Annotated in this window: 55 protein-coding genes (1 of these 55 running past the window's edge); 22 read left to right on the forward strand and 33 right to left on the reverse strand. The window is 45.3% G+C overall.

Annotated elements, in window-relative coordinates:
• Nucleotides 1-151 (forward strand): transketolase-like TK C-terminal-containing protein (locus VCHENC03_RS28215; RefSeq protein ID WP_009706146.1); only part of this gene is annotated, 151 nt, incomplete at its 5' end.
• Between the two features lie 139 nt (nt 152-290).
• Here VCHENC03_RS28215 and VCHENC03_RS12355 read toward each other — a convergent pair.
• The 3 genes from VCHENC03_RS12355 to aroG form a co-directional block, all read right to left on the reverse strand.
• Nucleotides 291-1,853: a methyl-accepting chemotaxis protein gene (locus VCHENC03_RS12355; protein ID WP_009706147.1), complete on the reverse strand. Its 1,563-nt coding sequence runs from the start codon at nt 1,851-1,853 to the stop codon at nt 291-293.
• Nucleotides 1,854-2,074: 221 nt separating this feature from the next.
• Nucleotides 2,075-3,247: an MFS transporter gene (locus VCHENC03_RS12350; protein WP_032802764.1), complete on the reverse strand. Its 1,173-nt coding sequence runs from the start codon at nt 3,245-3,247 to the stop codon at nt 2,075-2,077.
• A gap of 188 nt (nt 3,248-3,435) precedes the next feature.
• Entirely contained in the window at nt 3,436-4,488 is a 1,053-nt protein-coding gene (gene aroG / locus VCHENC03_RS12345) for a 3-deoxy-7-phosphoheptulonate synthase AroG (protein ID WP_009706150.1), read from the reverse strand.
• Between the two features lie 460 nt (nt 4,489-4,948).
• On the opposite strand from aroG, the gene VCHENC03_RS12340 reads away from it, so the two are divergent.
• Nucleotides 4,949-5,929, forward strand: a complete 981-nt coding sequence (locus VCHENC03_RS12340) for an OmpA family protein (RefSeq protein WP_009706151.1) — start codon at nt 4,949-4,951, stop codon at nt 5,927-5,929.
• 458 nt (nt 5,930-6,387) lie between these two features.
• Here the strand turns inward: VCHENC03_RS12340 and cyoE are convergent, their stop codons facing one another.
• From cyoE to VCHENC03_RS12325, 4 genes are read right to left on the reverse strand one after another with little or no spacing between them, the layout of a single operon-like run.
• Entirely contained in the window at nt 6,388-7,302 is a 915-nt protein-coding gene (gene cyoE, locus VCHENC03_RS12335; RefSeq protein WP_009706152.1) for a heme o synthase, read from the reverse strand.
• A complete protein-coding gene (locus tag VCHENC03_RS12330) occupies nt 7,295-8,314 on the reverse strand; it encodes a COX15/CtaA family protein (RefSeq protein WP_009706153.1) in 1,020 nt (339 codons plus the stop codon). Before VCHENC03_RS12330 ends, cyoE begins: the two co-directional genes overlap by 8 nt.
• A 12-nt stretch (nt 8,315-8,326) precedes the next feature.
• Complete coding sequence (locus VCHENC03_RS0125920; protein ID WP_032802765.1) at nt 8,327-8,863, reverse strand: hypothetical protein; 537 nt, start codon at nt 8,861-8,863, stop codon at nt 8,327-8,329.
• The gene (locus tag VCHENC03_RS12325; RefSeq protein WP_009706155.1) at nt 8,860-9,627 is read right to left on the reverse strand and encodes an SURF1 family protein; all 768 of its coding nucleotides are present in this window, start codon (nt 9,625-9,627) and stop codon (nt 8,860-8,862) included. Before VCHENC03_RS12325 ends, VCHENC03_RS0125920 begins: the two co-directional genes overlap by 4 nt.
• Here VCHENC03_RS12325 and VCHENC03_RS12320 point away from each other — a divergent pair.
• Entirely contained in the window at nt 9,626-9,862 is a 237-nt protein-coding gene (locus VCHENC03_RS12320; RefSeq protein WP_005425979.1) for a DUF2909 family protein, read from the forward strand. The two genes, VCHENC03_RS12325 and VCHENC03_RS12320, sit on opposite strands and share 2 nt — an antisense overlap.
• A 2-nt stretch (nt 9,863-9,864) precedes the next feature.
• Here the strand turns inward: VCHENC03_RS12320 and VCHENC03_RS12315 are convergent, their stop codons facing one another.
• The 4 genes from VCHENC03_RS12315 to coxB are packed head-to-tail and all read right to left on the reverse strand — an operon-like array spanning nt 9,865 to nt 14,188.
• A complete protein-coding gene (locus VCHENC03_RS12315) occupies nt 9,865-10,749 on the reverse strand; it encodes a cytochrome c oxidase subunit 3 (protein ID WP_009706156.1) in 885 nt (294 codons plus the stop codon).
• Nucleotides 10,750-10,760: 11 nt separating this feature from the next.
• Nucleotides 10,761-11,366, reverse strand: coding sequence for a cytochrome c oxidase assembly protein (locus VCHENC03_RS12310; protein WP_009706157.1), 606 nt, complete (start codon nt 11,364-11,366; stop codon nt 10,761-10,763).
• A 21-nt stretch (nt 11,367-11,387) separates the two neighbouring features.
• The gene (gene ctaD / locus VCHENC03_RS12305; RefSeq protein WP_009706158.1) at nt 11,388-13,028 is read right to left on the reverse strand and encodes a cytochrome c oxidase subunit I; all 1,641 of its coding nucleotides are present in this window, start codon (nt 13,026-13,028) and stop codon (nt 11,388-11,390) included.
• Nucleotides 13,025-14,188: a cytochrome c oxidase subunit II gene (gene coxB / locus VCHENC03_RS12300; RefSeq protein WP_009706159.1), complete on the reverse strand. Its 1,164-nt coding sequence runs from the start codon at nt 14,186-14,188 to the stop codon at nt 13,025-13,027. Before coxB ends, ctaD begins: the two co-directional genes overlap by 4 nt.
• 329 nt (nt 14,189-14,517) lie before the next feature.
• Here coxB and VCHENC03_RS12295 point away from each other — a divergent pair, with 329 nt between their 5' ends.
• Nucleotides 14,518-16,212: a phospho-sugar mutase gene (locus VCHENC03_RS12295; protein WP_009706160.1), complete on the forward strand. Its 1,695-nt coding sequence runs from the start codon at nt 14,518-14,520 to the stop codon at nt 16,210-16,212.
• Nucleotides 16,213-16,320: 108 nt separating this feature from the next.
• On the opposite strand, the gene VCHENC03_RS12290 is transcribed toward VCHENC03_RS12295, so the two are convergent.
• Together VCHENC03_RS12290 and VCHENC03_RS12285 are read right to left on the reverse strand one after the other, a co-directional pair.
• Nucleotides 16,321-16,740 carry a GNAT family N-acetyltransferase gene (locus VCHENC03_RS12290; RefSeq protein WP_009706161.1) on the reverse strand — a complete coding sequence of 140 codons (420 nt, stop codon included), beginning with the start codon at nt 16,738-16,740 and terminating at the stop codon, nt 16,321-16,323.
• Between the two features lie 88 nt (nt 16,741-16,828).
• On the reverse strand, nt 16,829-17,461 hold the full coding sequence (locus VCHENC03_RS12285; RefSeq protein ID WP_009706162.1) for a LysE family translocator: 633 nt from the start codon (nt 17,459-17,461) through the stop codon (nt 16,829-16,831).
• Nucleotides 17,462-17,711: 250 nt separating this feature from the next.
• Between VCHENC03_RS12285 and VCHENC03_RS12280 the strand changes: the two genes are divergently transcribed.
• The 3 genes from VCHENC03_RS12280 (at nt 17,712) to VCHENC03_RS12270 (ending at nt 19,662) form a co-directional block, all read left to right on the forward strand.
• The gene (locus tag VCHENC03_RS12280) at nt 17,712-18,539 is read left to right on the forward strand and encodes an AraC family transcriptional regulator (protein WP_009706163.1); all 828 of its coding nucleotides are present in this window, start codon (nt 17,712-17,714) and stop codon (nt 18,537-18,539) included.
• Between the two features lie 71 nt (nt 18,540-18,610).
• Nucleotides 18,611-19,354, forward strand: coding sequence for an AzlC family ABC transporter permease (locus tag VCHENC03_RS12275; RefSeq protein WP_009706164.1), 744 nt, complete (start codon nt 18,611-18,613; stop codon nt 19,352-19,354).
• Nucleotides 19,351-19,662, forward strand: coding sequence for an AzlD domain-containing protein (locus tag VCHENC03_RS12270; protein ID WP_009706165.1), 312 nt, complete (start codon nt 19,351-19,353; stop codon nt 19,660-19,662). Before VCHENC03_RS12275 ends, VCHENC03_RS12270 begins: the two co-directional genes overlap by 4 nt.
• Nucleotides 19,663-19,670: 8 nt before the next feature.
• Here the strand turns inward: VCHENC03_RS12270 and VCHENC03_RS12265 are convergent, their stop codons facing one another.
• Nucleotides 19,671-20,285: a fumarylacetoacetate hydrolase family protein gene (locus VCHENC03_RS12265; RefSeq protein WP_009706166.1), complete on the reverse strand. Its 615-nt coding sequence runs from the start codon at nt 20,283-20,285 to the stop codon at nt 19,671-19,673.
• 206 nt (nt 20,286-20,491) lie between these two features.
• Nucleotides 20,492-21,517, reverse strand: coding sequence for a porin (locus VCHENC03_RS12260; RefSeq protein WP_009706167.1), 1,026 nt, complete (start codon nt 21,515-21,517; stop codon nt 20,492-20,494).
• Between the two features lie 568 nt (nt 21,518-22,085).
• On the opposite strand from VCHENC03_RS12260, the gene VCHENC03_RS12255 reads away from it, so the two are divergent.
• The 3 genes from VCHENC03_RS12255 to VCHENC03_RS12245 all read left to right on the forward strand — a co-directional run bounded on the left by VCHENC03_RS12255 (nt 22,086) and on the right by VCHENC03_RS12245 (nt 24,976).
• On the forward strand, nt 22,086-23,054 hold the full coding sequence (locus VCHENC03_RS12255) for a porin (RefSeq protein WP_005435562.1): 969 nt from the start codon (nt 22,086-22,088) through the stop codon (nt 23,052-23,054).
• A gap of 405 nt (nt 23,055-23,459) precedes the next feature.
• Complete coding sequence (locus VCHENC03_RS12250; RefSeq protein WP_009706168.1) at nt 23,460-24,299, forward strand: DMT family transporter; 840 nt, start codon at nt 23,460-23,462, stop codon at nt 24,297-24,299.
• Nucleotides 24,300-24,361: 62 nt separating this feature from the next.
• Nucleotides 24,362-24,976, forward strand: a complete 615-nt coding sequence (locus tag VCHENC03_RS12245; protein WP_005435560.1) for a glutaredoxin domain-containing protein — start codon at nt 24,362-24,364, stop codon at nt 24,974-24,976.
• 67 nt (nt 24,977-25,043) lie between these two features.
• Here the strand turns inward: VCHENC03_RS12245 and VCHENC03_RS28110 are convergent, their stop codons facing one another.
• From VCHENC03_RS28110 to VCHENC03_RS12235, 3 genes are all read right to left on the reverse strand, one after another.
• Nucleotides 25,044-25,178 carry a hypothetical protein gene (locus VCHENC03_RS28110; protein ID WP_009706169.1) on the reverse strand — a complete coding sequence of 45 codons (135 nt, stop codon included), beginning with the start codon at nt 25,176-25,178 and terminating at the stop codon, nt 25,044-25,046.
• Nucleotides 25,179-25,312: 134 nt separating this feature from the next.
• On the reverse strand, nt 25,313-25,660 hold the full coding sequence (locus VCHENC03_RS12240) for a hypothetical protein (protein ID WP_005435558.1): 348 nt from the start codon (nt 25,658-25,660) through the stop codon (nt 25,313-25,315).
• A 123-nt stretch (nt 25,661-25,783) separates the two neighbouring features.
• On the reverse strand, nt 25,784-26,974 hold the full coding sequence (locus VCHENC03_RS12235) for a multidrug effflux MFS transporter (RefSeq protein ID WP_009706170.1): 1,191 nt from the start codon (nt 26,972-26,974) through the stop codon (nt 25,784-25,786).
• Nucleotides 26,975-27,085: 111 nt separating this feature from the next.
• Here VCHENC03_RS12235 and VCHENC03_RS12230 point away from each other — a divergent pair, with 111 nt between their 5' ends.
• Together VCHENC03_RS12230 and VCHENC03_RS12225 are read left to right on the forward strand one after the other, a co-directional pair.
• Entirely contained in the window at nt 27,086-27,973 is an 888-nt protein-coding gene (locus VCHENC03_RS12230; protein ID WP_009706171.1) for a LysR family transcriptional regulator, read from the forward strand.
• Nucleotides 27,974-28,230: 257 nt separating this feature from the next.
• Nucleotides 28,231-30,051 (forward strand): putative bifunctional diguanylate cyclase/phosphodiesterase, encoded by a 1,821-nt coding sequence (locus VCHENC03_RS12225; protein ID WP_009706172.1) that lies wholly within the window; start codon nt 28,231-28,233, stop codon nt 30,049-30,051.
• 34 nt (nt 30,052-30,085) lie between these two features.
• Here VCHENC03_RS12225 and VCHENC03_RS12220 read toward each other — a convergent pair whose 3' ends face one another.
• Nucleotides 30,086-31,372: a peptidoglycan DD-metalloendopeptidase family protein gene (locus tag VCHENC03_RS12220; RefSeq protein ID WP_009706173.1), complete on the reverse strand. Its 1,287-nt coding sequence runs from the start codon at nt 31,370-31,372 to the stop codon at nt 30,086-30,088.
• A gap of 123 nt (nt 31,373-31,495) precedes the next feature.
• A complete protein-coding gene (locus VCHENC03_RS12215) occupies nt 31,496-32,125 on the reverse strand; it encodes a hypothetical protein (RefSeq protein ID WP_009706174.1) in 630 nt (209 codons plus the stop codon).
• Between the two features lie 149 nt (nt 32,126-32,274).
• Here VCHENC03_RS12215 and VCHENC03_RS12210 point away from each other — a divergent pair, with 149 nt between their 5' ends.
• The 4 genes from VCHENC03_RS12210 (at nt 32,275) to VCHENC03_RS12195 (ending at nt 37,717) form a co-directional block, all read left to right on the forward strand.
• A complete protein-coding gene (locus VCHENC03_RS12210) occupies nt 32,275-32,676 on the forward strand; it encodes a GFA family protein (protein WP_009706175.1) in 402 nt (133 codons plus the stop codon).
• A gap of 194 nt (nt 32,677-32,870) precedes the next feature.
• Nucleotides 32,871-33,542 carry a YoaK family protein gene (locus VCHENC03_RS12205; protein ID WP_009706176.1) on the forward strand — a complete coding sequence of 224 codons (672 nt, stop codon included), beginning with the start codon at nt 32,871-32,873 and terminating at the stop codon, nt 33,540-33,542.
• Nucleotides 33,543-34,013: 471 nt separating this feature from the next.
• The gene (locus tag VCHENC03_RS12200; protein ID WP_005435537.1) at nt 34,014-35,378 is read left to right on the forward strand and encodes a YjiH family protein; all 1,365 of its coding nucleotides are present in this window, start codon (nt 34,014-34,016) and stop codon (nt 35,376-35,378) included.
• Nucleotides 35,379-35,845: 467 nt separating this feature from the next.
• The gene (locus VCHENC03_RS12195; protein WP_005435536.1) at nt 35,846-37,717 is read left to right on the forward strand and encodes a methyl-accepting chemotaxis protein; all 1,872 of its coding nucleotides are present in this window, start codon (nt 35,846-35,848) and stop codon (nt 37,715-37,717) included.
• A gap of 82 nt (nt 37,718-37,799) precedes the next feature.
• On the opposite strand, the gene VCHENC03_RS12190 is transcribed toward VCHENC03_RS12195, so the two are convergent.
• From VCHENC03_RS12190 to VCHENC03_RS12180, 3 genes are all read right to left on the reverse strand, one after another.
• Complete coding sequence (locus VCHENC03_RS12190) at nt 37,800-38,111, reverse strand: hypothetical protein (protein ID WP_032802770.1); 312 nt, start codon at nt 38,109-38,111, stop codon at nt 37,800-37,802.
• Nucleotides 38,112-38,346: 235 nt separating this feature from the next.
• On the reverse strand, nt 38,347-39,504 hold the full coding sequence (locus tag VCHENC03_RS12185) for an amino acid permease (RefSeq protein ID WP_009706178.1): 1,158 nt from the start codon (nt 39,502-39,504) through the stop codon (nt 38,347-38,349).
• A gap of 788 nt (nt 39,505-40,292) precedes the next feature.
• Nucleotides 40,293-40,604 (reverse strand): hypothetical protein, encoded by a 312-nt coding sequence (locus VCHENC03_RS12180; RefSeq protein WP_009706180.1) that lies wholly within the window; start codon nt 40,602-40,604, stop codon nt 40,293-40,295.
• Between the two features lie 140 nt (nt 40,605-40,744).
• Between VCHENC03_RS12180 and VCHENC03_RS12175 the strand changes: the two genes are divergently transcribed.
• Entirely contained in the window at nt 40,745-41,092 is a 348-nt protein-coding gene (locus tag VCHENC03_RS12175; RefSeq protein WP_009706181.1) for a helix-turn-helix domain-containing protein, read from the forward strand.
• 92 nt (nt 41,093-41,184) lie between these two features.
• The gene (locus tag VCHENC03_RS26900; protein ID WP_009706182.1) at nt 41,185-41,937 is read left to right on the forward strand and encodes a hypothetical protein; all 753 of its coding nucleotides are present in this window, start codon (nt 41,185-41,187) and stop codon (nt 41,935-41,937) included.
• Nucleotides 41,938-42,019: 82 nt separating this feature from the next.
• Here VCHENC03_RS26900 and VCHENC03_RS12170 read toward each other — a convergent pair whose 3' ends face one another.
• From VCHENC03_RS12170 to VCHENC03_RS12140, 7 genes are all read right to left on the reverse strand, one after another.
• Complete coding sequence (locus VCHENC03_RS12170) at nt 42,020-42,766, reverse strand: phosphatase (RefSeq protein WP_009706183.1); 747 nt, start codon at nt 42,764-42,766, stop codon at nt 42,020-42,022.
• A 26-nt stretch (nt 42,767-42,792) separates the two neighbouring features.
• Complete coding sequence (locus tag VCHENC03_RS12165; RefSeq protein WP_009706184.1) at nt 42,793-43,527, reverse strand: nucleoside/nucleotide kinase family protein; 735 nt, start codon at nt 43,525-43,527, stop codon at nt 42,793-42,795.
• A 9-nt stretch (nt 43,528-43,536) separates the two neighbouring features.
• Complete coding sequence (locus VCHENC03_RS12160; protein WP_009706185.1) at nt 43,537-44,055, reverse strand: MltR family transcriptional regulator; 519 nt, start codon at nt 44,053-44,055, stop codon at nt 43,537-43,539.
• A 59-nt stretch (nt 44,056-44,114) separates the two neighbouring features.
• Complete coding sequence (locus tag VCHENC03_RS12155) at nt 44,115-45,386, reverse strand: zinc-binding dehydrogenase (RefSeq protein WP_009706186.1); 1,272 nt, start codon at nt 45,384-45,386, stop codon at nt 44,115-44,117.
• 47 nt (nt 45,387-45,433) lie between these two features.
• Nucleotides 45,434-46,855 carry a PTS mannitol transporter subunit IICB gene (locus VCHENC03_RS12150; RefSeq protein ID WP_009706187.1) on the reverse strand — a complete coding sequence of 474 codons (1,422 nt, stop codon included), beginning with the start codon at nt 46,853-46,855 and terminating at the stop codon, nt 45,434-45,436.
• 12 nt (nt 46,856-46,867) lie between these two features.
• On the reverse strand, nt 46,868-47,311 hold the full coding sequence (locus tag VCHENC03_RS12145; protein ID WP_005425097.1) for a PTS sugar transporter subunit IIA: 444 nt from the start codon (nt 47,309-47,311) through the stop codon (nt 46,868-46,870).
• A 475-nt stretch (nt 47,312-47,786) separates the two neighbouring features.
• Nucleotides 47,787-48,506, reverse strand: a complete 720-nt coding sequence (locus VCHENC03_RS12140; RefSeq protein ID WP_020194774.1) for a GntR family transcriptional regulator — start codon at nt 48,504-48,506, stop codon at nt 47,787-47,789.
• Nucleotides 48,507-48,819: 313 nt separating this feature from the next.
• On the opposite strand from VCHENC03_RS12140, the gene mngA reads away from it, so the two are divergent.
• The 3 genes from mngA to manA all read left to right on the forward strand — a co-directional run bounded on the left by mngA (nt 48,820) and on the right by manA (nt 54,859).
• A complete protein-coding gene (mngA, locus tag VCHENC03_RS12135) occupies nt 48,820-50,754 on the forward strand; it encodes a PTS 2-O-a-mannosyl-D-glycerate transporter subunit IIABC (protein ID WP_009706189.1) in 1,935 nt (644 codons plus the stop codon).
• Nucleotides 50,755-50,910: 156 nt separating this feature from the next.
• Nucleotides 50,911-53,550, forward strand: a complete 2,640-nt coding sequence (gene mngB, locus VCHENC03_RS12130; RefSeq protein WP_032802773.1) for a mannosylglycerate hydrolase — start codon at nt 50,911-50,913, stop codon at nt 53,548-53,550.
• A 115-nt stretch (nt 53,551-53,665) separates the two neighbouring features.
• Complete coding sequence (gene manA, locus VCHENC03_RS12125) at nt 53,666-54,859, forward strand: mannose-6-phosphate isomerase, class I (protein ID WP_009706191.1); 1,194 nt, start codon at nt 53,666-53,668, stop codon at nt 54,857-54,859.
• Nucleotides 54,860-55,096: 237 nt separating this feature from the next.
• Here the strand turns inward: manA and VCHENC03_RS12120 are convergent, their stop codons facing one another.
• Nucleotides 55,097-55,483: a GlcG/HbpS family heme-binding protein gene (locus VCHENC03_RS12120; protein WP_009706192.1), complete on the reverse strand. Its 387-nt coding sequence runs from the start codon at nt 55,481-55,483 to the stop codon at nt 55,097-55,099.
• Nucleotides 55,484-55,492: 9 nt separating this feature from the next.
• Entirely contained in the window at nt 55,493-56,461 is a 969-nt protein-coding gene (locus VCHENC03_RS12115; RefSeq protein ID WP_009706193.1) for an aldo/keto reductase, read from the reverse strand.
• A 128-nt stretch (nt 56,462-56,589) separates the two neighbouring features.
• Between VCHENC03_RS12115 and VCHENC03_RS12110 the strand changes: the two genes are divergently transcribed.
• Nucleotides 56,590-57,465, forward strand: coding sequence for a LysR family transcriptional regulator (locus VCHENC03_RS12110; protein ID WP_009706194.1), 876 nt, complete (start codon nt 56,590-56,592; stop codon nt 57,463-57,465).
• Between the two features lie 9 nt (nt 57,466-57,474).
• Here VCHENC03_RS12110 and VCHENC03_RS12105 read toward each other — a convergent pair whose 3' ends face one another.
• Nucleotides 57,475-57,671, reverse strand: the 3' end of a protein-coding gene (locus VCHENC03_RS12105; protein WP_009706195.1) for an SgrR family transcriptional regulator. Its footprint extends 1,576 nt past the window's final position; the window shows 197 of its 1,773 coding nt (coding positions 1,577-1,773); its start codon lies off the right edge, out of view; the stop codon is at nt 57,475-57,477.

Consider the following 57,671-nt stretch of genomic DNA (forward strand, 5'->3'; position numbering starts at 1 on the left):
TGCTGACTTCTGGTACAAGTACGTTGGCTTCGACGGTCGCATCATCGGTATGACAACATTCGGTGAGTCTGCACCAGCAGATCAACTGTTCGAAATGTTTGGTTTCACTGTAGAAAACGCAGTAAACACAGCAAAAGAACTGCTAGCTTAATCGCTAAGTATTGTCAGTTTTCTCTATTGCGAATTTGAAAACTGAAAAGCCCCGCTTCGGCGGGGCTTTATTTTATCTATCCAATTTCAAAAACGATTCAACGCTCTAGTTCTAGTTCTAGTTCTAGTTCTAGTTCGAATCATTTCTCCTCAAACTGAATCGCAAGTCGATAAAAGTCTTGAACTTGTTCTTTCAACTGCTTACTGTTTTGTTCCACAGAATGTGTCGCGGCTAAGTTTTGCTCTGCTGTCGACGCAATAGAATGAATGTGCTGATTCACGTCGCTAGAAAGCTGTAACTGCTTATTGGCAGAGTCCGCGACATTCACCATCAAACCACTCATGGTTTGCATCATCTGTTCTACCTCAGACAAACGCGCCGCACTTTGTTCAGCCACTTGCGAACAGGTGTCTGTTTGATCTTTATTAGCGATGATATCCTTCTGCCAGCCTTGAATCGTCATTAGCATAGCTTCAATCGATGCTTTAATTTGCTCAGTCGCATTCGAGGTACGTCCAGAAAGCGCCCTCACCTCATCAGCCACAACAGCAAAGCCACGACCTTGTTCACCCGCTCGCGCTGCCTCAATTGCAGCATTGAGTGCTAGCAGATTAGTTTGATCGGCAATCCCACCAATCTCTTCCATTAATTGACTGACCTTTTGTGCTTGGTCGCTCAATTGATAGGTCGTTTCTGTCGCCTTCTCAGCTTGTAAGCTTAGTTGCGCTAGGTTCGTATGGGTTTGGTCGATGGTCTCTTTCGCCATTAAGCAGGATTTCAACGTATCATCAATCAGCAGATGAGCATCGTGAGTGCTGGATGAAACCGAATTCGCTGATGCCTCCATCGAGTCAGCAGCATCACGAACTTCATGAATGTCTTTGTTCTGCTGCGTCAAAGCAGTAAGTACTTCTGCGGTGGTATGACTTAACTCTTCAGCACAATTTTGGAGCGGTCTTGCCGAGTCCGTCATACGCCCCAAAACGGTACGAATACGAGCAGAGAGCATTTTGATGTGAAAGTCCGCGATAGAGAATGGCTTATTACCGGAGTACACCAAGCGACTCACACTGTCGTATTGTGCTTGCAGTTTTTTAAACTGTTGCGGCGTATCAATGAGTTCTTGGCGGAATAACACAGTAAGCACGCCTGCCGGTAATAATGTCGCAAGCCAAGCGAGTGGCCCTTCAAGTGATAAAGCAAAGCTAGTGACCGGTGCGGCTAATGCACCTAGAAGAATCGCATAGCGTAGTGTTTCATTTAACTTCAGTGACCATGCACGTCCCGACTTCTCTGCTTTCAAAAGCCCTTGGTAAGCCTTAGAAGCGATATCAACCCATTCACGCTTTGGTTTCACACGAACCGATTGATAGCCCACCATTTGATGGCCTTCATAAATTGGGGTTACGTAAGCATCGACCCAATAGTAACCACCCGACTTCGTACTGTTCTTTACAATTCCGCGCCACGCTTTGCCTTTTTTTAGGCGAGCCCACATATCACCAAAAGCGGCTTTGGGCATATCTCCGTGACGAACGATATTGTGGTTTTGTCCGAGCAGTTCGTCGTGGCTGTATTCAGCGATTCGACAAAATGCATCATTACAGTAAGTAATGACACCTTTAAGATCGGTTGTTGAGACCAGCTCGTCAGAATCCTCTACGAGGGTTTCTTGAGCTTTATTGGAAGTTGAGACTGACATAGATGAGGCTTCTATAGTTTTTATTAAATTGCGACAGGTTATATACACGATTGTTATATTTATTACAAAATGCTAGAGAAAAAACCTTACAGATGCGACATTTCGAGCTCGAAAAACTTACTTAGATAACAATAATTAACCAATTATTTTGTGGGTTGTGAGCCGATAGACAAAAAAGACCCAGCGTACATAACTGGGTCTTATAAAATCTTGAAGTTGATTTATGCAACTTGAGATTCAGAGTTATTATTCGCCTTGATAAAAAATATTCCCATCACCAATAGGACAAAAGGCAGAACGTACAAATTCAAGCTCTGCCATCCTACGGTAGATTCCAACCAACCAGACAAAAGCGCAGTAACGGTAACGCAGCTGAACACGAAAAACTCATTAAACGCCTGCGCTTTACTCTTGTTCTTTGCTTCATAACTCTGACTAAACAAGCTTGTGGCGGCGATAAACATGAAATTCCATCCAACCCCGAGTAAGATCAACGCGGTACTGAAATGCCAAATAGAAAGTCCGTGCATATTAATCGCGATACACGCAATAAACAGTACTCCACCAGCTAAGATCATCTTCTTCGCACCAAACTTCTCGATCAAACTGCCCGTAAAGAAAGCAGGAACAAACATGCCCAAGACATGCCATTCAATCACGCCGGCCGCTCTGGTAAAGTCAAAGCCACAACCAATCATCGCCAATGGAGTTGCTGTCATCAGAATATTCATGACAGCATAGGCAACCATCGCGGCTAGAACTGCGATCATAAAGTTAGGACGGCGAACAATGACTTTTATCGAGTCTGTTTTTAAATGCGAACTCTGGGTGTGTGCCGAGGGGAATCGAATCGTTTGAAGCAAAATGAGTGCGGTAACATACAAACCAATCAATACAGCAAAAGCACTAATATACAGTCCATCGCTTGACCACTTTTGTGAATAGACAGCGAGGTTTGGCCCTAATACTGCGGCAAGTACCCCACCCGCCATGGAAATAGAAATTGCGCGGTGCCTCGCAGATTCATCACAAACTTCGATCGCAGCAAATCGATAGAGCGTACCAAATCCAATCCCTACACCTAATAAGAACGTAGAAGCACAAAACAAAGTGAAGTTTTCTAACGAAAGCGCATAAGTTGCTAATGAAGCGCCAAAGATGCCAATAACGTTACCCAAGCTAAAACCTAGACGACGCCCCAGTTTTCCCATAATTAAGGAAGCAGGAATCGTCGCTGACATTAAGCCAAGAAATTGCAACGCTACTGGCAGGGTAATCATGCTTGAAGAAGGAGCGATTTGCTTTCCGATGAGCGCGATGACTGAGATTAAGAGAATGTTCCCTGTCATTAATAAAGCTTGGCAAAGTGACAATAGCCAGACGTTTCTGTTCATCTCATTCCTTGAGTGTTTTTTAATCTATACCCACACCATAACGGATTTAAAACTAAAACACATGACTTATGTGCAACACGTTTAATCTTGTTTTGGTTTATTTGGATATAACCGATTTCATTCTATGTTTTCAGAACATTAAAAAAGCCAGCGAGTTGCTGGCTTTGATGAACACGAAATATTGATGCTTATTTAGCGCGACGAGCTTTTACAGCATCTGATAACTGACGAAGAACGGTTTCCGTATCTTCCCAACCAATACATGCATCTGTAATAGATTGGCCGTAGTTAGCGACTTTGCCATCTACTAAGTCTTGACGACCTTCAACAAGGTGAGACTCAATCATTACACCGAAGATTGCGTCTTCGCCGCCAGAAATCTGCTCTGAAACATCATCAGAAACCAGCATTTGACGTTTAAATTGCTTAGAGCTATTTGCGTGGCTGAAGTCGATCATGACTTTCTTCGGCAGACCAGCAGCATCTAGCTCATCTTTGATTTGTGCTACATGAGACGCGCTGTAGTTTGGCTCTTTACCGCCACGTAAAATGATGTGACAGTCAGGGTTACCTGCCGTTTCTACGATTGCAGAGTGGCCGTATTTTGTCACTGATAAGAAGTGGTGAGATGCGCTTGCAGAACGGATTGCGTCGCTAGCGATCTTGATGTTGCCATCAGTACCGTTTTTAAAGCCAACTGGGCAAGACAAGCCTGACGCTAGCTCACGGTGTACCTGAGATTCAGTCGTACGTGCACCGATAGCACCCCAGCTAATAAGGTCAGCGACATACTGTGGCGTGATCATATCTAGGAATTCACTTGCCGTAGGAAGGCCCATGTCAGTAAGGTCAAGCAACAGCTTACGACCAATACGAAGACCGTCATTCAGCTTGTAAGTATCATTTAGGTACGGGTCGTTGATTAGACCTTTCCAACCAACGGTGGTACGTGGCTTTTCAAAGTAAACACGCATAACCACTTCAAGTTGCTCACCTAATTCATCACGAAGCACTTTGAGCTTTTTGCCGTACTCGACAGCAGCTTCTGGATCGTGAATAGAACATGGACCAACGATCACAAGCAGACGGTCATCTTTACCTTCAAGAATATTGTGGATGGCATTACGACATTCAAAAGTGGTTGTGGAAGCAGTTTCGGTTGCCGGAAATTTCTCAAGAACTGCAACAGGTGGCAATAGCTCTTTTACTTTATTAATTCTTACATCATCAGTTTGAAACATTACTTCTACTTCCTAATTACTATCCCAGACCCACTAATTTGCCCAAACTTTACTCAGTGCAACATTGTTCACAAAGCAAGCAATAATAAGGGCTGTGGGCTTATTTAATTGTGTCAATGCAAGTAACTTATCGGCTTAGAAGAACAGTTGCAAACACTTTTTTAAAAAAAATGCAAATTAACACCCTATGTTCAAAACAAAACACAGTGTAAATTTTAATGTACAGGAAAAGTTCAAAATAATCATATATTTTCCTGTAACTTTGAAAAAGTTGTCTACAATGTAAGAAATATCAGAAGTTTGTGAGGGAGTTCGCGACTAAAAGTGTAGCAAGATCTAAGATATTGTTGCTTGATGTTAAATTAAATGACTATTAAACTAATTTCTTATAACTACCTAGTTTTACTCAAATTGTTAAAACAAAGTAGAAATTAATATGCAATCAATACAAGGAAACACTATGAAAAAAGTAGCAATTGCAGTAGCAGCAGTGGTAGCTGGTGGTTTAATTAACTCTGCTCAAGCTGAAATGTATATCGGGGGCAAAGTAGGCATGACTACACTAGATGATGCTTGCTATTTAAACAGCCCTTGTGATGATGATGCTTTCGGTGCCGGAATGCACATCGGTTACGACTTTACCGATATCATTGGTCTTGAGTACGGCGTTGATTACTTAGGTAACTACGAAGCTAACTTCAAGTCAGGGGCTAACACAGTTGATACGATTGACGGCGATCTATGGGCACTAACGCTTGCACCTAAATTCAACTGGCATCTAAACGATACGTGGAACCTATTCGCGAAAATCGGTGGTGCTTACATGATCTCTGGTGACGAGAAAGACTTCGTTCCTACCGGCTCATTGGGTGCGGAATACACTATTGATAGAAACTGGAGCGTTCGTGCAGAGTACCAACGTTACCAAGATATTTCTGACGACGTACTAGATGACATGGATGCTAACTTCTTCGGTATCGGCTTTAACTACAAGTTCGCAGCAGCACCTGTTGTAGCAGCAGTAGTAACAGAAGAGGTGATGGAAGAAGAACCAGTAATGATGACGAAGACGCACAAAGAAGAGTACGGTACAGGTACGTTTGAATTCGACAGTGCAACACTTACTGATTCAGTATCTGAGCGTCTAGACAACTTCGTTAACTTCTTGAACGAGTACCCACAAGCTCAAGTTGAAATCACTGGTTACACAGATAGCTCTGGTCCAGCGGCATACAACCAAAAACTGTCTGAGCGTCGTGCACAAGCTGTTGCAGATTACCTAGTCGCAGCAGGTATCGATGCAGACCGCTTCACAGTTAAAGGTATGGGTGAAGAGAACCCTGTAGCTGACAACAGCACTCACGAAGGTCGCGAGAAGAACCGCCGTGTTGAAGTTGTAGTTCCTGAGTTCCAATACGAAGAACTAGTTCAACCAGAATAAGAGTTACCGCTCTAATTTCTAGTCTAAGGGATGTTTCGGCATCCCTTTTTGTTTGCCTCTTAATTTGTTCACTTCATTACCATTTTCCGCTAAGACTCTCTCAACTCGCTCACTGTCTAAATCAAACTTCTTGTTTGTTCCGTCATAACACTTCTGGTTCGAGCTCTTATATCAAAGGCGACAGTTTAAGCTCATAGATTAAGGATTTGTTCAGCAAGACTTGACGGGGTTAAACAGAAAGCCGTGTGGCAGTTCTTAATGAGCTCTCCTCCTCTCTCCCGTTACAAACTAAAGCATGATTCATAAATCCTCAGCTAACGGCACAGCGCTCAAAAAGGTATTTATCAAAAGGTTTGGTTCACACCACTAAGTAGTTACACCGCAATATGATTAGATATAAAGACCAACAAAAAACCGCACCTGATCAGTGCGGTTTGGAGAAACAAAGAAGAGAGCATCTATAGCGAGAAGATCAAACCAAGATAATGGTCTGCCAACAAAGCAACAAATAAAGCGAGTAAGTGATAAATGGAGAATTTGAATGTCTCCATAGCGCTATTTTGTTCAGGTGAGAACTTCAATTTCCACGCGTGATACATAAAGCCAATGTTCAGAAGCAAAGAAGAGAAAAGATAAACCGAACCGACCATACCCACCAGCACTGGCAGAATACAAACGAGCGTGAGTAGAACTGTGTACAGAAGAATCGAAGTTTTGGTGTACTCAATACCATGGGTGACCGGGAGCATTGGAATATTCACTTTTCGATAATCTTCAACACGATGAATCGCTAATGCCCAGAAATGAGGTGGCGTCCATATAAAGATAATCATCACCAAAAGCCAAGCATGGGCGTGTAACTCTCCTGTCACTGCAGTCCATCCTAAAAGTGGCGGCATAGCACCTGCAATTCCAGCAATTACAATGTTTTGTGGGGTCGCTCGTTTAAGATACATGGTGTAAACCACCGCGTAACCGAGCAAGCTTAAAAACGTCATCCAAGCTGTCAACGGATTAACCAGTGCATACAGAAGTCCAAAACCAACAACACCTAACGTAACAGCAAACAACGCGACTGATAACGGATTCGTGTCACCAGAAGGCAGAGGACGCTTATGAGTTCGAGCCATTCGCGCATCAATTCGGCGATCGATGAGGTGATTAAACGCTGCCGCGGAGCCAGCCATCAAGCCAATACCGATAAGGCCAATCGCCGCTTGTAGCCAAGGAAAACTGGCCACCGGCGCTAAGCTCATTCCGACAATGGCGGTAATCAACATAAGCGCGACGACTTTGGGCTTTGTTAGTTTTAAATAAGTTGAACCGAGCTTCTTCTTACCACTTTCTAGAGGTAATGCGATTTCTTTACTCATAGCGAACTCCTTTCGCTTGATGACTCCAACGAGCTTTACCCTGCCATAGGTAGAACTGACTAACACAGATAAGTGAAAGCATGATCGCTGCGCCTAAATTGTGCGCGACTGCCACATAGATAGGAAGTTGGAACACAACATTGCTTACGCCCAATAGGATTTGGCAAACCAAAGCTAAGCCAATCCATACACCCAAGCGCTGAGAATGGTGTGAGTCTTGTTTTAATAGTAATACGCAGTAAATCAGCACAACACATGCGGTAATAATGGCACCAATACGATGGCTGACATGAATTGTCATTCGAGCTGGGTAATCTAGAACACCAAACTCATAGTTATCAAACCCTGTTTGCCAGAAAGAAAACGCCTCTTTCCAAGATAAGTAACTGGTCCAGTTCCCCTCACAAATCGGTAAAGCGGTGCACATAAGAGCGGCGTAGTTGGATGATGTCCAACCACCAAGCAAGACCTGTGTTAACACTACACCAAAAGCGATCAAGGAAAAGGTTCTTACGTTTTTTGAAGATGGCGAAAAGTAGAGGCTGTTCTGAGACTTTATCTGACAATAGAATACCGCTTGGAGAGCAAGCAATGTAAATCCGCCCAGTAGGTGCAACATAACAATCACTGGCATGAGTTTTAAAGTTACGGTCCACATTCCCAATGCTGCCTGACCAATAACTAAGACGCAGAGTAAAATCGGAATCGTCGCATCAACACGTTCAGCCCTAACGGCAACAATCGCCATCATCAAAATTACGAGCCCTAAGGTGCCCGCGAAATAACGATGAATCATCTCCAGCCAAGCTTTTCCCTGTTCCACTGCACGTTCTGGAAATAATGCATTCGCTCGAGAAACTTCAGCATCGGTTTGAGGAACGAGTAATTGACCGTAACATCCCGGCCAATCTGGGCACCCTAAACCTGCATCAGCGAGGCGTGTGTATGCGCCCAGCATAATGACGACGAGGGTAAGACAAAGACTGAACTTAACTAAACGTTCTAACGCCATATCACTCTCTCCCTAACCTACACGTGATAACTTCAATAGTTTTCGTAGATCCGCCAAAACGTCTTTACTTAACTGCACCAAATCCTCGTTGGCTTCCGGTGTATAAGCCATCACAAGCTGCCCTAATGGATCAACGATCAGCATTTGCCCTGCTTGTACTTTTTCCGACAACGAATCATTCATTTGCATCACTATCATCGTTTCGCTCGTACTTTCTGACAGCTTTGATGTCCAAATAACTGGGACGACTCGCTCTTGGTACTTGCCCAACGCAATATGACTCTGCTGTATGAGGTGAAGTTGTTGCTGACACTGCTCTTGGCAATCAGAAGGCAACACATATGCCAATTGCCACCCTTTTTCACTCAGAGGCGATGTCTGCCCCAATTGTTCAAATGTGGTATAGGGCTCCACAAGCTCACCTCTATTAGTCACACCCTTTTCATACCAGCCTTGACTAAGCACTACTTTGGCAATTATTGCCGGGAGAGCAAAAAGGACAATTAGCGACAACAATACAATTCGTCCTTTCGTGACTGCATTTGTCATACCTCACCTCCTTGTGAGCGTGAACTTTTGAACCATCGAATGAAGATCATCACAGTGATAAGCAGAAATACACCCGCCATAGCAAACCATTGAAAGGAGTAACCAAAATGCTTAGCACTGGTTAATGGCAAAGGATTCCATGGGAAAGAATACGGCCATCGGACTAAATTGTTTGGCTGTACGACGGTCGGCATTAATTCGACATTGAGTAACTGGCTCAGTTGATTGATATTGAGGTTTTGCACGCGTATCGTATCGCCAACTTCTGCCATCAAGTCAGAACTCAAAGGGTTCATCGATTTACGATATAAACGCCCAGTAACCTCGTAAGGAGCTTGTAAAGTTTCCACTTTAGGTAATACAGAGCGTGACGCGCCCCCTTTAACAAACCCTAATTCTAGGAGAGTCAATGTGGTTGGGTCTTGGGTCAAAGAAACGACTTGAAACGCTAAATACCCCACTGCCCCTTCATACGTCTGGTTATCTAAAAGGATGACCGGAAGTGCCTCCGGAGTCACACTGGCTTTTACCTTAATGCCAATCACACTCTCCTCACGCCAATCATTGCTCTCCAGTACAGTACGTATATCCTGATAAGGTGCATTCGCTCTTGCCAAAATAGCTTGTTCTAAAAGCTGCTTTTCGTTACCACGTTCGAGCTGCCAGAAGCCCAGTTTGACCAATAGAGAAAACACGACCACAGTTAAACAAACAGCAATCCAAACCCATTTCGATAACATCAAAAACGAAACCGGAGGTGCCATGTCCACCGTATTTCTGTTCAAATTAACGCTTGTCCTTTTGCTGCTTTTCATCATCTTTAACCTCGCAAAAGCGCTTATCGAAATGGTTCGCGAAGACCCAGAGGACTCATCGAAAAAAGGCAAACCAATGAGCCATTACCTCGGTCGTCGTGTCATGTTTTCTGCGTTAGTCGTGATACTCCTTCTGATTGCTCTAGGGGCAGGATGGATCGCCCCTAACCCTCGTCCTTACTAGTTTTACAGGACATAAACAAAAACAAATAAACACAGCCAAACCACATCTACAAAGTGCCAATACCAGCTGCCAGCTTGGAACGCAAAATGGTTTTTAGGTGAAAAGTGATCCTTGGCGATGCGAAACAGCAATACGATGAGGAAAATGGTACCGAGGCACACGTGCAAACCGTGGAAGCCCGTGAGCATAAAGAAGGTATTGCCATAAACGCCCGATTGCAGTGTCAGCCCAATATCTTGATAGGCGTGCGCATACTCGACCGCTTGGTAATAGAGGAAGAAACCAGCTAAGACGATGGTGATCTCCAACCAAACAATCAGTGCTGTTCGCTTATCTTGTTCTAGGCTGATGTGTGCCATATGTAACGTAATCGAAGACAATAGCAACAAAATCGTATTGGTTAATGGAATGCCTTGCCACGGCATTGCTTGGGTCGTATCACCACCCGGCGTGGTAGTGAGTGGCCATATCGCCTCGAAAGCAGGCCACAACACTTCATGAGTCATGGCATTGTTATCTGCGCCACCTAACCAAGGTACGGAAATCATTCTTGCGTAGAACAGAGCACCAAAGAACGCACCAAAGAACATGATTTCTGAAAAGATGAACCAGCTCATCCCTTGTCGAAATGAACGAGTAATTTGCGCGCTGTACTTTCCGGTAAGGGATTCGGTGATAACGTTACTGAACCACCCGGCCAACATGTAAAGCAAAAACAGCATACCAACCGCAAGAATAATGCCTCCTAGCGTCCCAACCGCACCGTCACTTTGAGTGCCTTGAACGGTCATTCCAGCACCGACAGCGACAAGGAATAACGCAAATGCCCCTACAATAGGCCAGCTGCTTTGTGCGGGAACATAATAGGTGTCAGGCTTGTTACTCATGAGTTCTCTCCTTACAGACGCACTTTGGTTTGAGGCGTTAAGGTCTGTTTCTCACTCCCTGAGAGGCTAGCTGTCGAAGACTCGCCCGATTGAGGAGGAAATTTGTAGAGTGTGTAAGACAAGGTCAATGTATGAATTGAATCCGGCACGTCCGGCTCAATGTAGAAAATCAAAGGCATACTCGCTTGTTGCTTACCTTCCAATGGTTGTTGATTAAAGCAAAAACACTCGATCTTATTGAAGTAAGCCGCACCAGTACCCGGCGATACGGAGGGCACAGCTTGTCCTACTAAATCTTCACCGCTTTGATTAAAAGCAAGATATTCAGTTTGAATCACTTCGCCGGGATGAACATCCATGGATACAACTTCTGGTTTGAACTCCCAAGGCATGTCTGGACTGACGTGCGCCATAAATTCCACACGAATCGTTCTACTGATATCCGCTTGCATGCCTGTGGGTTGAATCGCTGCGACCTCACTGGTTTTACCGTTAATACCCAATGCATCGCACATAATGTCGTAGAGCGGTACGAGGGCAAAACCGAAGCCGAACATCATTGCTGTCGCTAACAGCAACTTGATAGTGAGTTTCTTATTGGATGAATTACTTGGCATCTCCCTCACCTCACTCTTTTATTAATCGACTTTTGGCGGCGTTGTGAACGTGTGGTGTGGCGCTGGACTTGGCACTGTCCACTCTAGACCTTCCGCCCTCTCCCATGGCTTGGCTGGTGCTTTTTCACCGCCACGGATGCATTTAATCACTAGCCATAAGAAGATAAGTTGAGAGAGGCCAAAGGCAAAGCCACCTATCGATACGATTTGGTTAATGTCCGCAAACTGGATGGCGTAATCAGGAATACGTCTTGGCATCCCCGCTAAACCCAAGAAGTGCATTGGGAAGAACAATACGTTGACCGAGATGATGGAACACCAGAAATGCCACAGACTCAGCTTGTGGTCATACATATTGCCCGTCCACTTCGGTAGCCAGTAATACGCAGCCGCCATAATCGAGAACACCGCACCAGATACCAAGACATAATGGAAATGCGCGACAACAAAATAAGTGTCATGGTATTGGAAGTCCGCAGGGACAATTGCCAGCATCAAGCCTGAAAAGCCACCTATCGTGAATAGGACAATAAAGGCGATGGCAAATAACATCGGTGTCTCGAACGTCATGGCTCCTCGCCACATGGTCGCCACCCAGTTAAACACTTTCACCCCGGTTGGCACGGCTATTAACATGGTGCAGTACATGAAGAAAAGTTCGGCGAATACTGGCATCCCTGTGGTAAACATGTGATGCGCCCACACTAGGAATGAAAGCAGCGCAATACTACAGGTAGCGTAAACCATCGAATGGTAACCAAACAGTTTCTTGCCGCTAAACGCCGGAATGATTGCCGAGACAATACCAAACGAAGGCAAGATCATGATGTACACCTCTGGGTGACCAAAGAACCAGAAAATGTGTTGGAACATCACCGGGTCACCGCCACCAGCGGCATCAAAGAAGCTGGTACCGAAGTATTTGTCGGTCAAAACCATGGTCACCGCACCAGCTAATACGGGCATCACAGCTATCAGCAAGAACGCCGTGATTAGCCAAGTCCAGACGAACATTGGCAACTTGAACCATGTCATACCTGGTGCACGCATGTTTACGATAGTCACGATGACGTTGATGGCACCCATGATGGAACTGATACCCATGATATGGACTGAGAAAACAAACAACGCCGTACTGTCAGGGCCGTAGGTTGTAGAAAGTGGCGCGTAGAAAGTCCACCCGAAATCAGGACCACCGCCCGGCAAGAACAAAGAGCCGATCAAAATGAGGAAAGCAAAAGGTAAGATCCAAAAACTCAAGTTGTTCATTCGCGGTAACGCCATATCCGGCGCGCCAATCATCATCGGGATCATCCAGTTAGCTAACCCGGTAAACGCAGGCATGACGGCACCAAATACCATCACCAAACCATGCACGGTCGTCATTTGGTTGAAGAACTGAGGATCAACCAATTGCAAACCCGGTTGGAATAACTCAGCGCGAATGATCATCGCCATCGCACCGCCAGTGAGGAACATCGCAAAACTAAACCATAAATAAAGCGTACCGATGTCTTTATGACTGGTGGAATAAAGCCAACGCGCTAGCCCTTTTGGTGCGTGATGATGATCGTTGTCGTCTTCAATCGCAATGGTAGTGTTTGCGGTAGTTTGCGCTTCTGCAGGAGCAGACTTCACCGCTTTTTCAATCGGCTTACTCATATTTCCTCCTTGGCACTTTCTTGTGCCTTAAAGGCGTTAACATCAGATGCTTGAACGGTATCGCCGGTGTCATTTCCCCAAGCATTTCGTTGATAGGTAATAACAGCAGCAATTTCTTGATCGCTAAGTTGGTTAGCAAAAGCTTGCATTGCGGTACCAGCTCGTCCGTTCACCAATACATCGATGTGAGCAACAACTGGGCCTTTAGCTATTTCGCTGCCTTTAATCGCCGGGAATGCGCCCGGAATGCCTTCACCGTTCGCTTGATGACACACGGCACAGCGCGCGGTGTAAATCGACTCACCTTGTCCCATCAAATCTTCCATTGAAAGGTCTTGTGTTAATGCTTCTTGTGCAGCCGCTTTTTGTAATGCAATTTCTTGTTTCTTGTCTGCCATCCATTGGTCGAAATCGTCTTCCGCCATCGCATGAACGACAACCGGCATGAAACCATGTGCTCGACCACAAAGCTCTGCACACTGGCCGCGATACACACCCGGTTCGTCAATCTTGGTCCATGCTTCATTGATAAAGCCTGGGATCGTATCTTTCTTAACTGCGAAATCAGGCACCCACCAAGAGTGGATTACGTCATCAGACGTCATTAAGAAACGAACTTTACGGTTGATTGGTAAAACGAGCGGGTTGTCCACTTCGAGTAAGTAGTGCGCCCCTTTCGCTTCGATGCCATCAATTTCTTTCTGGCTGGTAGCAAGCAGGCTGAAGAATTCGACATCCTCGCCAAAGTAGTTGTAATGCCACTTCCATTGAGAGCCTGTGATCTTCACAGTGAGGTCAGATTGAGTTGTGTCCTCCATCGCCACCAACGTTTTTGTGGCTGGAATCGCCATGGCAATGAGGATAATGACGGGGATGATGGTCCAGATAATCTCCACTTTGGTGCTTTCATGGAAATTGGCCGCAACTGCCCCTTTTGACTTGCGGTGTCGGAAGATGGAATAGAACATCACACCAAACACCACAAAGGCGATGGCACAACAGATGTAAAAGATCAGCATATGTAATTCATACACTTGCTCACTGATCCCTGTGACACCTCTCGTCATGTTGTAATCGTTTTGCTCTGACCAACTGTACGAAGAAAATGTGATAAAAATCACACTCATTAATAAGGCTAGAGTAGTCGCTAATCTTTTCAAAAGATCTCTCCTCTGCTCAGCCGCTGCGCTTGCGCGAGCTTCCTTGTTTCCCGATGCAAATATCGAACAAATTTACAAAAAATCACAAAAACTACGATTTCAATGCACTTTGTTATATTTATGTTAAAAGGCTAGTTATAGTTCAATAGTTCTTCAAGAAATAAAATGTGAATAAATTCTGTACAGAGAGAAAAATAAATTCGGTTTATCGATTGCCCTCTTTGAAATGTAATTGAGAACCATTTACATTAATAAAAAGAAAACATTGGGACACTTTCCTGATAAAAGTGTCTAAACAAGTAGGCTCCCCCTGCTAAGGAAAGATGAATATGACAACACAAATTACTCAATGGCTAGCACGAGATCCTGACCCAAAAACTCGTGAAGAGCTTCAGCACCTAGTCGATGCGAATAACGAACAAGAACTGACAGATCGATTTGGCTCACGCTTAGTATTTGGTACGGCAGGTCTGCGCGGTAAAGTTGGTGCTGGTACAAATCGCATGAACCGTTTGGTGATTCAAGAAACAGCAACTGGTCTCGGTCACTATCTGATTGAACAAGTGAAAGACGCATCGTCTCGTGGTGTTGTTATTGGTTACGATGGTCGCCCAGATTCACAACAGTTCGCACACGATACGGCTTCCGTACTTACTGCTTTAGGCATCAAGGTTTACCTAACCTATAAAGTAGCGGCCACACCAATTGTTGCTTTTGGTGTTCGTGAGTTAAATGCAGCAGCAGCTGTGGTTGTTACCGCAAGCCATAACCCGCCTGAGTATAACGGCTTTAAAGTGTACTGGGAAAATGGCGCACAGATTATTCCACCGCACGATTCTGGTATTGCTGCAAAAATCGATGATGCAACAACAAAGCCGCTTCCTCTGATGTCACTGGACGATGCGAAAGAAAAAGGTTTGCTAGTTTGGCTCGAAGACGAGTACTACCAGACATACCGCAAAACAATGAACAACAATGCACTGCTAACACCGGACAGCAACACAGATATCTCGATTGTTTACACGGCAATGCACGGTGTCGGTGCGGACATGGCAGAAACCTTGCTCGCAGACGCTGGCTTTAAAAAAGTGGCAAGCGTTCCAGAACAGCGCGAGCCGGACGGCACGTTCCCTACCGTAAACTTCCCGAATCCTGAAGAAGCAGGTGCAATGGACATGGTGATGGCGCTAGGTAAATCTGTCGATGCTGACATTGCTTGCGCGAACGATCCTGATGCAGACCGTTTTGCTGTGGCCGTAAAACGCCCAGATGGCGAATACCAGATGCTAACGGGTGACCAAGTGGGTTCATTGTTTGGTGACTACTTACTGCAAGGTCAACCAAACGCACTTGTTGGTAATACCATTGTGTCTTCTCGTCTATTGAGCAGCATTGCTAAAGCACACGGCGCAGAATACTACCAAACGTTAACTGGCTTTAAATGGCTAACCAACGTAGCAATGACGCAAGAGACAGAAGCAAATCCGTTCCTGTTTGCTTACGAAGAAGCACTAGGTTACACCGTTGGCAATAAGGTTTGGGATAAAGATGGCCTGTCAGCGCTGGTCGCTTTCTCTCAATTGACAGGTAAATTGAAAGCACAAGGCAAAACGCTGTGGGATAAGTTAGAAGAATTGTACCGCCAACACGGTTTCTACTTCAACGCGCAACGCAGCATTGCGCTTGACCCTAAATCACCACCAATCGGTGACAAACTTCGCGCAAATCCACCGACAGAGATCGCGGGTAAACGCATTGAAGTGATCGAAGATCTGAAGTCATCACTTCGCTTTGTGACCGATGGCCCAACAGAAGCAATCAACTTACCAGCGAGTGACGTACTGATTTACCACCTAGAAGACAAATCACGCGTGATTGTTCGCCCTTCAGGTACTGAACCGAAGTTGAAGTGTTACTACGAAGTGATCAGCGACTTCCCTGCAGAGATGGATTACGCACAAGCTAACCAAGCAGCGGAAGCGAAAATGAACGCACTTATCGAAGCGCATCAACAAAGTTTGTAATTCGAGTTTGAAACATCGATTCTGTGACAACAGAAAATAACAAATCGCAAATAGTAAATAGTAGAAGAGGCGCATCGTGCGCCTCTTTTTTGTTCAATTCAAACCAAATCAAGCAATCTGTTTTTGCAGGAAATGTTTATCAATACCTGCTGCTGGGTAACCTGAATACTGCCCTACTTTTTCAAAACCCAATTTCAAGTAAAAATCGAGCGCTTGAAAGCTATAGGTATCGAGGTACAAGTGCGTCACCCCATGTGGTTTCACTTGTTCTTCCAATAGAGAAATCAGTTTGCTTCCCAATCCCGAAGTACGTGCCTCTGCATCTACCCAAAGATATTCAACGAACACGGTGTTATTGAACATCTCTCCCGTGAGTCCACCAATCACTTTACCCTCGTCATTGCGTGCAAAACAGCCAACTGTGTTTACATCCCCATCCGGTAAATGCATGCGGTTATATGCTCGGATACCATCACGAATAAAGTCGAGATCGTTTTGTTCTGGGTTGAGTTTAAATTCAAGTTTCATACTGCCACTCCTTGGAAATCAGAGTGATACTAAAACAAAAAGCCAGCGAGTGCTGGCTTTTGTTCAAAAATCTGATTGTTCCTACACTTTACATTGCGAAACTACTGAGCATCCACACCGCAAGAATAACGAACACCAAGCCCATTAGCTTACCTTGGTACATGCGGAATTTATCGTTTTCCAATAACCCTTTACCCAATGTCCCCGCCAAAGCAACCAGCAAGATATTGAATAGCAAACCTAATACGTTTAACAGCAAACCAAGCGCAAGCATTTGCTCACCCAACGATGCGGTAATGTTGCTAGAGACAAACTGAGGTAAAAACATCACGAAGAACACCAAGGCTTTCGGGTTCAGCAGGTTACTCATCAAAGCGCGTTGATAGTAAGTCGATGCCATTTTGTTTTTCTGATCAAGTTCTGGTGCAGCAGAAACGTCCGCTCGTAGACAGTCCCAGCCCATTTTTAGTAAGTATGCGCCCCCCAGCAGATGAAGCGCTTTTAATGCGATTGGGCTCATTGCAATCAAGGTTGACACGCCCATTGCGGCCAATAAGGTTAAGATCACACCGGATGTCGCGTTGCCCAAGCTCGCAAACAGACCAACTTTCTTACCATAGCTCATGCTAGAACTGGCAATCAGCAACATGTCAGGTCCAGGTAACAAAAGAAGTGCAACAACAGCAGTGAGATAAACAGGAAGTACAGATAAATCGATCATGGTGGAACTGGCTTTCTAAAACAGGCGGCGGATCTTATACCAATGAATAGATAACAACCAGACCAAATATCTAACCAAGGAGTAAAATTCAGAAAATAGAAAAGGTTTAATGTTCAATTTAAAAACAATTAACCTTTTTGGTGTTTATTTTTAATACCGATAGCAATTTTGTACAAAAATAAGCAGGATGGATCCGGTAGACTCCAAATGATGTGATGCCACGATTAATGCTTGCGCAGTTCGGAACAAGATGAAAGAAAAGAATAAGGAAATCGCGACTTTTAAGATTGCTCAAGAGCTCGGTGGCTTGGAGCTGCTCGACGCAAAGTACGAAAAACAGAATTTCTCTCGTCATAGCCATGAAGGCTACACCATCGGTGTGATTGAAAAAGGCGCGCAACAGTTCTTTCGTACTGGCGGCAACCACATCGCACCGCAAGACAGTATCATTCTTGTCAACGCCGACGAGGTGCATAATGGTCATTCAGCGTCAGAAGGCGGTTGGGAATACAAAGCCATGTATCCCGTACCAGAGCAGTTTCAAACACTTGGGGAAGAACTTGGCGCACCCAATGTCGCGCAGCCCTACTTCCCCCAACCTGTCGTTTACGATCCGGAACTCGCAAACCAACTGCGGTTGGTGTTCGATACTCTAGAGAAGTCCGATAACCGCTTATTAAGAGAGACACTTGTCTACGGTACGTTGGTCAAGCTTGCCAGCAAGCACAGTACACATCGAGCCCCTCTTCAAGATGCAACCAAAGCGCAAAAGCAAGTACATCTGGTCAAAGAGTTTCTTGAAGACTTTCCTCAAGCCGATGTCTCTTTAGAAGAACTAGCGAAATTAGCGGGATTAAGTCCTTTTCATTTGTTGCGTGAGTTTCAAAAGCAGTTTGGTTTCCCACCGCACGCATTTCAGATTCAACAGAGGCTCAGAATGGCGAAAAAACTGCTCAAGCTAGGACAAAAGATTTCCGACGTTGCTCAAGAGTGTGGCTTTCACGATCAAAGCCATTTGCATCGTCACTTTAAAAAAGCCATGGGCGTAACGCCTGGGCAGTACATCAAGCATTGTTAGCAATTTTGTACAAGGCAGCGTGCTGAGGTCAGCCTACCTTAACAGCATGTTTTTCTATTTAAGTTGAAGTTATGGATACTACTTTGCCAACTCATCAAGACTCAAAATCCTCACTCTTTTTACAAGGCACCATCGCAATGATGCCATTGAGCATTGCTGTATTGCCTTGGGGATTACTAGCCGGCTCATTTGCCATCGATACTGGCTTACACCCTTTGGAAGGTCAGGCGCTTTCCGCCATTCTGTTTGCAGGCTCCGCACAGCTCGTGGCTATGGGGATGATTAAAGCAGGCGCTGGCTTGACGACTATGTTACTGACTACCTTTTTTATTACCTCTCGCCATTTTCTTTATAGCGTTTCAATGCGCAGTAAAATTTCGCCATTGCCATTAAAGTGGCGTCTTTCACTTGGCTTCTTACTCACTGATGAGCTATTTGCCATCGTCGGGCACCAATCCGATAAACAATTTGATCGATGGTACGCCCTTGGCGCTGGATTAAGCTTTTATCTCTTCTGGAACTTCGCAACGCTTGCTGGCATCGCTGCTGGCAGCTTGATACCTGAATTGAATGAACTCGGATTGGAATTTGCGGTTGCAGCCACCTTTATCGCGATTGTGGTGCCAACGATAAAAACCATTCCCGTGTTATGCAGTGTGTTGGTGGCATTAGTTAGCTCAGTGGCGCTGAACTACTACCAAGTGGAAGGGAGCTTGATGTTCGCGAGCATTCTCGCCATGTTGACGGGCTATTTTGTAGAACAATTTACGACGAAAGCCCCAAACATTGAGAATACACCGGAGGAACGCCAATGATCTTTTTGTCTATCTTAGCCATGACAGCCTTGGTATTCACTAGCCGTTATCTGTTCTTAGAACCAAAATTACCGCTCAGGTTGGGGGTAAGAACTCAGAAAGTATTGAGCTACGCAAGCCCTGCAGTACTCACCGCGATCTGGGCTCCAATTGTGTTTATGCCAGAGGGTAAACTTAGCGTCACATGGCAAAATCCATTCCTATTGGCAGCTCTATTAGCAGCTGCGATTGCGTACCTCACCAAGAATGTCTTGCTCACCACCATAGTGAGTATGGTCGCGTTCTTATTGCTTCGAATTTGGTTGTAAGCTCACAGCTAAGCAGCTACCCACTCAATCTCTAACAAGGTGATGTCTCCACACTTCAAGCGCCCAAGGAAGACATCGCCTTGATGCACTTCTCCCACGCCCTTTGGTGTGCCTGTCATCACGACATCGCCATCTTCTAGTGTTGTATAGCTCTTCAGCTCATCGAGAATACTAACTGGTGGGTAAAGCATCTGTTTAACGTGCCCTTTTTGAACATGAACACAGTTAATCAAAAGCTCTAAGTTGAGATCGTCTATATCGACACCTTGAAGAGAGTGGAATCGACTGAATACCGCTGAACCGTCAAACGCTTTGGCGCGCTCCCACGGTAACCCTTTTTCTTTGAGGGTAGATTGTAAGCCGCGTTTGGTCAGATCCAGACCGAGTCCAACCGCATTGTATTGACCATTTTTGATCAGAAAACAGATTTCTGCTTCGTAATGCAAAGGCTCTTGATGAAATGAGGTGAGTTTAGTTGAAACAGAAGTCGCCGGTTTATTAAACACGACCATTTGCTCTGGCATGGCATTATTGAGCTCTTGAATATGCTCAACGTAGTTACGCCCAACACACAGAACTTTACCAACTTTGACTTTCTTCTCTTCAACCTGAACGACGCTCATTGCTCTTCCCTGCAAAACAAAACGCACATGATAATCTAACTGCTTGAGTTGCCCACACTAGTTCCCGCTCTGGAATGTTAAAAACAAGACATTCAGCCCGTTTTGCTCTCGCACTCTTCAAGACGAAACTCTCTGGTTTATCAAACAACAGATATGAAAAAAGCCAGCACGAAGCTGGCTTTTATAGTAACTAGGACAGGTTACTATTATAGGTAGTAACGAGCACCAAGTGCCCATTTGTCGTCTGTTTTACGATCGTTAGCATCGTTTAGGTCGAACTGGTAACCAGCGTAACCAACAAACTTAGAAGTGAAGTTGTATTCTGCTTGAACAGCCATCTCTTCACGTGCAGTTTCAGTTTTGCTGCGGTTAAACTCTTTACCTTCAACCATTTCGTAGTTGATGCTTAGGTTTAGGCTGCTTGGTAGAGCGTATGCTAGTAGTGCTTCGTACGCATCACTTTCTACAAGGCGAGCGCCGTTTGTGCCGAAGTTCATGTTTTCGTTTGAACCGTATACCGCTGCAACGTATAGGCCTTGACCGTATGAACCGTATGCCGCAGATACTAGGTGAGATTCAGCAGATTGCTTGCCTACAAAGTTTGCTTGTTGGATATCACCACCGTTGTAGGTGTAACCGATTTTTGCGCCCATGATTGCGTAAGAAAGTGCAACTTGCATACGGTCATCGTATTCAGCGCCGTCTTCTTTAGCACCTTGCCAACCTAGACCGAAGTTGATTGCACCAGCTTCACCTAGCTCGATTGCGTTGCGGTAAGAAAGCATCTTGTCCGCACGACCAGTACCTAGAGCACCGTGGTCATCGTAGATAAAGTCGTTCGCAAACGCGATTGGCATATCAGCAACACCAGCTACGTCGTAGTAAGGTGCCCATTGAGTACCACCAACTGCACGGCCGTATACGTCGTGAGTTAGACCTAGGTAGCCAAGACGAGTTGTGAAAGAGTTGTCGCCACCGTCTAGGTAGTTAAGAGCCCACTCACCACGAGCGTCAGCTGTGAAGCCGTTGCCTAGGTCTTGAGTTGCTGTGAAGTTGATACGTGGAGAGTTAGTACCTACATCTGTGTCGCCTTGCTCAGAACCGTTTAGGTTAACTGAAACGTGACCACCGATAGAGAAAGTAGTGCCGTCGTTGTTGTAAAGCTCCACTGCTACTGCTTGTGTACCAAATGTTGCTGCTGCGATCGCTGCTGCTAGGAATTTTTTGTTCATTATAAAATCCGTGTATTTATGCATTAGTTTATAAGTCAGTCTTATACAAAAGTGGATTGGGGCATCTCTTCCACCAATGTCGCGTCACTTTTGCTTAACAACTGCTAATCAATGTATTTCAGAAGTTCCCAAGAGCAGAGTGAAAAGATGTAATAAAAAAGAAAAATGGCAAACGTTTAGCTCGAATCAATACACAAATTTGGAAAACAACACCTAAAAACAGAAACATTTTGTTACATCCATGAAGAAACACTAAGCATAAGTTATTGTTAAACGGTCAGATAGTCGAATATTTAAGAAACCCAATGTTACATTTCGGGTAAAGAAATATGATTAGGAACTTTTTTAAAAACACACTGTCAATTAAGTAAGACAGAAACATCAAAAAAGATAAAAAGCCCTTTCCTCTTATTTTCATGAATAGGAGGGCATTCATGCATTTGAAATAAAAATGCAATGGAATCATAACTTAACAGAAATCTATCTTTCATTTTCGCGGTTTACCTTAAGCGTCATCGACACAAATCGAGCAAGTAAGCTCATCGATTACAACTAGGGTAATAAGAAAATGAAAAAGGCAGCACTAACTACTGCAGTTCTAACAGCATTGGTATCATCACCATCTTTCGCAGCAACAGTTTACAAAGACGACGGCACTGAATTAAAAGTTGGTGGTCGTGTTGAATTTCGTGGTGACTTCATCGGTTCAGACGGTGCTGAAATCGATGGATCTATGGAAGATGCATCACGTGCACGTCTAAACCTAAAAGGTAAGACAGACATCGGTAACGGTCTTTCCGCCTTTGGTGTTTACGAAGCGGAACAAAAAACAGGTAAAAGCGAGTTTAAAAACCGTTACATGTACGCAGGTGTGAGTGCTGATGCAGGTGATTTTTCGGTAGGTCGCCAAGACATGGCTGCTGTTATCATCTCTGATATGACGGATATCACTGAATTCTCAGGTGTTCAACAAGTTATTGATTCATCTTCTGATAAGCAAGACAGCGTATTCGCTTACCGTGGCGAATTTGATGCTCTGCAAGTTCAAGCAACTTACCAAGCTAACTCTGGTGACAGCCAAGACAAATACGGCATCTCTGGCCTTTATTCTCTACCAATGGGTCTAGACCTAGGTCTTGCTTACTCTGGTGGCGATGTAGATAAAGATAACTCAGAAGACCAAATTCTTGGTGGTATCGCTTACTCTCTAGAAAACCTTTACCTTGCAGGTACATACTCACAAGGTGCACTAGATGATTCTGAAGACTTCACCGCTTACGAAATTGCAGCAAGCTACAAACTAGCAAGCAAGTTCACTGTTGTTGGTCTTTACACATACCAAGAAAACGATCCAAATGGTGGCGCAAAATACGATGCTCTTGATGGTTTTGAGCTAGTTGGTTACTACAAGCTTAACAGCAACTTCCGTACTTACCTTTCTTACTACATGAACCAACTCGACGAAGAGAAGGATGCAGAAGGTAAAGTGATTCAAGGCGAAGACACACTACGTCTAGGCGTACGTTACGACTTCTAATAAAAACTTGTCCTAATAGCGAGTCTTTTGGCCGGCACTATTGTGTCGGCTTTTTTGATCGCATTAACTAACAAAGAACTTGCCCTCTTTTAATGCACCAAATCCCGAAGTTAGTGCATTTCCTCTAGTTACTCTCAGGCAACACCAATCTAGCCCTTTAAAATCAATAGATTAAAAGTTGGCACACTAGCTGCAATACTTAGATCGAGCAAATGCATGGCAGCGTTTGTGCTTCTCGTTCTTTGTACCTACTTCGGTAGGCACGTCCTTTGAATTGGTAATGTCGCCTCCCTCTGGGAGGCATTTTTTTATTGGCTACCTACAGATTAGGACGTATGATTCTGATAATTCTTTAAAACCGGAAATATCCAATTGAATCATCATCCTGTCCAAGGGGCATCTTGGATGCTTACCGCAGGTTTGGCATTCGCCATCGTCAATAGTTTTGCTCAAGTTGCGAGTATTCACTTTGGTGTGTCATCCACCACATTTGCACTCTTCCAGTACGCCATCGCATTTTTCGCTATCTTGCCTTACTTGCGAACCTTAGGTATTCGCCAATCTCTGCGCACGAATCATTTTGGTTGGCACGCATTACGTATCTTTTTAGCGGTTATTGGTATTCAACTTTGGTTGTGGGCGCTCGCTTACCCCGTCCCGATTTGGCAAGGTATTGCGTTGCTAATGACCTCTCCTCTTTTTGCTACCGTTGGCTCTGGCCTGATTCTTAAAGAGAAAGTGGGAGTCGCTCGTTGGATTGCGACACTAACAGGTTTTATTGGCGCGATGATCATCCTTGAGCCATGGTCAGACTCCTTCACATGGGCAACCTTGCTTCCTGTTGGCGCAGCGTTTTTCTGGGCTTCTTATTCTGTGATGGTGAAGAAACTATCAGTAAACGATCCACCTTCCACTATGGTGGTTTATCTGCTTCTACTGATCACACCATTTAATATCCTGCTCTCCGTTCCTACTTTCGCGATGCCAGAAGGTTGGAGTATCTGGGGCATTTTGGTTGCTGCAGGTGTACTGACTGCTCTTGCACAGTGGGCGGTTGTTAAAGCTTATGCCGTAGCGGACGCCTCTTTTGTACAACCCTTTGACCATGCAAAGTTACCACTTAATGTGTTCGCTGGCTGGTTAGTGTTTAACTGGGTTCCACCGGGTCGACTATGGCTTGGTGCCGCAATCATTATCGGCTCGATTGCTTTCATTACTCATTGGGAAGCAAAAAAAAGAAAGTAATTTGAAAGAAATATTTGGGTTTTGGGTTCTATATTTTCAGGAAAGGAAATGAGGAGCATCTTATGACACAGCCAATCAAAATTACATTGTATCGTTGGGCGGGAAGCTGGGGACCGTTTAAAGTAAACATCCCATGTGGCGAATGCACACTAACAAAAGACATTCTTGCAGATACGTTTGAGAACGAATTAGCAGACGTGCCTGTCGAGCTTGAAGTGAAAGATTGGTTGTCTCACTGGTGGGAACCGTTGAAGCTTGGTGCTTGGCACGCCCCTATCCTAGTTGTTGAAGGCAAAGTCGTCAGCCAAGGGGAGGCGCTAAACAGAGGTGTGCTTGTCCAGTCTGTTATTGCTGAATGGACCAAACGAGACCAACTTCAAGGCAACATCGTTTATGGTAAAGCGACCTGCCCTTACTGTGTAAAAGCCAAAAAGCTGCTTGATGAAGCGGGAGTGGAATACAAATATCATGACGTTGTAAAAGACAGTGCAGCACTTTATCGAATGATCCCAGAAGTAAAAGCGATCATCGGAGAGAAAACACCAGTCACTGTCCCACAAATTTGGTTAGATGGTCAGTACATCGGAGGCGCCGATAACTTGGAAAAGTGGTTAGCGGAAAAGGGATTGGATAGTGTGCCAGATAACGTGGTTGAGATCCCAAGTCAAACAGCTTAAAGCTCCGAATTCAAAAACCGATACCTAGAATGCAAAAAGCCCCGACATGATGTCGGGGCTTTTCTTATTAATTCGCTAGCTTTTTCATAACGCGAGCAAACATAGAAGGCTTTTTCTTCTTCGCTTTACCGTAAAGCGCTTTGTGCATCGCATCTTTGGCAATCATTTGGCCAAAGTAAACACCACCAAGTTCGTAACCCATGACCTTCTCCTAAGAAGTAATTGACTGGTTTATGTTGTAATTTTACACCACAAAAACCATAAAACAAGACTTAGGTCACAATCATTTTGTAATTTACTTACAGAAGTTTTTATCCTAGCGAATCAGAACGGTAATTAACGCTTAGGCTGTTGGTACGTTTTACCTGCTGCTTTGTAGGTGTCTTTTGGTTTGATTTCAAAGAAAGTCTCAAAGAACCAAGCTGCGAATTTGATCAGGTGATCACCTTCATTCATTACATGTTCAACGAATTCTTTCTCTTCACCCGATTCATCGGCTTGAACCGTGATGTGGTAGATACGTTTTTCGCCTTCTACTTCAGCAAGACCAAATTGACCAGTCAGTGATTCAGCCGCTTGCGCCACTTCCTCTTCCTCACACGCTTTTAATAGCTCTAGCGCTTGAGGCAGGTTTTCTTTTTGACAGATTTCTTTTAGCAGTGCTTCAAATTCGTTTTGTTGCATGATTTCACCTAACGATTAACGGGTGTTGTCGAACGCTCACTTCCATAAGCCAAGTGTAGGTAACGACACAATAATTGGTTGCGCATTTTAGAGAGGAGCTTAAATGCTTGCAACCAGATTTAACTATGAACGTTCCGGTTGAACCAAGCCGCTTGAAGGCGTACGAAACTGCCCGAGCAGCAGAACAACGCAAGAGATAACAGCGACTAAAACGTAGAACACACCTAATTGATGTTGAGTTGTTACCCAACTTTCAACGAGGTAACCACCAAACAAACCTGCCAAACACATCTGGATAGATCCTGACAAAGCAGACACAGCGCCGGCTTGCTGCTTGTGTGGAGACAATAAGAGGCTAATTGACACAGGAAAAGACATCCCCTGTGCAAAGCTCAAGCAAGTGAACGCCACCAATAAAGACACAACGTTAAACGGCAAACAAAGTAACATAACGCCAGAAGCCGCGACGATGACAAAACTCATCAGTAAAATCTGCTGTTCTTTATAGCGTGAGTTGATGAAGTTGAGCACCAAACTACCCATCAATAAGCCAGCCGAAGGCACGATCATTAGTGTTCCGTAATCAGCAGCGGTTAATCCAAGCTCTTGCTGCATCAAAAATGGATAAAGAGACAAGGTAACCAAAGCAGATAAGTAGCTAAGCCAGTTGTAGCTTGCGCTGCCAATCACCTGTTTATTGGTCAGTAATTCAAGGTAGTTCAGCATTACACGTTTTGGTTCAAAGCGTCGCTTGGGATACGGCAGCGTTTCATGCAATACAGCAAAGCCCAATGTAAAAATCGCTAACAGATATACAAGCACGAACACAAAAACCGCATGCCAACTGATGTGATAGGCAATCCAACCACCAAACAAAGGAGCGACTATTGGCATCACAGACGCTGTGACTGATATGTAAGAAAGTGCTTTGGTTAACTGCGCCCCATCATAACTATCACGCAAAACTGAGCGTCCAAGCACGGAGGCACTACCCGCCCCAAGTCCCTGCAACAAACGTCCGGCTTCAAGGGCAACAATATGATCAGCAAAAACAATACAAATGACCGTACCAATCAAGTAGACGCTCTGCCCCAAGAGAAACACCGGTCTTCGTCCAATGGCATCCGACAAAGGCCCATAAAACAGCTGCGAAACACCGAAACCAACAAGGAAAAGAGTCACTAGGTTTTGAACGGTATGCTGTTGCAAAACGAGGTCATGACTGATCAGAGGCAAAGAGGGAAGATAAATGCTGACGCCTACTTGACCAGTCGCGATGATCATCATCGCCAATAATAATGGTGTTTTACGCAATATACCCTCCTTACTACATGACAGTTTCACGACAGACAGTGTATATTTGTTACTCAAAGATGATAATCAACCAAAATGGAAAGGGATTATTTCCCCTGAGGATGGAATTGAATGGACTGGATACAGAGTGTTAATAGCTACATTCGCGTTGTTGAAGAAGGCAGTTTCAATGCAGCAGCACGTAAACTCAATACCACCAGCTCCGCCATCAGCAAACGTATCCAATGGTTGGAAGATAAGATCGGCGTCCAATTACTAAAACGAACAACGCGCTCCATTAGCCAAACCGAGGCAGGCGCTTTGTTTTACGAGCGCGCTAAAGTGCAACTCGACTCTTGGCAGTCCGTACTCGACGAAACCCGCTCCGTTAACCAATCTCCTGCAGGGCTGCTAAAAATTGGCGCTACGCTCGCCGTCGGATCTAAGTTCTTGGTGCATTACCTTGATGACTTTCTGGAAAAATACCCGGACATAAAGCTGCAATTGATTACAACCCTACCCGGTCAAATACCTGAACTCAGTTTAGATTTGTTCATCAGCCGAGAGTTAGAGCAATTGAATTCGCTTAGCTTTAAAGCCAGCCCTCTGTTCGAACACAAGGCACAGTTTTATGCGGCGCCAAGTTACCTAGAGAAACATGGTACACCGCAAAGTGTTGAAGAGCTGACACAACATAACGTTTTGATTTGGGGTGAAAAACCCGTAAGAGAAATAAAAACCAATCGTGGGAAACGCATTAGCCTTTCAGGGAATTTCGCCACCACCAACCCAGAAGCTCTGTTTCACGGCGCAAAACGGGGCATGGGTATCTTGCTATCAAACAACGTGATGATAAAAGAAGACCTAAGATCCGGTGCTTTAGTGCCGATTCTTCCAGACATCACAGCTGATGAAGCCACTGTCTATGCGTATTACCCTAAGCTCGATTACCAACACACTCGAACTCAACTCTTCTTGGACTATTTAAAGAGTCGTTTAGAAGAAGAAAAGCGCGCTTGAGCTCATGACTCTCTGGTGATTTCAGTACTAGAGAGTTAATACCCTTCCCTCTAAGAACTACCACTTTGATGAGAGGTTACTCCCATCCTCTCTAACCCTATGGTTGAAATTTCCCAATAATGCTCTTGTTGAGTTTGAAAAATCACGTGAAGTAAACAATAGTTAACGTGATGCATATCGATTAAATGAGAAATGATCGTGTAACAAAACCAACATAAACACGATATGGCAAAACACAACGTCGGGTGAAATGTTCAATGGATCATGAACAAAGCAGTATCCAATTGCTTGATGAGATTCTAAAACTTAACGGTAGTGCATTACTCGATAGAGTAACGCTGGAGCTCCATCAACAGTTTCAAAGCTACTGCACATGTGTAGTGGAAATAGCGCACCTACAGCACTGTGCCGTAACACTTTCCAATTCAAGTGGTGGCGCCATTGCTGACAGCATGTGTTATGGATTAGAGGGCACACCTTGCGAAAAGGTGGCACAAGACATCGGGGAGATTATTTTCTATCAAGATGAGGTCTACCGTCTCTACCCTAAAGACCAGCTATTCCAAGATGCTGGCATTCAAGCTTACATCGGCCTTCCACTGAAGACACACAATGGGGAAGTGCTTGGTATCTTACTTTCGACCTTTCCTCGCGCCATCAATGAGCAAGAGGCAAAGGAGATTATCTTTTATCACCGTTTCTTGTCCAACGTGATCATCCACAGCTTAAGAGAGAAGTGGATCAGTGAACGTTCAGACAAACTGCTTAACCAACTGAGTTATGAAGTCTCCCATGACAACCTCACTGGTTTGCTCAATCGCAGTTGTTTGGCAGACACGCTAGAAACACTCACACAACAAGCTACGCGCCCTTTTAGTCTCGCCTATTTGGATATCGATAATTTCAAATCGATTAACGACATTAACGGTAACTACATTGGCGACCAAATTATCAAATTCACCGCCAATGCGATTCAGCAAAGTTTAACTTCACCAAATAATGCGTTCCGTGTTGCAGGCGACGAGTTTGCCTTCATCACTTATGACGAAGACCCTGTCGCGGTTTGTCAGGAAATTTTAGATAAGATTGAAGCGGGTTATTCAGACAAATCCAACCGTATTTCCTTTACGGTCAGCATCGGTATTGCTCGTGCTCCTGTCCATATGCTCAACAGCGACGACCTAATTCTCAATGCCAGCCTAGCGCTCAAAGACTGTAAAAAGCACCGAGATACACGTATACAACACTACGACACCCATTTAAGTGCGCTTTATCATCGCCAAACACAATTGATTGAAGCACTGCGCGAACAGCTGCGTTTGAGTATCGATGAAAACGAAGAATTATACGTCGTCGTTCAACCGATTGTGGACATCACCAGTGACCGCTGGGATTACTTTGAAATCCTAGCGCGATGGAACAGCAGCGTTTACGGCAGTGTCTCTCCCGTAGAGTTTATTGAAGCCGCCGAACAATCTGGGTTGATCATAGAGCTGGGCGAACGAATTGTTGAACTGGCCTGCCGCGCGAAACAAGATCTTGAACGACAGCTTGGCTACAACGTGAAGCTTTCTATCAATTGTTCGGCACACGAACTGGTCGATTCAAACCGTTACATGAACTTTTTGACGCGTATTTTAGAGAAATACGATCACCAAGCGACTGACTTTGTTATTGAGCTCACCGAAACGGTTTTATTATCGCAAAGTGGCCGCGAACAGATGGTTCTGAACTCACTTCGTTATCTCGGCTTTAAAGTCGCACTGGATGATTTCGGTACGGGTTATTCGAGTCTGAACTACATCCATAACTACCCTATCGACAGCATTAAAATTGATGCCACCTTTGTAAGAAATATGTTGGCGAATACCACGTCAGAACAAGTGGTGCTGCTCATTGCTCAATTAGCACAACTGTTAGAAGTCGATTTGATTGCGGAAGGGGTTGAAGACGACAGAGCCTTACAGAAACTGATAGAGATGGGTTGCCATCATATCCAAGGTTATTTCTATTCGAGGCCACACAACGTCAATGAACTGATAAGTATCATCAACGAAAAACAAGTGAAAAGCGCATAAAAAAGACCAAACAATGTTTGGTCTTTTTTGTATTTTATAAAACTGCTTTTTCTTTGTCTTTCAGCAGCTTGTCCATCTCGTCTCGATTAGCAACAAAGCTTGCCATTTCCTTCTTAGGCACTGAACTCGCCATAGGAATATTGGCACGCATTGCGTTCACCGGACGACCGTATTCGATCAACTCGTAGTGAAGGTGCGGACCTGTCACACGCCCTGTTTTACCAGATAGACCAATACGTTGACCACGAGAAACCTTTTGGCCTTTCTTCACGAGGATCTTGCTAAGGTGCAGGTAACGTGTTTTGTACTTACTACCGTGCTCAATCACCACATAGTTGCCCGCATATGGGTGTTTACGCGTCATGATAACAGTACCGTCACCGGTCGCCTCTACTGGTGTACCAATAGGCACAGCCCAGTCCGTACCGTTGTGCGGTGCAACACGGCCAGTTACAGGGTGAAGACGTGTCGGATTAAAGCCAGAGCTGATACGCCAGCTACGACTGACAGGATAACGTTGGAAGGCACGCTGTAGGCTCTCGCCTTTCGCGTTATAGAATTGACCATCGGTATGAAGATAAGCGGTAACTTCACGACCACGGTTATAAATTTTGATTGCTTCTATTTCGTTCTTGCCAGTTGGTACGCCATCAATACTTTGAGAGCGGCGAACCACTTCGAATCGGTCACCAGCACGTAAATCTTTACCGAAGTTCACTTGCTCTTTTAGCAGGTTAACCACTTGGCTGATTTCAGCTGAGCTCAAGCCTAAACGATGTGCGGATGATGAGAAACTGCCTCGAATCACACCAACCAATGGCTCTTGTTGCCACACACCCGGGATTGAGATGTCTGAGAAATCGTAGCTGCCATCGTCATTACGGTGGTAAACCACTTTATCGGCAATGGAGAACTGAAGCTCCATCTTTTGTAGCTCACCTGTCGATTCATCACGCCAAAAACGCAATGTGTTGCCAGGTTTCAGGGTATCAAGAGCAAGGAAGTTCAAATCCGTTTCCATCACTTTCATCAACGAGCTGTAGCCGAAGCCCAGTTGGCTGAAAATGGTACTCAGGTTATCACCTGCTTGGATTTGGTATTCAAAATTGGGTGGAGTGACAACTTCTGCTGTTGTCGCATCAAGAATATTTTCGACAACCTGCGATTCTGGCAGGTTCAATGCGATGGTTTTGGTAAGGGAAGACTCTTTGAGAGAGTTGGAAACACCAATCGCAACTAATACTGGCAAGGAGTACAACAGTAGCGCTTTACGACTTGTCAGATTCGGCAACCGTCTTGTTGTAATTTCATTTGTAGACACGGGAATTACTATCTCCTTTATAACAAGGCTCATAGCTTATGCATTCCCGCATAAGAAATCACTATGAAATTACGAGATCTAGCGCAGAAAACACTTATTTTTTACAGAAGACAAAAAAATTCATTACTGTTGCATATGTAGGTTATTACCTACACGTTTAAGCGTCGTTGAATTCAATTGATTTGGTTGTTCTGCCATCGCTTGATCTTCGCCATGTTGAAGATAAGAAAGCGAAATTTGCGTATCACTTTCCCACTTCAAAGAAGACATCTGAATTCGGTCACCAATGAAAACACTGTTCAATAGCACAACTCGGCTTGGCACTGCATCAAATTTAAACAAACCGATGTAATAAAACGCCCCTGAGCCTTGTGTGGTAACAATCACTGGCGCGACAATCCAAGGGGTTTCATTGATGTCGCGTTGAGCAATAAACTCGGTAGGAACCAGCACTTCACCTCTGGTGCCACCAGCGTCATATTGACCTTTCAGGAAGCCGTTCTCTTTATCCCAATCTTCAAGAAATGTTACCGCTCCTTGTTCAGGAACTTGAACCGTCCACGGATTTCGTGACTGAATCTCCAGAACTTCGGCCACGATAGGATTAGATTGTGCCTGAGCTTGAGGAAACTTCGCCATAATTTCTTCATCGGAAAGACTAAATCGATAAATGCCCGCAATGATCACCACGGCTAACAGGACGATTGGGATCAGTAGAATGAGAGGGATAGGTAGGATTCTCTTACGAGCCATGAAGACTTCCTTGTGTTCTTGTTCTCTTAATTATGTTCGGAGTATATACCAATTCACCCGTGAAGACCTCAACGCCTACTCGTTCGATTTAACTCAAGTGTTTCAAAATTAAACTAAACTGTTTGGTGGGCAACCAATAGGTAATAACGATGACAAAAATCACCCACACATGCGAGTGTGCCTGTGGCTTAGTCCAACTGCGTTGCACGGCGGAGCCCATTCGCACTTCTATCTGTCACTGCTTCGAATGCCAAAAGCGAACTGGCAGCGTATTCGGCGTTCAAGCTCGATTCAACAAAGACCAAGTCATCCTTGATGGTGAGGTCACCAGTTACATTCGCATTGCTGATTCAGGCAATCAAGTTCAATACGAGTTTTGCCCTGCGTGCGGCACAACCATGCGCTTGCTCTTGTCGGACGCACCAGATTACGCCGTGATTCCGATGGGTTTGTTTAACAATAAAGAGTTTTCAGAACCAACGGTCTCTATTTACGAACAACGAAAACACGGCTGGGTAAGCTTTGATTGCACCATGGAACACATTGGTTAAGCAGAAGCAGCCACAACAATGACACAGCACTCTGCCTATCTACTTTCGATACGCCTATTTACTCTCGGTACGGACAGATCATTCAACAAAAGTTGAGACTTTATTGAGAATGATCAACCGCGTAATAGCAGAAGTACTTTCGTTCCACGCCACGAGCGCTATAATCTGCTCCTAACATTTGGTGAGGTTTTATTGTGATTTCCAGACTTCCTCGTTGGGTGGAATATGGCGCGTTTTTGCTTGCTCTTCTCGCAGGCTGCGTCAATGCCGTGGGTCTTCTCGGCTTTCAACATCAAGCGATAACACATCTTTCCGGAACCGTAACTCAGCTAGGGAACAGCTTACTAACAGGTGTGGACTCAACCATCCACCTGCTCTTTATTGTATTCAGCTTTTTAATAGGCTCTGCGTTTAGCGGATTCTTTATTGAAAGTAGTGCCCTCAAACTCGGCCGCCGCTACGGTGTTGCACTTTGTATTGAAGGCAGCTTGCTACTGTTGAGCTTAGGCTTTTTGGTACAAGGCAATGTATATGGTCAGTACCTCGCTTCTGCTGCATGTGGTTTGCAGAACGCGATGATTACCACCTTCAGTGGCGCTGTGGTACGAACGACGCATATGACCGGCATCATTACCGACCTAGGTATTATGATTGGAGAGAGCTTACGTGGCCGTCAATTTGACCGACGTAAAGCCAAGCTGTTCATCTTTATCTTTTTAGGTTTCTTGTTCGGCGGTACAGCTGGTGCGGCTTTGTTTAACGTTTATGAGCTGTATGCGTTGGCCTTCCCTGCGCTTCTGGCATTTGTTATCGCCATCGCATATTGGTGCTACTTGTACCTACTCAATCGTAATCAAACAGCCTAAATGTAATATGACGGTTTAAGCATTCGACTTAAGCCGTCGCTCTTATACTCTCTCACCTACCTCTTTCTGCTTTGAACGAATCCCTTCGATTGCTCTGATTCAGCTATTTGTTCTTTAATCCCTTAAAAGTTGTGCCACTACTGGGAGAAAACACCGCTTTCGCCTTGAGATCCGAATCACACTTGCTAGGCTTTTTATTGCTTTGGTCACACTGTGCCGTTTAACAAGCTGCTCAGAGGGGCTTGCGTGCTACAATTTTCTAACACGAGCAACAAATTCATATACAAGATTCTAGTTTTGATTCAATTGACCGAAAAAACGGCTGAATAACTAGATGTATTTAATGAATAGTATTGCAAAGGATACAGTTTGCGGGTAATCTCCGCACACTGTGATTAAATACGGATGTTTAGTGAATATTTATGTCATGGAATATGGCGAGTATTGACTAGTAGTAACACGAGACAAAAAATGCATAACAACACCAATGCTGCTGAAGCGCCTAAGGGCAACTTTTGGATGTTCTTCATCCCATCCCTGATCGGTCTTCTACTTTTCATGGCTCCAATCTCTTACGATGGCGGCCTGACAATCCCTGTTGCGGTAATGGCAAAAGTCATTCCTGCGGTTCTTGGCGATACCTTAATTGCGATCGTGACCGCTATTGTTGCTTTCATGGCTATAGCTTCTGTTCTGTGCAAAATTTTCAAGCCAGCAGCAATCCTACGTAATGGTTTCTTGAACGGCCTATTTAATCCTTCTCCACTTTGGCTAATGGTTCGCCTAATCGGTGGCGCAGCTGTGCTGATGACTTTCTTCCAAGTGGGTCCAAAAGCGATTTGGGAAGAAAACACTGGTGGCCTTGTGCTTACTGGTCTTCTACCAACGCTGTTTGCGGTATTTATTTTTGCAGGCCTATTACTGCCTCTACTACTTAACTTCGGTCTGCTAGAACTGTTCGGTGCACTTCTAAGTAAAGTAATGCGCCCTGTGTTCAACCTTCCTGGCCGTAGCGCTATCGACTGTATGGCTTCTTGGTTGGGCGATGGTAGTGTTGGTATCCTGCTAACCAGTAAACAGTACGAAAACAACTTCTATACGCAGCGTGAAGCAGCGGTTGTAGGCACGACGTTCTCTGCGGTATCTATTACGTTCAGCTTGGTGGTACTTGCTCAGGTTCAATTAGAGCACCTATTCCTGCCTTTCTACGGCGCAATCTGTTTAGCAGGTGTTATCGCGGCGATCATCATCCCTCGCCTTCCACCATTGAGCCTAAAGAAAGACCGCTACATGGACGGCAGTGAACCTAAGAAAGACGCAGACGCCGTACCTGCAGGTCACACAACTTTTTCTTGGGGTATGGATCTCGCACTAAAACGTGCTGGTCAAGTCACTTCAGTACGCTCTGTATTTAAAGAAGGCGTACACAACGCAATCGACATGGTCTTTGGCGTACTGCCAGTGGTTATGGGTCTTGGTACTGTTGCGCTGATCATTGCTGAATACACATCGGTATTTGAAATCCTAGGTCAGCCATTTATCCCTTACCTAGAATTGCTACAAATCCCAGAAGCAGCGGCAGCATCTCAAACTATCGTAGTTGGCTTTGCAGATATGTTCATCCCAGCGATCCTAGCGGCATCAATCGACAACGAGATGACTCGCTTCGTGATTGCAGCTATGTCAGTTACTCAGCTTATCTACATGTCAGAAGTGGGTGCACTGCTTCTAGGTAGTAAGATTCCAGTAAACATCGTAGAACTGTTCGTTATCTTCATTCTACGTACGCTGATTACGCTACCAGTTATTGCCGGTATAGCTCATTTGATTTTCTAAAATCGTACATCTTACAAAGGCTCCGCTCTGTCGGGGCCTTTTTTGTATCTGCTGACTCGTTTTGTCTTTTCCCTTCTGTTTTGTCACATCACCCCTTATGTATTCAGCTTTCGAATAGCCTCACTTTAAACACATAAGTTATAAATATAACTTTAAATTCATTGATTTAAATTGCAGAAAACCAACAACTCAGACTTGTTTCTATAAGGCTCAATGATACTATTCTTATGTTTTTAACAGTTTGATGACGAAGTTCAACAAATTAGATCAATCTCACAACTTTATAAAACAAGCGGCTTTTTGTTCTCGTTTCGCCAACAAAAGTCGTAATTAGCCTTCAGGTTTCTGATAAATCTGTCGATAACAAAAATAACAAACACAATAATGTGTTCACTTCTGCCGAATGTGCCCGACAAATAAGAGGTGCAAGCAGAGTAAACCAGCCGGGAGACTCGAGAGGGAAAAGTATGAAATTCAGACATAAGGTTGTCACCGCCTCTTCTATTCTATTGCTTGTGACTGTGGCATTGCTGTCGACACAACAAGTGATGACCATTCGTTCACAGATCGAAGAAAACATCGACACTAGCGTGAGTGAGATCCTATCCAGTGTGGGGAACACGGTAGAATCTGAAATGAACGCTAAGAAAGAACTTGCTCAATCCATGACTGAGATTCTTGAAATTAACCCAAGCGACCACGATTACGTGAAAGAAGTGCTAGAGAAGCCAATGCCAAAATCAAGCTTCTTGGCCATCGGTTATGCTTACGACAGCAACGGATTCGTGATTGAAAACGATGACGGTTGGGAAGCCGGCCCTGATTACGATCCTCGTGTTCGCCCTTGGTTTGTATCAGCAAAAGCAGAAAACAAACTTGTTGTCACCGACCCTTACGTGGATGTGTCTTCTAAGAAAGTGATCATCTCTATCGGTACACCAGTGCGTGAAGCTGGCCAGTTTTTAGCTGCCATGTTCTACGATATGGAGCTAACCACCCTTTCTGACTTGGTCAACCAAGTAAACCTATTCGATGCTGGCTACTTGTTCCTAGTGACTGCGGATGGCACAACCATTGCGCACCCAGAAGCAAAATACAACGGCGAGAAGCTATCAAGCTACCTACCGCAAGTATCACTAACGTCTGGCGCTCAGCACATCGAGATGAATGGCGACAAATATATGGTCAGCCTAACGCACATCGCAAGCGAGAACTGGTATGTGGGTGCGGTTGTGGACGAGAGCATTGCTTATGCTGCAGTAGGTAAGCTGCGTAATAGCGCAATCATCTACTCATTGATTGCTGTTATTGCCTCTATCATCGCGCTGACTATCCTTATCCGTACCTTGATGCGCCCTCTTGATGAGCTAAACACCGCAATCCAAGCTGTAGCATCAGGCAAAGGCGATTTGACACAGCGTTTGGATACCAATACCGATCAAGAATTCTCTGAGCTAGCGAAAGGTTTCAATACCTTTATGGAGAACTTGCAGCATCAAATCATCGAATCGAAGAGCATTTCTGATCAGATCCTAAGTGGTACGCAAATCACTGCTGAAGGCGCTCGTGATTCAGCTTCTGCGATTCAAACTCAGCTGCAAGAACTTGAACAGCTAGCAACCGCAATGCACGAGATGTCAGTGACTGCGACAGAAGTTGCGAACAACGCACAAGGCGCAGCAAGTGCAGCGAAAGAGGCAGACGATGCAACGGTACAAGGTTCTTCTATCGTGAATGAGTCTACAGAGACGATTAACCTGCTTTCAGACAGCATCGATCAAGCAGTTGAGGAAGTACAAGGTCTTGAGTCAGCAACGGCAAATATCGAAACGATTCTAAAAGTAATCAACGACATCGCAGATCAAACCAACCTACTGGCACTGAACGCAGCAATCGAAGCAGCACGTGCAGGTGAATCTGGTCGCGGCTTTGCAGTCGTAGCGGATGAAGTTCGTACTCTGGCGCAACGTACTCAAGAATCCACGACCGAAATCCGCAGCATGATTGAACAGCTTCAATCTGGCGCCTCTTCTGTAGCTAGCGCTATGCACCAAAGTAAAGGCAGTGCAGTAGAAGCAGTAGAGAAAGCAGAACACGCTAATGACGCCCTGCAACGTATTCGCGATGCAATTCAACGTATCTCTGACATGAACTTGCAGATTGCGTCAGCAGCAGAAGAACAAAGCTTGGTAGCGGAGGAAATCAACAACAACACGGTTAACATTAAAGATCTGTCGACCCAAGTTGCTGATTCAGCGAACCGCACCAATGATGCAATGCAAGCGCAGCATGAAGACGTCCGTAAACAAGACGAGATTTTAAACCGCTTTACGGTCTAACTTCTCCTCTTTAACTCAGAACAAACTTCATCACCCAACAAGTAAAACAGCGAGCCAAAGTGCTCGCTGTTTTTTTGTTTGCTTACAAGACCACATGTATATAGCGATCTTTCGAGCGCTTGTAATAAAAGTCATCCACTTTTAGGTAGGTAAAATTGCCAATCTGAATATAGGTGCTACGTGGTGGAATGTGTTTGTAATGGTAGTAGTGATGCTTCGGTCGCTTGTGCTTCACCACCACAATCTTTTTGTGTTTATGCTTATGTTTGTGCTTATGATGATGGTGGTGATGTCCGTGTTTGTGGTGATGTTTAGGGTGTGCCATTGCTTCAGCACTGAACATCCCCAAAGAAAGCATCATTCCAACGACTGTGAAAGAAAATCGCTTCGACACTCGGTTCCCCTTTACTTTATAACTTGTTAGTCATCATAAAGAGAGTGGTCGCAGGCCATGTCAGCCTGTGGCGAGACAGTTTCACCTCAAGGTCAAATATCATCACGATTTATCAGGCAACGGTCAGGCCATACACGCCGCTGATGCAGCACTAACAATTCTGCACAAAAAAGCCGCTTGCCCAGTTATGGACAAGCGGCTTTCTAGATTCAATTTGTGTGTTCGTAAAGTCGATTTATACCGCTTGGGCGAACAGCAAGAAACAACCGAATAGGAAGATCATGCTCATACCCATCGCACCGCCACCAGCTTCGTACACACTGTTGTCTTCTACAGGTACACGACGCACTTTCATGGTCATCGATAGTGGAACAAACACCGCTAGGAATACAAGGATGATGCCTGCGTAGCTAAGGATCGCTAAGAAGTGCTCTGGAGCAAATACCGCGCCAAGCAACGGCAGAATAAACGTCGTCACGAATACCACTGGCTTACTTGCTTTTAGAAGGTCTGCATTTTGGTCGTAAAGCGCCATTGCTACACCCAAGAAAGACGTCAGCAATGCCAAACCAGTAAACATAGACAGAATGAACTCAAGACCTGTGTACTGTTGACCAAGAACAGAGATCAATTCAGACACGTTTGAGAACTGGATAAGTTCGTGTGGTGGCAAGTTACCCACGACTGCAAACAACCACAGTAGGTAACACACAAGAGGAATCGTCGAGCCAACAATGATCATGTTGCGCAGTTGGGTCTTGCTCGCTTCTTTGTTGTAAGTCACCAAAGAAGGAATCACGACCATGAAGCCAAAGCTTGTGAACAGAACTGAGCTTTGCTTGATCAATGCCATTTTGTCTGCGTTCACGACTTCACTTAGACCTTCAAACGATACGTTTGGTGCAAGAGAGAATAGCGTAAGAACAAGTGCGACAATCATACCGATGAATAAGCCACGGTTTAGCTTATCAACCACACCGGTACCCGCCGATACAATTAGACCAACCAAAACGGTAAAGCCAACTTGGCTAGAAATAGTAGAAAGTGGTAGGCCCATTGATGCCGTCACTTTTTGTACCAAGTCACCAGCACCGATGATGTAAGCCATCAAAAGGCAAACAAGCAGCGCGTACAAAAGACCGTTAGTAACAAACTGACCGCCTTTGCCCAGAGTTTCACGAGCAATCGCGTTCATGCTAACGCCACCACCGACTTTACAGCTTGCTTCCAATAGAAGAAGTGCAGCGTAAGTTGTACCCGCCCAGATGAACAGCATAAGAAGAGTGCCCCAAAGGAGGCCGAATTGAGCAAGCACCATTGGTATAGCAAGCATACCAGCGCCAAGAGCAGTACCTGCAACGATCAGGGAACTGCCGACAAGTTTTAGGTTCACGGTTAATACCTCTAAATTTAATCCGTTTTGTTTTGACTTATCGTGCTTTTGGTTCGAAGCACGATCTACGGAAACGCCCTACTTTGCAGCCAATGAATTCGATGCTAAACAGCAATTCAGGATGCAACAAGCCTAGACTCAAGACGGATCTATCCTGCCTGAGTACATTGGGGATGTAGGGAATCATTTCCGGGCAGAGTTCGATTAACGGAATGTCTCACTTTGGGTTCGAAGCAAAATCAGCGCATCCATTTTCGTCAATCCCATTCTCTGCTGAATGGATTTGGTTCGAAAGGATTGTAAGGCATAAATAGGACGATTGAAAAGCAAAAGCTCCATCTTATAGCCATATATTTTAACAACTATCAGTTGATGCAACAGATATGTTGTAAAACCGCCGATTATTTAGCCTTTTGTTGTTATAAAGCTTAAGAAGTGAGCTTTAGTGCTCAATTTTTGAGGTGTACATGAAAATGTACACTTTGTTGAGAGGTGTTAGAAACCCGGAACATAGCCTAGATTCAGCAATATCGTTATTATTCGCTCCGTACCGACACGTTTCGGTTCACATACCTCTAAACACTGATTTACGGTTCGAAAATATAGGTAAATGAGTGTTCCGAATGCTGGGTTTGGTTCCCCAGCATTTGCATCCTTTCTTTAAATTCCTTCAGTGCTTTTATTTCACACAATTGGCTTTGTGGGATTTCGCTCGTTCATGCTTTTACTGCTCACGTTCATTTTGTTACAGCTCTCCATGCTTTACAACGAGCAACGCTTTCAACCGATCACATTTCCTTGTCTAGTGCGTCAATAATGTAAGTGAGTGCTGCAACACCCATATCTGCCACTAAACGCTCTATCAGGCTCAAATTCTCATAGGTTTGATTCAGCTCAGTCTGGTCAAGATCGCATCGATGCAAAAACAGCTCTTTATACTTCATCAACCTTTTCTGTGATTCTCGGGTTAACCATGTCATATCCAAGCGACTATCACGGCTGCGATTGCGAATTTCATCAAGCAATTGTTCTAAAACGCGTTGCATTTTGCGAATGTTTACTTCACCAGAAATTGATTTATAAAGCTGATATTTTTCCATTTTCTGAAACTGACTGAAATTTAGTAATTTTTTTGTGGAACGTCATTCTTATCGCTATATCAACTTGGGTAAATACGAGGTGGTTAAACTGGTCCGGATATTGCGTGCTTCAGGACAAAACTGTCCTTTAAGGAGCGCCTATGCATGTAGACCCACTGATTGAAGTACTGATCGCTCGACGCAAAGAGAGAGGTATGTCGCGTGAGCAAATGGCAAAAGTCGCAGGGATGAGCGAAAAGACTTATCAAAGAATTGAGAGAGGCGAATCGGATTTAAAACTCTCCCAATATCGCTCCATTCTGCGGGCTCTCAACCTAACAGATTTGGATGTCGCCCTCGATGCTAGAGGGGTTGGTAACATCTCTGCAAGCGATGTTGCCTCAGCAGCGCGATTACTGTCACCAGAAGCACAATCCATGCTGACTAAGCTGATCTTCTTGGTGTTAGAACAGAAAGCTAACGAAAGCAAAAGCTCAACGAGAACATAAAGTCGTGCCCTAGACTCCTCAGTCAAACAAAGTTATGGTGAGCTAAACTTAAAGATTAGAGCTTCGGTACTCCAACCATGGGGGAATGCATTATGAGAAGCATCTGGGTCATGATCACCGCTATTCTCTGCTTGCTAGGGGCAACAAGTCTGTCTGCACAGCCGCAAGTGAAGCCCGCGGTGAAGCCGATCACGCAGCCGGGTAACAAACACGATTTGCGCCCTGTGAATCGCCCTCATAGGCCAATCAAGCCGCCCCACTATAATCGGCCACCTTATTACCGTCCGCCCTACTACAGACCACCCTATTACCATCGACCTCCATATGTCGTTAGGCCACCGCGTTATCATTCGTCGTTTATCTATGTGAGACCGGGTTATTGGTATCCACCCTATCGTGGGCGTTATTACTATTATCATAGCGATCTCGTTGGCATAGCGACTTTCGCCATTTTTGCAGGCATCACCTACGCCATCGTTCAAGACTCGTATTACCGTAGGAATGGAGACCGCTATGATTACGTCCGTTACCCACCAAGCGGTAACTACACGATTGTGAATGGAAACACCATCACGACGTCTTCTTCAACGTCGTCAAACTATGCGCCATCATCAGGGCAAATTGTGTCTTCTTCGCCAAGTTCGAACACGCCGCGAGTCACCCACGTGGTTCCGGCGACAAAACCTGAACCTAGCCCTTACAAGCTTGGAGAGATCGTAGATTCATTGCCTCACACAAAAGAAACGGTCGTCGTCGACGGACAGAGCTATTTCAAATACAAAAATACTTGGTTTGCGCCACTCAGAGCCGAACGTAAGTTTGTTGTGGTGGAATCCCCGTTGTAGCGCTTTATGTATCAACCTAAACGAACTAAACCCGCACGCTGCGGGTTTATGTTTGTAGATAGCCGTTTGAGTTACTCGCTTTTCAATAGAGTACTTCGAACTCTGGAATCTTCGCTTTACCTCTCAGTAATAAGAAGTTCAAGAATCGGCTCGTCGATGTAGTGAGTATCTTCTCTTCTTCCACACCATGTTTTTCCAGCATAGCAATTGCCAAGTCTAACTTAGAGATCTCTTCACAGAAGTGAGCATCCGATCCTGTACTGAAGTAAACGCCAATCTCTTTGCCCAGTTCGACAATGCGATCACAACGGGAATCACTGCCCTTGCGACTTTTGCCTGTCAAAGATGTATTGTTAACTTCAATTGCGACATTGTGTTCTTTGGCACAGCGCAACACTTGCTCCATATCAAATGGGTAATTTGGGTTACCTAAGTGACCAAGAACATCCACTCTGCCGCTTTTAATCGCATTTATCAGGGCTGCGGTATGCTCAGCTTCGGTCGCGGGCTTGAATACGGGTTCATGAAAACTCGCAATCACCCAGTCAAGATGTTGGTCAGAGGACGCTGGTAAGTCTATCTCCCCTTTCACATTCAGCGTGTTGGCTTCTACGCCACGGAGAATACCTACATCGTGTAAAAAGCGGGGCAAAATTCTTTGATTGTTGAAATACCAGTAGTGAGGGGCTCCTGGCATCTCGGGAGCATGATCGGTGGTACAAAGAAGTTTTAGCCCCTTATTCTTAGCAGACAATGCGTTCTCTAAAATGGTGCTGTAAGCGTGTCCACTGGCAATAGTATGGGTGTGGCTATCAATCACGATATCCATGGTGACCTCCTGAGATTGTGGACGAACTATCGAATTTCGAACGAACCGTTTTGATTGAGAAACAACGATAAGTCAGCAGGAATTGAGTGATTCAACACTTTATCAACGTTGACTGCATCTGAACGCAAGTAGAACTCCAAGGCAGCTTCTGGATCTGTACCACCACGGATCTTACGATTGACTAAACGCTCTTGTAGAAACTCCGCTTGAGTATCAATAAACACCGTAAAATCGGCCAAGCGATGCAGCTCTTTCCATACTGGTTCATCAAGCAACAGCCAGTTGCCCTCGACGACGACAATATTGCGGTTAACCTGAATGGCATCATCAACCGGATCATGCAGGTTGCGGTCGTAGTAAGGCCATTTGCTGTCTTTCACTTTAAGCTGTTTCAGCTTGTCGATAAGCTCGGTGAGATTGAACGTCTCGTAAGAGCCTTTAATGCTGCGCAGAGGAACAATTTCACCATTACGTTCAATGGTGTTGCTGTCGAGGATTTCGTTCGGGTAGTGAAAACCATCAAAAGGCAGAACCTGAAGTGGCTCTTGGTTTTCATCTTGTTCAGAGAGGTATTCCCAGAACGCAGCAAGAGTGGACTTACCGCTGCCCGGAGGGGCACACAAGAACACGACAATACGTTCCTGTTTCTCATGATATAGGCGGGTAAATTTTTCGATAAGAGGTTGATGGATTCGCTTTACGTCGGCATCGGGAAAGGTAGCTTCGGTTTCAAAACCACTGACGTTTAAATTCACTTTCATGGTGAACCCTTATTGATTGATCTCCCCTTCGATTCTTTCTATCAACATTTCACATGACAGCTTCAACACTGTTTTGATGAGAGATTCATATCTCATTTGCGAAAAGGACTCAAACGAAGAGAACTTAAGCTGATTGATCGACTCAAGATAAAAGCAGTCTTGCTGAGAAGAGAGTACCGCTTGGTTTTTAATGAAATCGTAAATCACGTCATCCGCGAATTCGACTTTCTCCGGTTGGCTAACCACGTACTCCAGCACCTGATCGTACAATCCGATATCGGCGTAAGTTTCCAAAGAGATTTTGCCCATCGCAAACATCAGCTTCGATACCACATCGGTCGTCACCAACGGACCATCTTCTTTCAATAAAGGATCCACAGCATACTCCTTCACCAGATCGTCTTGGACGAACACACTCGGAAGTAATGCTTTTAACTTGAGGTTAATTATTTTGTTAGAAACCTGAAGAAACGCAGTCGCATTTTCGCACTCGTCCAGTTTCTCCAGTAATTCGTCTTCACGTGACAACGTATTATGACCTCTCCATTATGTGGCAGCGCAAAGGCTACCACACAAATTCGTTGCAACTAAACCGTTAAGCTCACGTCATAAAACTCAAGTAACGCTTTTTCTGCATGTGCGTTCCACACATAGTTATTCGCGTTCAAAATTGCGTCTAATTCGACGAAGAACGGGTCTTGGTCTGCCAACGATAAGAAATCATCAATCGCGGTCAATGGCAGGTCGATGTGTGGGTAAATCAACTTCTTACCACCCGGAATATCCAGTTGATTCAAAATCGTATGTGGCGCAGCTTGCAGACCACCAACGTGGGTGATCATGAACGATGGATTAATCTTACCTTGTGAAGACAAGTCGATAGATTCCACCATGTCACCGGTCGAGCCACCAGATGTGCCAACAATGTGCGTTGATTCGTAATGCACGTTGTAGAAGTTAAACGGTACTTTGAATTTTTTATCAGTAGGGCCTGCGAAGAAGTTCAAGCAGCCATCGTTACCCAACAGCTCATCGGCTTGTTCTAGCACTTGCGATACCGCTGCATACACCATCACATCGTCGTAGCCTTTGCCATCGTTCAGCGCTTTCAGATAAGTCACAGGGTCATCGACTTGAGCTGTGTTCACGTAATGCAGTTCAACGCCCTGCTCTTTTGCTTTCTCAACCGGAATTAAGCACTCTGCTCGGTCTAAGCGTGCAGCGTCGATATCTGTCACCACAATCAACTTTGGCTTCACCGGGCCGTTAATCGCGTAATCAATCGCGCCAATCCCCATAGGGCCAGCACAGGCTAGTAGCGCTAATGCTCCGCCCTCTTTGATGCCCATATCATGCTCATACACGTATTGCGTAGTGTGGTAACTCGCATGGTAAGCACCGATGATGCATGACATTGGTTCAGCCAAAGACGCATCTGCAAAGTAGTCACCGTGGTAAGGCAGCACGCAGCCTAAGTCGATAGCAATTTTAGGAATGATGGAATACGTTGCGTTGCCACCAAAGGTTTCGTAGCTGTAACCCGCAGAGTAACCACTAGGCAAACCCATTGCTGGTTGCAGTACAAAGTAATCGCCTGCTTTGTATTGGTCTTTTAGGTTCTCACCGACTTCAACAATCACACCTGCGTATTCATGACCCGTCATCACTGGCACTTCATCAATGTTCTCAGGGACGCGTTTGTGTTTGCTACCCAACAATGCTGCTTTGTAAGTGGATAGGCAAATGCTGTTTGAAATGTTTTTAACCAGAAGTTCATCGGCTGAAATACTTGGCAAATCAAAGGTTCTTAGTTGAACGTCTTTCTCGCCACAGATAACCGCTGCCGTTGTTTGTACCATGATTTCTCTCCTAAATGGGGTGTTAGGTGCCACCCCATACTGCATTGTTAGGCTGGTTGCTCAGTCGCGACCGCTTGTTGCTTAATCGTATCCATCAACTCATTGAGCGCTGGGTCATTGAGGAAGTTCTTAATCGTTACCACTGGCAAGCCTGTTGCTTTGATGGCTCGACTTTCCAAGCTTTCGTGCGTCACGACAATATCGGCTTCACTTGGGACTTTTTCGATGGCGAAGTTCTTCACTTCAATATCAATCCCGGCTTGAACTAACTTGCGTTTGAAGGTTGAAGCGCCCATCGCACTTGAGCCCATACCGGCATCACAAGCGAATGCGACAAATGCAATTGGTTTGTTTACCTCTTGTGTTGCAGCAGCAACTGGTTTGATTGTGCCTTCTGCTTTCATGTCTTTCATATCAGAGATAGACTGTTCAAACTCGTCTTCTTTGTCCTCTGCTTTGCTCATCTTCAGAATCGCACTCGCGACAAGGAAGGAAACAATCGTTGCAGTTGTGACACCTGCGATGGTCGCTAGGAAGCTGCCTTTCGGTGTTAGTGCTAGGTAAGAGAAGATTGAGCCTGGACTTGGACCTGCAACCAAACCTGCATCAAGTAGGTTAAAGGTTGCGATACCTGTCGCTGCACCCGCAATCATTGCCAAGATCATGATTGGTTTCATTAACACGTACGGGAAGTACAGCTCATGAATACCACCGAAGAAGTGGATGATGATGGCACTTGGTGCAGAACGTTTAGACAGACCTTGACCAAACTTCGCGTAAGCCAGCAGCATACCAAGACCCGGACCTGGGTTAGATGCCACCATAAAGAAGATAGATTTACCTGTTTCAGCGGCCGCCTGCAGACCTAGTGGGTAATAAATACCTTGGTCAATAGCGTTGTTTAGGAACAGCACTTTCGCCGGCTCGTTGATGATAGCGAGCAGAGGAAGGAATCCCGTTGCCACCAAGGCTTCGATGCCTGATTTCACAAACAAGTTTGCCGCTGTTACTGCAGGGCCAACAATCTCGTAGGCGAACAGACACAGAATCATCCCCACAATACCGAGTGAGAAGTTGTTCACCACCATCTCAAAACCAGAAGGAATACGGTGTTGGATTCGCTTATCCATTTGCACCACAACCCAAGCACTGAGTGGGCCCATGATCATCGCGCCAACAAACATTGGAATGTCCGCACCAACGATAACACCCATGGTACCGATGGCACCGGCTACCGCGCCGCGTTTATCACCAACAATTTGACCGCCGGTATAACCGATCAACAGTGGTAATAAGTAGGTAATCATTGGACCAACGAGTTCCCCAAACGCTTCGTTTGGCATCCAACCTGTTGGGATAAAGAGTGCAGTAATAAAGCCCCAAGCGATGAAGGCTCCGATATTTGGCAGTACCATGGCGGTCAAATGACCCCCGAAGGCTTGCACATTGGCTCGCATGTTTGCTTTCACGTTATGTTCCTTTTAGTATGCTTTTATTATGTCTAGCACTTGTTCCTTAGATGAAGCTTGTGCCAGTTTTGCAATGTTCTCTTCGTCCACAAACATCTCGCTCAGCGCTTGAATCACCTCAATGTGGGTATCAGAGTCTTTTGCAGCTAGGGTAATAAGAATGTTGGCAGGGCCAAGGTCCGAACCAAAATCAACTGGTGAAGGGAAAATATGAATGCCCAAGCCCGTTTTTAGGACACCGGTTTCTGGGCGAGCATGTGGCATCGCCAGTCCAGGGCACAACACATAGTAAGGACCATTTTCTTCGGTCGATTGGATGATGGCATCCGCGTATTGCTGAGAAACGTAACCTTTGTCTTCTAGGTATTGCGTTGTCTTTTTAACTGCGTCTTGCCATTGGTAAGCGCGGTCATTAATAACATCTACTAGTTCGTGGTCGATTAATTCATACAGCATTTTTAAACCCTATCAACAGTTCGGTATCGATGGGTTAATTATCAATAAGAGTCGTAGAACCGCGCAAGCACGCCTCTTTTGTGCAACAAATCACAATTAAATGGCTGTCAATTTGTTTTAATGAACGTAGCTCAAAAATAGACAAAGAAAGTTAGCAACAAATTTTCTTTCAGCAACATGTCAATAGGCATAATTTGAACCTCCGCACCTATCCAAACATTTCTAGAAATTCGCAATAATTTATCTCGATCACATTACGACTCTTGACTCGCTATTTATCGTGATTAAATTCAAACTTCATTTTCCACTAATTCGGCGCTAGTGAGTTTCAAACAGGGATAATCATCACACTTGTTTGCTAAAAGAAATCGAAACGTTGCTTAGTTTCAGCATAGAGCGAACAGAAGGTCGGAAGAGAAAAGACACAAAAAACCCGCCGAGTGGCGGGTTTAAAATGAAATGCGTAATATCGCGCTTACGACTTGTGACGTTTTGCCACCAGCGTAAACTTGTAATCAGTCGATTTGAAGTAGTTGCGGCTGTATTCAAACACCACATCTCCTTGCAAGAAACCACGCGTGCGCTTTTCGATGATCGGCTCGGCCGGGTCAATATCTAGCAACTCTGCAATGTCTTGCGGTGGCAATACCGGGATGATTTCTTGTTCACTGCGATCAATCACCATGCCCTTCTCTTTCTCAATAAAGTGATACTTAGAGCCTTGCATCACTTGGTAGGTAAGATCAGGGAACATGTCTGTCGGCAGCCAAGTTTCTTCTACCGTGATTGGGTTGTCATCAAGGTAACGAACGCGTTTCACGTAAAAGACTTTGTCATCTTCATTGATGTTCAGCGCATCTGCCATCGTGAGCGATGCTTTGGTGATCTCAAACGCGACCACATCACTGTGTGTCACTGCATTTAGGTGCGCCCACTTCTCTGCAAAACTGGTCTGCTGGTAAATGTCGTAGTTAACCTTGTTCTCTTTCACATAGGTACCACTACCCTGCACACTTTCCAGTTCACCATTTTCAATCAGCAGTTTTAACGCTTGGCGAACCGTGACTCGGCTACAAGAAAATTCTTCGCGTAACTGAGCTTCGGTAGGAAGAGCGGTTCCTACTTTGTATTCGCCATCGCTGATCTTCTCGCGAATCGCATCCGCAATCTGGCGATACATTGGCAGTCTTGCCATGTTTACCTCTATAAAAACAATACAAATGACCATTCAAGTGAACTTGTTTGAGACAACTCAAGAACCGAGCACACTGGAGTGAACTATCATTGCAAGAAAGACTTGGTTTATGGGCTCTATAATACGAATTCAGGTCAACATGACAAGCACTTGTTCGCATATCGGCATACAAAAATAAGCCAAAACAATACAACAATAATACATATTTTAATTCAACTGCGATCCTGATCACGGATCATTTGTATTTAAAAGGTATTATTCACATCATTGTTGAATGCACAACAATGTCGAATGTGACAATGGGACAAAAGTTATGAAATTAACCTCTCTTACAAACCCATCGCTGATAAACCTACAAACGACGTTCGAAAGTCGTGACGCAGCGATTCGTGCACTTGCCGACCAGCTAGACCAGCAAGGCAAACTGCATAACAAGGAAGAATACCTACAAGCAGTGTTTGCTCGCGAAGAGCAAGGCCCGACGGCGCTAGGCGAAGGCTTAGCAGTACCGCACGGTAAGACAGATGCAGTAAAAGAGGCGGCGTTTGCCGTAGCCACACTAAAACAAGACTTAAAGTGGCAAGGTCTGGATGAAGACGAAGACGTAAACCTGATCTTCCTAATCGCAATTCCAAATGCGGAAGCAGGTTCAACACACATGCACTTGTTGACCGAACTGACCACAACGCTAGTGGATGACGATGTTCGTGAAGCAGTGCTAAATGCTACAAATGTAGAACAAATTTTCGCTTTGCTTGATGGTCAGGCAGAGCAAGAAGAAAAACAAGACCAATTAGATACAAATGCACCAACCATCGTTTGTGTGACGGCTTGCCCTGCGGGTATTGCGCACACTTACATGGCAGCAGAATACCTAGAGAAGACAGGTAAGAAGCTGGGTTATAACGTGCATGTTGAAAAGCAAGGCGCAAACGGTATTGAAGATCGTTTGACTGCTGAACAGCTCAACAGTGCAACTGCGGTCGTTTTCGCGGCTGAAGTAGCAATCAAAGAGTTAGAGCGTTTTGACGGTATTCCTCGTGTAGAAGTGCCAGTTGCTGAGCCAATCAAACACTCTGAGCGCATTCTTAACGAAGCGGTTGAAGCAGGTAAAGCAGGTCGAAGCGCTGGTGCTGCAGTTGCAACCAACGACAAACCGAAGAAACTACCACTTAAAACTGAACTAAAACAAGCACTGCTATCAGGTATCTCTTACGCCGTTCCTCTTATCGTTGCTGGCGGTACCGTACTTGCTGTTGCCGTGTTATTGGCACAAATGTTCAACCTACAAGATTTGTATGCAGAAGAAGGCTCTTGGCTGTGGATGTACCGCAAGCTAGGTGGTGGTCTACTGGGTACATTGATGGTTCCTGTACTGGCGGCATACACCGCTTACTCATTGGCAGATAAACCAGCGCTTGGTCCAGGCTTTGCCGCAGGTATTGCAGCGAACCTTATCGGCTCTGGCTTCCTTGGCGGTGTTGTCGGTGGTTTGATTGCCGGTTACGTGATGCGTTGGGTAAAAGAAAACGTACGTCTAAACCCTGCATTCAACGGCTTCCTAACCTTCTACCTATACCCGGTTATCGGTACTTTGGTTGCAGGCTCATTGATGCTGTTCGTTATCGGTAAACCTGTTGCTTGGCTAAACCAAGGTTTGACGGACTGGCTAAACGGCATGTCTGGCACCAACGCCCTACTTCTGGGCGCAGTAATTGGTTTATTCGTATCGTTCGACCTTGGTGGTCCAGTCAACAAAGCTGCTTACGCATTCTGTCTGGGTGCAATGGCGAACGGCGTTTACGGCCCATACGCTATCTTCAGTTCGGTGAAAATGGTCTCAGCTTTCACGGTAACGGCGTCAACCATGCTTGCACCTCGCCTGTTCAAAGATTTTGAAATCGAGACGGGTAAATCAACTTGGTTGCTTGGTCTTGCGGGTATCACTGAAGGTGCGATTCCAATGGCTATCGAAGATCCAATCCGCGTTATTGGCTCATTCCTACTTGGCTCTGTCGTAACAGGCGCAATGGTGGGTGCTGCTGGCGTAGGTCTATCGACTCCAGGTGCAGGTATCTTCTCAATCTTCCTACTACACGATGCAGGTCTAGGCGCATTCACTGCTGCGGCAATCTGGTTTGGCGCTGCGCTTATTGGTGCAACTATCTCGACCATCACTCTCATCATGTGGCGAGCACACGCAGTAAAAAAGGGCAAATTTGTCACTGAGGCTGCCGCTCAACATTAATTCGAATCACTCATAGATTCGCTCAACACAAACTTTGGGCGTGGGATTTCTGCGCCCTAAATATTCGTCGGCAAGCATAAGTGCCGCAAAAACGAATAGAAAACAATCAAATTTAAAACAAATTAACGGCATTTATTGCCTAAGACGGTAAAAGTTATGACTACATCTCGCGTTCATATTACTCCTCACATGCACTGGGATCGTGAATGGTACTTCACTACAGAAGAGTCTCGCATTCTGCTAGTGAACAACATGGAAGAAATCATGACTCGTCTGGAAAACGATCCAGACTACAAATACTACGTTCTAGACGGTCAAACCGCAGTTCTGGAAGATTACTTCGCAATCAAGCCAGAAAACAAAGAGCGCGTACGTGAGTTAGTCCAAGCAGGCAAACTGATTGTTGGTCCTTGGTACTCTCAAACGGATACGATGCAAGTATCTGGCGAATCTATCGTACGTAACATGCTTTACGGATTGCGCGACTGTCTAGCGCTAGGTGAGCCAATGAAGATTGGTTACCTACCAGATTCATTCTCTATGAGCTCTCAGCTGCCAGCTATCTACAATGGTTTTGGCATCAATCGCGCGATGTTCTGGCGTGGTTGTTCAGAGCGTCACGGCACAGATAAAACCGAATTCTTGTGGCAATCAAATGATGGCAGTGAAGTCTCTGCGCAAGTACTGCCACTGGGCTACGCGATTGGTAAATACCTACCGCAAGACGAAGAAGGTCTGCGCGCACGTCTAGATAAATACTTCCCAGTGCTAGAAAAGCCGTCGGTAACCAAAGACATCTTACTACCAAACGGTCACGACCAAATGCCTATCCAAAAAGACATCTTCGAGGTGATGGATAAGCTACGTGAAATCTACCCAGACAAAGAATTCAAAATGAGCCGCTTTGAAGAAGTGTTCGAGCGTATTGAAGCCGAGCGCGATCAGCTTGATACCATTAAAGGCGAGTTCAACGACGGTAAATACATGCGTGTTCACCGTACTATTTCTTCAACGCGTATGGACATCAAACTGATCCACGCAGAAGTAGAAAACAAGATCGTAAACATCCTTGAGCCATTAGCGTCTATCGCATGGACACTAGGTTTTGAATACCACCACGGTCTAATCGAGAAGATGTGGAAAGAGAGCATGAAGAACCACGCTCACGACTCGATTGGCTGCTGCTGTTCAGACAAGGTACACGCAGAGATCTTGAACCGTTACATCCTTGCGGACGACATGGCGACCAACCTGATCAACTTCTACAAACGTAAGATTGTTGACCACATGCCTGCACGCGAAGGTTGCGACAAGCTAGCACTATTTAACCTATCGCCATACGCTCGTGAAGAAGTGGTAAACACCACCATCACTATCCGTGCAGAACAGTTCAACCTGTTTGATGAAAACGGCACGCCAGTTGAGTACTTCATCCAAGATCAACGCGTAATCGACCCAGGTAAGATTGACCGTCAAATCGTTCACTACGGTAACTACGACCCGTTCATCGAATACGACATTCAAATCAAGCACACTGTGCCAGCGATGGGTTTCACTACCCTACACATTCAAGCGAATGAGAAAGGCACGCAAAAAGTGGCTGAGCAAAAGGAGTTCCTGCTGGAGAACGAATTCTACCGCATCAACGTCAACGCAAACGGCACTCTGAACATCTTCGACAAAGAAACAGAGCACCTTTACGAACAAGCGCTGCGCATTGAAGACGGCTCTGACGATGGCGACGAATACGACTACTCACCTTCGCGTAAAGAGTGGCTACTGTACTCTGACGAATTCGATGCAGAAGTGAATGTGAAGCACGAAGGTTTCCAATCTGTGGCAACCATCAAGCTGCGCATGAACTTGCCAGAGAACCTACAACAACGTGAAGAGCGCACAGGTCAAAACGGTTACCTAGACGTGAACTGCCAAGTGGTTCTAAAACAAGGTACACGCCGTATTGAAGTTCGTATGGAGTTGGATAACCAAGCTGACGATCACCGCATTCGCGTATTAGTACCAACACCGTTTGTGTCTGAAACCGTGGTAGCGGATAATCAGTTCGGTTTGATCACTCGCCCAACGAACGATCCAGAAATGGCGAACTGGGAAGCAGACGGCTGGAAAGAAGCACCAGTGCCGGTTTACCAGCTAATGAACTTTGCTGCGGTTGAAAACGCACAAGGTGGTATGGCGCTAATGAGCAACGGTCTGCGTGAGTTTGAAGTGATTTCAAGCCAAGGCAATGAAGAGCGTGACACATTCGCTCTAACCCTTCTGCGTGGTATCGGCGTGTTGGGTAAAGAAGAGTTGTTGCTTCGTCCAGGTCGTCCATCTGGTATCAAGATCCCGACGCCAGATTCACAAGTACGCGGCAAGATCGTTTGTGAGTTCGCACTGTTTGGTTTCGCGGGCAACCACATCGAAGCAAACGTAATGGCAGCGGCGCGTGACAACGTGACTCCAATCCAGTGCTACAACAAAATCCCTTACAACGCGATGAAGCTGAACGTAGGCGAGCAAAACCTACCGCTAACGCACAGCTTGCTAAACAAATCGCTAGAAGGCGCAGTACTGAGCGTACTGAAGAAGGCGGAAGACGAAGATGCACTCATCCTGCGCGTCTACAACCCATCAGAGAGCGAAGTGATTAACGACACAGTGGCGTTTACTTCAGAAGTAACGTCATGGAAAGAAACTCAGCTAGACGAGAAAGTGCTATCAAACGAAGTAGACACAGCATCGTTCGGCACGCTGAAACCGTGTCAGGTTAAATCTTTCCAAGTGAAGTTCTAATCCGGTCCTCAGGATAAGGTCATCAACTAGATAACCCGTCCAAACCGACTCAGGCTTGCTCTCATCGTGGAGCAAGCCTCTCCTCTTCTTTCGTTCCAATCAAGAGAATATCGCCATGCAACACGCTCTATTCAAACTGGACAATGTGATTCAAAACTACGCTTGGGGCAGCCACACCTCGATTCATGATTTATTCGGCATCGACAATCCGGCGAACGAACCACAAGCAGAAATCTGGATGGGTGCTCATCCAAACGGCTGTTCAAAGCTTGCTGACACCAAGCAATTGCTGTCAGAAGTCATCAACCAAAACAAAACGCAATCGCTGGGTGATTACACCGCTGCACGTTTTGGTGAACTGCCATTCCTATTCAAAGTACTGGCCGCTGAAACACCGCTGTCTATCCAAGTACACCCTAGTAAGCACAAAGCGGAAATTGGCTTCGCTCGTGAAAACGAACAAGGTATCCCGCTCAATGCTGCAAACCGTAACTACAAAGATCCAAACCATAAACCGGAGCTGGTTTACGCGCTGACATTTTACAAAGCGATGAACGGCTTCCGCCCAATTGAACAGATCTTATCTCTGTTTGAGCAAGCGAACATCTCTACTCTAGAGACAGAAATCAACGCACTGAAAGCCACACCAAACAGTGAAGGTCTTAAAGTGTTCTTCTCAGCAATTATGTCGTTAGAAGGCGAACGCAAACAACAGGCTTTGAATGAGCTTTACGCAAGCCTAGAGCGCCCTGCGAAAACCGCTATGGCACGAGAAGCTTACGGCTATATTCAGGACTTCCGTCAGCATTACGCGGACGATATTGGTCTGTTTTCGCCATTGATGTTGAACACGATTGAACTCGCTCCGGGCGAAGCAATGTTCCTCCATGCAGAAACGCCGCACGCATATGTACAAGGGACAGGTTTGGAGATCATGGCGAACTCAGACAACGTGCTGCGCGCTGGCTTAACACCTAAGTACATCGACGTTCCTGAGCTTATCGACAACACCATCTTCAACGCGATTGACCCAGAGCAGATCAAGCTCGCGCCAGTACATAAGCAAGGCAAGCTTAGTTACCCAATTCCGGTGGATGATTTCGGTTTTGAAGTGATGGCAGTTGAAGGCACAGCAACGACTCAATTCGTGCGTAGCGCAGAGATTTTGTTTTGTATCGAAGGGGAAATCTCGGTTTCTAGCCAAGACGATCACATCACTTTGAAAGCGGGTGAATCGGTATTCGTCTGCAGCAACTCAGTAAAGTACGTTTGCCAGGGTCACGGCACCTTAGCTCGCGCCTTTAACTGATTGGCAAAATGAACTGACAGCTTATTGGATAGCGGCTTTCTGTTATCCAGTAAGCACGCTCCTAACCTAGGTTTGCGCTGATTTTGTCAGTGGTCAGCAATAACCACCTTGTCACGCTCCACTTCGATGACGCTTTTCGAAGGCGAGCAGGCATTTACCGTTGATATTCGTGGTCAACTCCATCATTTTGACCATCCCCACCAATGTCTAGCGAAGAGCATTGGTGGGATTTTTTGTTTACAGCGCTTTTAGCACTTCCATCGCAAGCGCTTCATCGTCTTGCTCTGCTAAACCACTGATGCCAATTGCACCGACAACTTTCCCCTCTTGTTCTACAGGTACACCGCCCATAAAGCCTGTGATCTTTGGGTCAGTCCAATAACTCAACTGCTTACCCGTCTCACGAGCCCAAGCGCCCAGATTGCCACTAGGCTGACGGTCTCTAGCCGAGGTGTAGGCTTTGTTTTGTGCCAACAAACCTGCTTGCACGCTCACATCATCCATTCGGGCAAAACCGAGCAATTCGCCATGCGTATCAACCACGGCAACCGCAATGTTTTGCTTACGAGCAGCAGCAATTTCCAATGCCGTTTGAATCAGAGTTTGAACTTGTACGTATTTCATTTTTCTCTCCTAAGGAATCTCATGGCCAAGGGTTTTCTCGAACAATCCATACCAATGACTGCGTGATAGCGTGACGTTCTCTACTTGAGCACAAGCGCGAATACGCTGGGGGTTTGCGGTACCAATAACAGGCTGTATTTGGTTTGGGTGACGCGTCAGGAAGGCTAAAACAATCGCCTCAGACGACACGCCATATTCAGCTGCTAGCGCCATCACCATCTCCGCCGTCTGTCTAATATTGTGATCATCAGAATGTAAGCCACGCTCTGAGAATCTGCCCTGCGCCATACTGCCCCACGCTTGCAGTTGGATATTGTGCTTACGGGCATGTTCCAGTGTTCCTGCAACGTAATCAGATGCAGACGAAGGAAGCCCCATGCCTTGCTTGATGAAGTCAGACTTAGCCAGGCTCATTTCCAACTGGTTCGCCACAATAACTTCGCCCGTTGCTTGTTGGAGAAGATCAATTTGAGCACTGTTCATGTTAGAGACACCAAAGTGGTTAACTTTGCCAGCTTGTTTCAGGGCTTGTAGCGCTGTGCCTAGTTCTTCAAATTCAACCAAAGGATCAGGACGATGCAGCATCAAAACATCAAGATTCTCCACGCCAAGGCGCTCAAGAATGCCCTCAACAGAAGCCGTCACCCATTTAGCAGAGAAGTCATACTGCTTAACACCTTGCTCATCTCCTAGACGGATGCCGCACTTGGATTGCAGATAAATTCGTTCTCGTAACGTTGAGTCATTGGCTAAGATGCGCCCAAATACTTCTTCTGCCTTACCGAATTTGTAGATATCCGCATGATCAAAGAGATTAATGCCTACCTCTAATGCTGCCTCTACAGCGGCATAAGCTTGGTTTTCATCTTGGGCGGTTAATGGGTTGCGATTCCACTCCCCTCCAAGCCCCATGCAGCCGAAGACCAAGCGACTAACGTTAGGTAAGGTTTTGGCGAGCGGTAGTGTTGGATTGTTCATCGTTGTTCTCACTTTTCCGATTTCTGCATTTTCAATTTCTGAAATTAACTCGAACCATCTTACCGTTCGTAAAAATTAGTTTAATACCGTAAAATCGAATTCATTATCCTCGTTAGCGAACAATCGAGATGACAGATTACAAAAGAATTGAAAAACTGATGCTGTTTGCCGAAGTGGCTCAAACACTCAACTTTTCTAGGGCAGCGGAGCAACTTGGCATTTCTAAAAGTTACCTGTCAGAACAAATCAAGCGATTAGAATCGGAACTCGCTACGCCTTTGATTGTTCGAACTACACGCAGCGTGAGATTGACGGCAGAAGGTGAATCGATCTTTGCGCAAGCGGAAGATCTCAAACGACGCGTAATGGAAATGGAAAAGAGTTTAAGTCAGCAATCTGAGCAAATAGACGGCCTGATTCGGCTTACCGCTCCCAAGATGTTTGCTGAAGCGGTACTGCATGATTTGTGTGTGGCGTTTCGCGCTCTACATCCAAACGTAGAGTTCGAGATCCTTTCCAGCTATCAAGCGTTTAATCTGACGGAAACCAGCGTCGACTTTGCGTTTCGAGCGACAAGAACCCCGCCCGAGAATATGATCGCGCATCACCTTTTGGACTACTACCACTGGCTGGTTACTTCTCCTGAGTATCTGCGAGAAAAAGGCACGCCGGAGACGTTAGCGGATTTAAAACAGCATCAATGCTTAACCACATTGCATCAAAAAGAATGGCCTTTAAGAACGGGAACGGTTCAAACCCAAGGTTGGCTTTCTAGCAATGAAAACCGCTTACTCAAAGAATCAGCTCTGTCTGGCAATGGCATCGCTCGATTAGCAAGTTACTTTGTCGAGCAAGATGTTGAACACGGCCGTCTAGTGCAGGTTCTGTCGGAAGAAACTGACCACCAGCACAACGCGGTTTACTTGGTGTATCCGCAACTTATCTATCAATCGGCGAAAACCAAAGCCTTCATTGAATTCGTGAAGCAGTACTTTGCTCAATAACTGAGGTAGTTAATCCGCTGACCACACCGAGCGGATATCTGGCCAACCCCAGTTGGTTAAAGCAACGTCTTCCAATACACCTTGGAAGCGCAAAGTTTGTGTATGGTGGAACATAGGTGCAATCCAATACTCGCTGACGAGTGTGGAAGCAATAGGTTCAAGCGCTTTGAGATAGCCTTCTAGCGAAGTATACGCGCGCACTTTCT

Origin of the sequence: Vibrio sp. HENC-03, assembly GCF_000305755.2 — a bacterium.
In the GTDB taxonomy this organism is placed as follows: Bacteria; Pseudomonadota; Gammaproteobacteria; order Enterobacterales; family Vibrionaceae; genus Vibrio; species Vibrio owensii.

Excerpts from the sequence above, each read along its gene's own strand:
- VCHENC03_RS12140 (WP_020194774.1), bottom strand. The coding sequence starts at position 48,506 with ATGGCAAGACTGCCAATGTATCGCCAGATTGCGGATGCGATTCGCGAG.
- VCHENC03_RS12275 (WP_009706164.1), top strand. The coding sequence starts at position 18,611 with ATGGATACTACTTTGCCAACTCATCAAGACTCAAAATCCTCACTCTTT.
- VCHENC03_RS12120 (WP_009706192.1), bottom strand. The coding sequence starts at position 55,483 with ATGAAATACGTACAAGTTCAAACTCTGATTCAAACGGCATTGGAAATT.
- mngA (WP_009706189.1), top strand. The coding sequence starts at position 48,820 with ATGAAATTAACCTCTCTTACAAACCCATCGCTGATAAACCTACAAACG.
- VCHENC03_RS12265 (WP_009706166.1), bottom strand. The coding sequence starts at position 20,285 with ATGAGCGTCGTTCAGGTTGAAGAGAAGAAAGTCAAAGTTGGTAAAGTT.
- VCHENC03_RS12180 (WP_009706180.1), bottom strand. The coding sequence starts at position 40,604 with ATGGAAAAATATCAGCTTTATAAATCAATTTCTGGTGAAGTAAACATT.
- VCHENC03_RS26900 (WP_009706182.1), top strand. The coding sequence starts at position 41,185 with ATGAGAAGCATCTGGGTCATGATCACCGCTATTCTCTGCTTGCTAGGG.
- VCHENC03_RS12215 (WP_009706174.1), bottom strand. The coding sequence starts at position 32,125 with ATGGCTCGTAAGAGAATCCTACCTATCCCTCTCATTCTACTGATCCCA.
- VCHENC03_RS12170 (WP_009706183.1), bottom strand. The coding sequence starts at position 42,766 with ATGGATATCGTGATTGATAGCCACACCCATACTATTGCCAGTGGACAC.
- VCHENC03_RS28110 (WP_009706169.1), bottom strand. The coding sequence starts at position 25,178 with ATGGGTTACGAACTTGGTGGTGTTTACTTTGGCCAAATGATTGCCAAA.
- VCHENC03_RS12175 (WP_009706181.1), top strand. The coding sequence starts at position 40,745 with ATGCATGTAGACCCACTGATTGAAGTACTGATCGCTCGACGCAAAGAG.
- aroG (WP_009706150.1), bottom strand. The coding sequence starts at position 4,488 with ATGTTTCAAACTGATGATGTAAGAATTAATAAAGTAAAAGAGCTATTG.
- VCHENC03_RS12330 (WP_009706153.1), bottom strand. The coding sequence starts at position 8,314 with ATGGCGTTAGAACGTTTAGTTAAGTTCAGTCTTTGTCTTACCCTCGTC.
- ctaD (WP_009706158.1), bottom strand. The coding sequence starts at position 13,028 with ATGAGTAAGCCGATTGAAAAAGCGGTGAAGTCTGCTCCTGCAGAAGCG.
- VCHENC03_RS12325 (WP_009706155.1), bottom strand. The coding sequence starts at position 9,627 with ATGGCACCTCCGGTTTCGTTTTTGATGTTATCGAAATGGGTTTGGATT.
- VCHENC03_RS12295 (WP_009706160.1), top strand. The coding sequence starts at position 14,518 with ATGACAACACAAATTACTCAATGGCTAGCACGAGATCCTGACCCAAAA.
- VCHENC03_RS12260 (WP_009706167.1), bottom strand. The coding sequence starts at position 21,517 with ATGAACAAAAAATTCCTAGCAGCAGCGATCGCAGCAGCAACATTTGGT.
- VCHENC03_RS12290 (WP_009706161.1), bottom strand. The coding sequence starts at position 16,740 with ATGAAACTTGAATTTAAACTCAACCCAGAACAAAACGATCTCGACTTT.
- VCHENC03_RS12165 (WP_009706184.1), bottom strand. The coding sequence starts at position 43,527 with ATGAAAGTGAATTTAAACGTCAGTGGTTTTGAAACCGAAGCTACCTTT.
- VCHENC03_RS12350 (WP_032802764.1), bottom strand. The coding sequence starts at position 3,247 with ATGAACAGAAACGTCTGGCTATTGTCACTTTGCCAAGCTTTATTAATG.
- VCHENC03_RS12270 (WP_009706165.1), top strand. The coding sequence starts at position 19,351 with ATGATCTTTTTGTCTATCTTAGCCATGACAGCCTTGGTATTCACTAGC.
- VCHENC03_RS12155 (WP_009706186.1), bottom strand. The coding sequence starts at position 45,386 with ATGGTACAAACAACGGCAGCGGTTATCTGTGGCGAGAAAGACGTTCAA.
- VCHENC03_RS12315 (WP_009706156.1), bottom strand. The coding sequence starts at position 10,749 with ATGAGTAACAAGCCTGACACCTATTATGTTCCCGCACAAAGCAGCTGG.
- VCHENC03_RS12230 (WP_009706171.1), top strand. The coding sequence starts at position 27,086 with ATGGACTGGATACAGAGTGTTAATAGCTACATTCGCGTTGTTGAAGAA.
- cyoE (WP_009706152.1), bottom strand. The coding sequence starts at position 7,302 with ATGAGTAAAGAAATCGCATTACCTCTAGAAAGTGGTAAGAAGAAGCTC.
- VCHENC03_RS12285 (WP_009706162.1), bottom strand. The coding sequence starts at position 17,461 with ATGATCGATTTATCTGTACTTCCTGTTTATCTCACTGCTGTTGTTGCA.
- manA (WP_009706191.1), top strand. The coding sequence starts at position 53,666 with ATGCAACACGCTCTATTCAAACTGGACAATGTGATTCAAAACTACGCT.
- mngB (WP_032802773.1), top strand. The coding sequence starts at position 50,911 with ATGACTACATCTCGCGTTCATATTACTCCTCACATGCACTGGGATCGT.
- VCHENC03_RS12245 (WP_005435560.1), top strand. The coding sequence starts at position 24,362 with ATGACACAGCCAATCAAAATTACATTGTATCGTTGGGCGGGAAGCTGG.
- VCHENC03_RS12340 (WP_009706151.1), top strand. The coding sequence starts at position 4,949 with ATGAAAAAAGTAGCAATTGCAGTAGCAGCAGTGGTAGCTGGTGGTTTA.
- VCHENC03_RS12250 (WP_009706168.1), top strand. The coding sequence starts at position 23,460 with ATGCTTACCGCAGGTTTGGCATTCGCCATCGTCAATAGTTTTGCTCAA.
- VCHENC03_RS12320 (WP_005425979.1), top strand. The coding sequence starts at position 9,626 with ATGTCCACCGTATTTCTGTTCAAATTAACGCTTGTCCTTTTGCTGCTT.
- VCHENC03_RS12110 (WP_009706194.1), top strand. The coding sequence starts at position 56,590 with ATGACAGATTACAAAAGAATTGAAAAACTGATGCTGTTTGCCGAAGTG.
- VCHENC03_RS12200 (WP_005435537.1), top strand. The coding sequence starts at position 34,014 with ATGCATAACAACACCAATGCTGCTGAAGCGCCTAAGGGCAACTTTTGG.
- VCHENC03_RS12210 (WP_009706175.1), top strand. The coding sequence starts at position 32,275 with ATGACAAAAATCACCCACACATGCGAGTGTGCCTGTGGCTTAGTCCAA.
- VCHENC03_RS12225 (WP_009706172.1), top strand. The coding sequence starts at position 28,231 with ATGGATCATGAACAAAGCAGTATCCAATTGCTTGATGAGATTCTAAAA.
- VCHENC03_RS12115 (WP_009706193.1), bottom strand. The coding sequence starts at position 56,461 with ATGAACAATCCAACACTACCGCTCGCCAAAACCTTACCTAACGTTAGT.
- VCHENC03_RS12240 (WP_005435558.1), bottom strand. The coding sequence starts at position 25,660 with ATGCAACAAAACGAATTTGAAGCACTGCTAAAAGAAATCTGTCAAAAA.
- VCHENC03_RS12280 (WP_009706163.1), top strand. The coding sequence starts at position 17,712 with ATGAAAGAAAAGAATAAGGAAATCGCGACTTTTAAGATTGCTCAAGAG.
- VCHENC03_RS0125920 (WP_032802765.1), bottom strand. The coding sequence starts at position 8,863 with ATGACAAATGCAGTCACGAAAGGACGAATTGTATTGTTGTCGCTAATT.
- VCHENC03_RS12145 (WP_005425097.1), bottom strand. The coding sequence starts at position 47,311 with ATGCTGTATGAATTAATCGACCACGAACTAGTAGATGTTATTAATGAC.
- VCHENC03_RS12310 (WP_009706157.1), bottom strand. The coding sequence starts at position 11,366 with ATGCCAAGTAATTCATCCAATAAGAAACTCACTATCAAGTTGCTGTTA.
- VCHENC03_RS12255 (WP_005435562.1), top strand. The coding sequence starts at position 22,086 with ATGAAAAAGGCAGCACTAACTACTGCAGTTCTAACAGCATTGGTATCA.
- VCHENC03_RS12355 (WP_009706147.1), bottom strand. The coding sequence starts at position 1,853 with ATGTCAGTCTCAACTTCCAATAAAGCTCAAGAAACCCTCGTAGAGGAT.
- VCHENC03_RS12195 (WP_005435536.1), top strand. The coding sequence starts at position 35,846 with ATGAAATTCAGACATAAGGTTGTCACCGCCTCTTCTATTCTATTGCTT.